Here is a 57,671-nt window from a genome sequence, read left to right on the forward strand (position 1 = left end):
TAAAGAGATCCCATTGGACGATGGGCGCATCATTTACGAGCAGGATCTGATTGTGGCGCGTTTGCAGCAGGATCCCCCGCGCAATATCGGCGGCACAGTGTTCGACTTTGTGGCCGAAGGCGTGGCGGAGCAGGCGGAACATCTGAAGGCGTATCACGCCATCTCGCATCAGGTGGAGCTGGATCCGAGTGAAAAGAACCTGACGCGTATGGCACAGGTCATGGAGATCCTCGATCACCAGGGCTTATGGCAGCTAGACAGCCGTATCAGTGAAGTCCTGTTGCAACTGGGCCTGAACGGTGATGCGGAACTGTCCTCTCTTTCCGGTGGTTGGCTGCGTAAAGCGGCACTGGGCCGGGCGTTGGTCAGTTCACCGCGCGTGTTGCTGCTTGATGAACCTACCAACCACCTGGATATCACCACCATCGACTGGCTGGAAGGGTTCCTGAAAGAGTTCCAGGGCAGCATCGTCTTCATCTCGCATGACCGTTCGTTTATCCGCAATATGGCCACGCGCATTGTCGATCTCGATCGCGGCAAGCTGGTGTCATGGCCGGGTAACTACGAGCTGTACCTGGAAAGCAAAGAAGAAGCGCTGCGGGTCGAAGAGCTGCAGAACGCCGAATTTGACCGCAAACTGGCGCAGGAAGAGGTTTGGATCCGTCAGGGCATCAAGGCGCGCCGTACGCGTAATGAAGGCCGGGTGCGCGCTCTGAAGGCGTTGCGTAACGAGCGTTCACAACGTCGTGAAGTGATGGGCACCGCCAAGATGCAGGTGGAAGAGGCTGTGCGTTCGGGCAAGATTGTGTTCGAAATGGAAGACGTCAATTATCAGGTCGCCGACAAAGTGTTGGTCCGAGGCTTCAGCGCCCAAGTGCAACGCGGTGACAAAATCGCGCTGGTGGGGCCAAACGGCTGTGGTAAAACCACCTTGCTGAAATTGATGCTCGGTCAACTGAAAGCCGACAGCGGGCGAGTGCACTGCGGCACCAAGCTGGAAGTCGCTTATTTTGACCAACACCGTGCCGAACTGGATCCAGAACGTACGGTGATGGACAACCTGGCGGAAGGGAAGCAGGAAGTGATGGTCAATGGCCGTTCGCGCCATGTGCTGGGCTATTTGCAGGACTTCCTGTTCCACCCTAAACGGGCAATGACGCCGGTCAAAGCGTTGTCTGGCGGGGAGCGTAACCGCCTATTGCTGGCCAAGTTATTCCTCAAGCCTAGCAATTTGCTGATCCTCGATGAACCAACCAACGATCTTGACGTCGAAACGCTGGAACTGTTGGAAGAGATGATCGATAGCTACCAGGGCACCGTATTGCTGGTGAGCCACGATCGTCAGTTCGTTGATAACTCGGTGACCGAATGCTGGATTTTCGAAGGCAATGGCGTGATCGACACTTACGTCGGGGGCTACTACGATGCACACCATCAACGTGCCACCGCCAAGCCGATCCGCACGGTTGCCGCCAGCCAAACCAAGGCTGTGATGGAGAAAAAAACCGAGCAGCCCAAGAAATCAGCGGCCAAACTGAGTTATAACCTGCTGCGTGAACTGGAGCAGTTGCCACAACGCCTTGAACAGTTGGAAAAGGATATTGAAGCCTTGCAGGCGCAGGTGAGCGACGCAGGATTCTTCTCGCGCCCGCACAGCGAAACCCAGCAGGTGCTGGCCGATCTTGCCACTGCTGAGCAGGCACTGGAACAAGCCTTTGCCCGTTGGGAAGAGCTGGAAGCAATGAAAAACGGCTGATTGGAAACAGGGTTGCCCGCACGCTGCTGCTGTGGGCAACCCAGGCTGTACCGATGAGCGACACGGTTAAGGAGGATAATGGTGTGTTCCCACGAAAGTCATAAGCAGCAGAGTCATGCGATGCATGGCGAGCATCAGCAGGATAACCTGATACTGTGCCCACAATGCGATATGCTGGTGGCACTGCCGCCTTTGCAATCAGGCTCCAAGGCCGTTTGTCCCCGTTGTAAAACGACACTCAGCGCCCGCTGGGCAGAACCGCGCAAACAGCCGATTGGCTTTGCCCTCAGCGCGTTATTCATGCTGGTGTTAGCCAATATATTTCCGTTTATCAATATGCGCGTTGCCGGTCTGGGCAATGAAATCAAACTGATCCAAATTCCTCAGGTGATGGTGGCAGAAGACTATGCCAGCATGGCCACCCTGTTTATGGTGTTTGTACAACTGATCCCGGCGTTTTGCATGTTGGCGATTATTCTGTTGTGTGCCAGGGTGCGGCTGCCACGACAATGGAAGGTCTGGATGGCCAAGGTGCTGTTCCAGCTGAAGACCTGGTGCATGGTCGAGATCTTCCTGGCTGGCGTACTGGTCAGCTTCGTTAAACTGATGGCCTATGGTGATATCGGCATTGGTGCCAGCTTTATCCCTTACTGTCTGTTTTGCCTGCTACAGGTGCGAGCCTTCCAATGTGTCGATCGTCGCTGGCTGTGGCAGGATATTGAACCGGCCCCGTTGATTGAACAACCGTTGCAGATTGGGCGTACCGGACTGCGGCAAGGCGTTCGTTCCTGCTCCTGCTGTACGGCCATCTTGCCCGCCCAGCAGTCCAAATGCCCTCGCTGTCACACTGTGGGCTATGTACGCCGTCGCCACAGCTTGCAATGGACGATGGCGTTATTGGTCACCTCGATCATATTGTATATTCCGGCGATGCTGATGCCGATTATGATCACCGAGGCGTTGGGCAATAAAATGCCGTCAACGGTCATGGCCGGGGTAGTGCTGCTATGGGGCGAAGGGTCCTATCCGGTGGCGATGGTGATTTTCATTGCCAGTATTATGGTGCCCTCGCTCAAGATGTTGGCGATTGGCTGGCTTTGCCTGGATGCCAATGGCAAAGGCAAGGCCAATGCCGATAGCGAACGTATGCATCTGATTTATGAAGTGGTGGAGTTTGTTGGCCGTTGGTCAATGATCGACGTGTTTGTGATCGCCGTGCTTTCGGCGTTGGTACGTATGGGACAGTTGATGAGCATTTATCCAGACATTGGTGCGCTACTGTTCGCCATGGTGGTCATTCTCACCATGTTTGCTGCTATGGCGTTTGATCCCCGTTTAACCTGGGATCGCGCAAATGAAACAACAAAAAAGGAGCCGCAAGGTGACGGAAAGTAATCATGGCGTCGCGGATGTTGAGAAGATCAAGCGCTGGTCGCCGGTGTGGATCATTCCCATTGTCACGGCGTTGATCGGGGCGTGGATCCTGTTTTATCACTTCAGCCATCAAGGGCCGGAAGTGACGTTGGTGACGACCTCTGCCGAAGGGTTGGAAGCGGGAAAAACCAAGATCAAAAGCCGCAGTGTGGATGTTGGGACGGTGGAAAGCGTCACCTTGAGCGAAGACCTGAGCAAAGTGCTGGTGCAGGCTCGCCTGAATTCCGGCATGGAAAAGCTGCTGCGCGATGACACCGCCTTTTGGGTTGTGAAACCCCAGATTGGCCGCGAGGGTATCTCCGGGTTGGGAACCTTGTTATCCGGTGCCTACATTGAATTGCAACCGGGCAACAAGGGCAAGGCAGGCAAAGAGAATTACAAGTTGCTTGATGCTCCGCCACTGGCCTCGCCAGATGCTAAAGGGTTGCGCGTCATACTGGACAGCGATAAATCCGGCCAGTTGAACGCTGGCGATCCGGTGCTGTTCCGTGGCTACCGCGTCGGCTCAGTGGAAACCAGCTATTTCGATCCCAAGCTGCGCGCCATGCGCTATCAGCTGTTTATTTCTGCGCCTTATGATCAACTGATCACCAGTAACGTGCGGTTCTGGAAAGACAGCGGCGTTGCCTTCGATATGTCCGCACAGGGTATGCGTGTGGAAATGGGATCCTTGGCGACGCTGTTCAGTGGCGGCGTGAGCTTTGACGTTCCAGAAGGTTGGGATCGTGGCGACGCGGTGAAAGAAAAGGCCGAGTTTGCCCTGTTCGATAACCAGCGCAATATTCAGGATTCGCTGTATACCGAGCATACCGATTATCTGGTGTTCTTCTCCGAATCGATCCGCGGGCTGCAACCGGGTGCTCCGGTCGAGTTCCGGGGTATCCGCCTGGGTACCGTAGGGCAAGTGCCATTCTACAAAGAAGGTATGCGCCAGCGGTTGGATAACGATTACCGTATTCCGGTCCTGATCCGTATTGAGCCTGAGCGCTTTAATCAACAGTTGGGCAAGAACTTCGATATCGCGCAGCATTTGAAAGATGCTGAGTCGCGTGGCCTGCGTGCCGCGCTGAAGTCCGCCAACCTGCTGACTGGCGCGTTGTATATCGATCTGGACTTCTATCCACAGGAGAAAGTGTGGAAGGGGCCGCGTGAGCTGTTCGGCTATCCGCTGTTGCCAACCACAAGCGGTGGCTTGGCGCAGATCCAACAGAAGCTGATGCAGACGCTGGATAAGATCAATTCGATGCCGATCAATCCAATGATCAACGAAGCGACCAAAACGTTGGCAGAAAGCCAGAAGACCATGAAAGAAACGCAGAAAACCATGCAGTCGCTCAATGACATCATCAGCAGTAAAGAGATGAAGGCATTGCCTGAAGATATGCAGAAAACCCTGCAAGAACTCAATCGCAGCATGAAAGGGTTCCAGCCAGGTTCACCGGCCTACAACAAAATGGTTGGTGATATGCAACGTCTCGATCAGGTGCTGCGTGAGCTGCAACCGGTGCTGCGTACCCTGAACGATAAGAGCAACGCCCTGGTATTTGAAGCCGCGGGCAGTAATGACCCTCAGCCGAAGAAGGCCAAAAAATGAAAAAGTGGATCCCGGTAGTTCTGGCACTGATGCTGAGTGCCTGTAGCAGTACGCCCAACAAGACTTACTATCAGTTACCGGCGTTGGGGACCCCGGCTCCGGTGAGTGGTACCCAGGCGTCACGCCAGCTGTGGCTGGAGCACGTTAGCGTGGCGGATTTCCTGGCGCAGAGTGGGGTGGTCTACCAGACTAACGACGTGCAGTTTGTGATTGGGCAAAACAACCTGTGGGCCAGCCCGTTGGATCAGCAACTGCAACAGACGTTGGTGACCAACCTGGGCAGCGCTTTGCCGGGGTGGGTGGTGTCATCACAGCCGATGAGCAGCGATCAGGATGTGCTTAACGTCACTATCAGCGGCTTCCATGGCCGCTACGATGGTAAAGCGATCGTTCGGGGTGAATGGGTGCTGAGCCATCAGGGCAGGCTTATCAAGCGGCCATTCAACCTGGAATTGAAACAGGGTGAAGATGGCTATGACGCCTTGGTCCGCACCTTGGCTCAGGGTTGGTTGCAGGAAGCACAGGAGATTGCCGCACAGGCAGCTCGCCTTTAATCATAACTTGTAATAATTCGTTCTAAAACCATCCCGGTGAGGCAAAGCAAAAGCCTCGCCGGGATTTTTTTAGTTTATTATCATGGAATTATATCCTGTCTAGCAATATCAGCCACTTAGCTTATGCGCCGTGCATAGCTCACAAATATGACAACGGTATGAAATTTGAACGTTGATCTTCTCGCCATTTAGGGCTATTCCTTAAATGTGGCTGTATTTCGTGCGGCCATTGTTTTCTTTCCACAAAGTAACAACGAGGGAAATGAGGCATGAAGAGACAGAAAAGAGATCGTTTGGAACGGGCTGAATCACGTGGTTACCAAGCAGGTATTGCAGGGCGTTCAAGGGAACTTTGTCCCTACCAATCTTTAGACGCCCGGGCTAACTGGCTGGGAGGTTGGCGACAAGCCATGGAGGACAGGGCTGTGACCGCTTAAGCGGCTCTCTGTCATGAATTAAGGAATGACCTCCGCCAAACAAGCGGAGGTTTTCGTTTTAAGCGTACAATTATTCCTGCCAGCGTTTTAGCAAAATACTCGCGTTGACTCCCCCAAAACCAAATCCGTTCGACAGGGCATAGGTCATGGCCATCGGTTCCGCCTTATTGGCTACCAGATGTAAACCTGCGGCGGCGGGGTCAGGGTTATCCAGATTCAGGGTGGCCGGAGCGATTTGATCGCGCAGCGCCAGAGCGGTGAAAATGGTTTCCAGGCCACCTGCGGCCCCCAGCAGATGGCCGGTGGCCGATTTGGTGGAGGTGATGGCAATATGCCCATCGGTGCCGAACAGATGTTTGATGGCGTTGATTTCACCCAGATCGCCAACCGGGGTTGAAGTGGCGTGCGCGTTCAGATGCTGAACCTGATCTGGCGTGACGCCAGCCTGTTTCAGCGCAATCTTCATCGCCCGATAGGCACCGTCGCCATCTTCGGCCCCGGAAGTCATATGGTAGGCATCCGCACTGGTGCCGTAACCGACAATCTCTGCTAACGGCTTGGCGCCGCGTGCCAACGCATGTTCCAGCGTCTCGATCACCAACATCCCGGCACCTTCACCCATCACAAAGCCGTCGCGGGCACTGTCAAACGGGCGTGACGCTTTGGTTGCGGCATCCGCAGGCGTGGTTGACATGGCTCGGGCAGCGGCAAAGCCCCCCAGGCTAACGGTATCGATAGCGGCTTCCGTTCCGCCGCATAAGGCGATATCGGCTTCATCGTTGCGGATCATCCGCACCGCATCGCCAATGGCCTGTACGCCTGCTGCACAGGCGGTGACCGGTGCGCCAATCGGCCCTTTGAATTGATGCTTGATGGAAACATGGCCGGCGGCCAGGTTAACCAAGAATGAGGGAATGGTGAAAGGAGAGAGGCGCTTCGGCCCGCGGCTATCCGTGGTGCGCACCGCATGGGCGATAGCGGGGAAGCCACCAATGCCGGAGGCGATCACGGTGGCCGTCCGCTCCTGTTTCTCCTCACTATCGGCGTTCCAGCCAGCCTGCTTGATGGCTTCGTCAGCGGCGGCCATTGCCAGCAGAATGAAGCGGTCCATTTTCTTTTGGTCTTTCGGTGCCACGCTCAGGTCTGGATTAAAACCGGCAGCGGCATCCTGCTCCAGCGTGGGCACCTGACCGCCGATCTTGACCTGCAAATCCGCCACCATCTCTTCGGGCAGTGGGCCGATCCCTGACTGACCAGCCAACAGGCGTTGCCAGATCGGCTCTACGCCGCAACCCAAAGGAGAGACGGCCCCCATACCGGTGATAACTATACGACGACTGCTCATAGTGACTCCTTGGATGATTCATTAAGTAAGGCGTAGTGATGCTGCATCAGAGAAGCACGGCGTGACATGGCTTCTCCGGCCGCAGGACCTGCCGCCAACGTGATGTGCTGTAGGGCGATAGGCTGCTGGGTTAGTGCATCGATTAATTGAGGCTGTATCGGTTGACCGCTGCGCCGATCAACCAGTTCCGCGCTGTGCGCCCCTTCGGTCAGATGGGTATTGCCCCACTGGAACAACGTCACCAACACCGGGAAGAAATCCTTGCCGCGATCGGTGAGCAGATATTGATAGCGTACCGGGCGTGTCTGGTAGCGTTGCTTATACAGAATGCCGCTTTCCACCAGAAATTTAAGCCTGCGGGTCAGCAGCGTGGGGGATAGCCCCAGGCTTTGCTGAAACTCGTCAAATTTGCTCAGGCCATGAAAGGCATCGCGCAGGATCAGGATGCTCCACCATTCCCCCACGCGCCCCAACGAACGGGCGATTGGGCAGGGGGTCGTTGCAAAACTGGTTTTTTTCATGCTGCTCTCTTAGTGGATACATTTATTGTAGTCACTGAGCGGCGATTAAACGACCGGAACAGTAATAACACAGGGGAAATAAACGGCGACCGAGAGAGGCCGCCGTAAGGCGTTAGAACGCCGCAGCGTCCTTGAACAGGCCCACTTTCAGATCGCTGGCGGTATAGATCACTTTGCCATCGCACAGCACTTCGCCATCAGCCACGCCCATAATCAGCTTGCGGATGATCACGCGTTTGAAGTTGATGCGGTAGGTGACCTTTTTGGCGGTTGGCAGTACCTGGCCGGTGAACTTCACTTCGCCGACGCCCAGCGCACGGCCTTTGCCTTCGCCGCCCATCCAGCCGAGGTAGAACCCTACCAACTGCCACATGGCATCCAGACCCAGGCAACCTGGCATGACCGGATCGCCAATAAAGTGGCAATCGAAGAACCACAGATCCGGATTGATATCGAGCTCAGCTTCTACGTAGCCTTTATTGTGGCTACCACCGTCTTCGGTCATCTTGACCACGCGGTCCATCATTAACATGTTGCCTGATGGCAACGGTGGGCCACCGGCGCCAAACAGTTCGCCACGGCCCGATGCTTCGAGATCTTGTTTCGTATAGGATTCGCGTTTATCTACCATGTTCTCAGTAAACCTTATTTTGATGAAGGACGCAGATTAACTTACACGTGTACGCTGAACAAGTCCGATCAGCCACGGCTGAACCAGTTAAGCCAGCGCAATGGCCACGGCAACGGACGCCGTTCTGGCAACATAGCCTGTGCAATTCGCTCCTGGATGGCGGCCAGCAGGCTAGGCTGCTGCTCATCGGCGAACGGATAGCCGGTCAATAACGGCAAGGCTTCCGCAACGCTATCTACCGCCCACAGATGGAATTGCCCTTCACGTACCGCTTCGACGACGTCTGGGCGCAGGCAAAGGTGCCGCACGTTGCTGGCTGGCAGGATCACGCCCTGTTTACCCGTCAGGCCGCGGCGTAGACAGACCTCGAAGAAACCTTCGATTTTTTCGTTAGCGCCACCGATTGGTTGCACATTACCAAACTGGTCAACGGAGCCGGTTACGGCGATTTGCTGGGTGATCGGCTGCTGTGACAATGCGCTGATCAGGGCGCAGAGTTCCGCCAGCGAGGCGCTGTCCCCGTCAACTTCGCCGTAAGATTGCTCAAAAACGATCGAGGCGGAGAAGGGGAGTTGCTGATCGAGATCCAGTTCGGCGATCAGGAACGCCTGCATGATCATCATGCCTTTGGCGTGCAGGTTGCCTCCCAGCTCGGCTTTGCGCTCCACATCGGTGAATTCGCCATCACCCAGGTGGACCACGCAGCTGATGCGTGAAGGTTCGCCAAAGCTGCGCGGATGTCCTGGATAATCCAGCACCGACAGGCCGTTAATCTGACCAATCACCTCACCTTCGGTTTCGATCATGATCTGGCCCAGTTCAATCTCGTCCTGCATGCGTTCTGCCAGATAGCTTTCACGCCACTCGCGGGCATTTAGCGCCGCTTCTAACGCTTTAGCGGTGATCTGTTCCTCTTCGGCATACAGAGCGGCCTCAGACAACTGCTGGCTGACCCACAACGGCGATAGCGGCAGGTTACCCTGGTCACCGGTATAGCGCACCGCCTGGACCATCAGAGGCTGCCAGGCGTCGGCTGCCAGCGGTGGTAATTGCTGCTCGGCGACCACGCTATTGATATAGCCGCACCATTGCACCATATCGTCTGGCTCGGTGAGCTGCAGATCGTCTTCATATTCACCGTAGACGGCCTGCTCGCAGACTTCAGGCTCCATATCGTGGAAATCAGCCAGGCCATGGCGATCGCCCACCACAATCAGACGTAACTCCAGCGGCATAGGAGGGATGGAGACCGGCAACGGCCGGGTTTCATCTGGCGTCAGCCACTGGAATTGGCGCTGGGTAATCATCTGCTTGAGACGCAGCCACAATAGCGGTTGTGCCAAGAGGGCTCGCGCCGACAGGATCAGCACGCCGCCGTTAGCCTGATGGACCAGGCCCGGCTGTAAGGCGATCGCACCGTTGTGCATTCTGACGCAGCCAAATAACTGTTCTGGCTCAACCCATTCCTGGTAAACGCAAGCCCCGCCGGCGGCAAAAGGTTCATCGCCGCGCATGGCATTTTTAATGCTGACGGTGTCGCCTTCAATCACGTAGTGACTGCCTTTAACGGTATTCTGCGGTTGCAACTCTTCTGCCGCTCGGGCGATCAACGCCAGATACTCACGTGTTTCCTGTGCTTTCAACAGCATAAAACGTGGCAGAGACAGCGGATGCAAAAACAGCGTCAGCGCATTCTCCAAACGGGGCTGGATTGCAGAAAAGGCCACGGGTGCCAATTGAGCAGCGGAATCGAAAATCGCCTGATAAGGCGTAGCAGCAGGCAACAGAGATTGCCATTCAAGTCGGTTATTGGTCAAAGTGTTAGATGCAATCGTCAAAAAGGGAAAGCGCGATTATACAAGAATAACGCCAGCTTGATACCTCCAGAGTCATTGTTGAGCATCGGAGTTTGACATTGCCCGATGACTGTGCAAAAAACAGTCAAAAACGGAGGGTAATTGCCGAGGAAAAGTTGGCTAAAGCTGTTATGCTTATTAAAGTTACACGGTCACAGCAGAGTTCACGATGAAATATCAGCAACTGGAAAATCTGGAGAGCGGTTGGAAATGGAAGTACCTGGTGAAAAAGCACCGGGAAGGTGAAGCGATCACCCGCTACATTGAAAACAGCCTTGCTCAGGAGGTCATTGACGAACTGCTGAAGCTGGAAAATGAACCGGTAAAAGTGCTGGCGTGGATAGATGAGCACATGAATCCGACGCTGGATAACCGGATGAAACAAACCATCCGTGCTCGGCGTAAGCGTCATTTTAACTCAGAACATCAGCATACGCGCAAGAAATCGATCGATCTGGAGTTCCTGGTCTGGCAACGTTTGGCTGCGCTGGCGCATCGCCGTGGTGTCACCTTGTCGGAAACCGTCGTACAGCTGATCGAAGATGCCGAGCGCAAAGAGAAGTATGCCACCCAGATGTCATCGCTGAAACAGGATCTACAGGCGATCCTGGGTAAGGATGATAAATAGCCTTACCTAACGTTTAGGCCAAAAAAAACCCCGCAATGCGGGGTTTTTTACTAAGAAGCGCTTACTTAGCCCTGAGGCTGAGAAACAACTTCTTTGATACCTTTAACTTCGATCTCTACGCGACGATCTGGAGCCAGACATGCGATCTGAGCTGCAGTTGCGCGGCCTGAACGATAGCCACAGGTGTCACCAGTGATTGGGTTAGCTTTACCCATGCCACGTGCAGAGATCTTGTCTGAAGGGATACCTTTAGAGATCAGGTAATCCACAACGCTTTGTGCACGTTGCTCAGACAGGCGCAGGTTATATTCTGCTGAACCTACTGCATCGGTGAAGCCCAGAACTACAACAGAACCGTCTTTCGGATCCAGTGAGCTCAGTTGGGTGTACAGCTGATCCAGAGCGTGTTGGCCTTCTGGTTTCAGGGTCGCTTTGTTGAACGCGAACAGAACGTCAGAAGTCAGAGTGAACTTCTTGGTTTCAACAACTGGAGCTGGGGCCGGAGCTGGAGCTACTACTGGAGCAGCAACTTCCTGGCCAAAGCGGTAGGAAACACCTACGCTCAGCATGCCGTTATCTGGACGTGCACCAACGGTACCTGCGTCACCGATGTTGTTAACCCACTGGTAGTCCAGGCGGGTAGCCCAGTCACGAGTCAGTGCGTATTCAACACCCACTGCTGCCAATGGAGAAACGCCAGTGTCATGGTTGCTCAGGCGCTGATCGGTTGCACCGTAGTGAGCGCTGGAGTCTGCACGCCAAACCATACCACCCAGACGGGTGTAGATGTCCAGATCGTCCATGATTGGGTAGCTCAGTTTAGCTGCCAATTGAACGCCTTGAGCTTTGAAAGCACCGTTGTTCACGCTGCCTTTGTAAGGCATACGGCCAAGCCAGTCGTAGCCCATTTCGAAGCCCAGGTATTGGTTCGCTTGGTAACCCAAGAACGCGCCTGCACCCAGTTGGCTTTTATGAGTAGGACCGTTGCCGATACCATTCTCATAGCCGTTACCGTAGAAACCGGTGTCATGATACTGGGACCAACCCAGTTTGGCACCAGTGTACCAAGTGTCGTCTTTTGGTGCGGCTTGCGCTACTGTAGCGAAACCTGCCAGTGCCACTGCTAATGCGATAGCTGTCTTTTTCATTTTGCGCCTCGTTATCATCCAAATAGGCAATGAGCTTTAAAGCTGCTTTAAGCCCTTGGTTTAAATTCCTTCGCCAAGGTTTGAGCCCTCGTTTGTTACTCTGCCAGTTTTTCTGGCGTTATAGAGCAACCTTGGCGATGTAAAGTCTACAACGTGGCGCGAAAGTTACAAGTGTGATGTGATAAAGCTCTAAAAAAAAACATGGAATTAGACATATCCTCTAACATATCGGGGTGCTAAACGAGTCTTTTTTTCACATGGAAGGCGGCGCCGAACCGCAGCCAACCTCGCTTTGCGCCTGATCTGTCTGCGGTTGCCAGACCAAGCGATAAAATTGATGGGAAAAGTCCTAAATTTACTTAATGATACAAAGAAGAGTGAATTTTTAAGGTTGAACAGTGTCTGTCGGCAGCAACGATGTCACGTTGAGGTCGCATAATGAACCCATAGGCATTCCCCAATTCTGCCGCTCGACTCAGCCTTAGGCGATCCTCTTGTGTCAATTCTGGTAACCAGCCAAGCACCACACTGTAATTTCCCGTCAATAAAGCTTTCTCCATGGCGTCTACGGTAGCCAGTGGATTGATCTGATTAAGCTGTACAACCTTATCAACCGGCAGGCTGGCCTGTTGCAGCCAGGTTTTGCTCAGTTTCTGCTGCGGGGTCAACCACAGTAACCAACGCGATTGCTTGCCTAACTGCTGCAACAAAGGCACCAATAACTGGGCTACGGCGGGTTGCCGCTCATTGTAAACAAGCTCACTGATTAGGCCATTTTCGGTGCCCGCTTGCGCAGGGATCACCGCTTGCTCCGCCGGCATTGAGGATTGGCTAAAATGAGGTTGATAAAGTGATTGAGTACGCATGTCGTCTCCCGCCCGTAGTGTTACTGTATGTATATACAGTATAGCCATCGAAACAGAAGATCAACCCAAATTTTCGTAACGCTTCGCATAATTGAGATTATTTATTGTACGTCTTGAATTTATGATTGGCACGACTAGGGATAATGCGTATTTTTTTTAATTAGTTGTTCCAGTTACGTTTATTCCAACCAAAACATGCCTAATGGCTGTGGCTTCATATAAGGAGAGGTAAATGAATGGAGGATCGTTAAGGAGGATCGAGCAGGCAAAGTCCTGCTTTGCCGCCCTGGGAAATATTGCCATACGCTCGCAGTTTGGCGGCTATGGCCTGCTGGCGGACGGCACAATGTTTGCGGTCATTACCGAAGGTGAGCTGTATTTGCGTGCAACAGAAAGCCTGGAAACCGCGTTCCGTGAGCGTGGCATGGTGAATATGACCTATTTAAAGCGGGGAGTTCCCATGGTCATGCGCTATTACTGGGTGAATGAAGATCTGTGGCGGCAGCGTCGCGAACTGTGTGCGCTTGTCTGGCAGGCTATCTGTGAGACGCGTAAAGAGATTAAGGTAAAAAAACGCTGCAATGGCAGATTGAAAGATTTACCGAATATTGATGCTTCATTAGAGCGGCAGCTGTGGCGAGCAGGCATATGCAATATTTATGATTTTCGCCTGTTGGGAGTCAGAGATAGCTATCTGAAGTTGCTGCAACAGCAAAAAAATCTGGGCATGAAAGTGCTGATGTCACTGGCGGGGGCCATGGCGGGCTACCATCATGCCGCCTTGCCTAATCTGCAAAGGGAGGCGTTGATCGAGTGGTTCGAAAACAACGCGCTCTTTCCCTGCTTTGAGGCGCGGTCAGAAGACCACGCCTGCGGCTCACATCCTTGAACTATCAACCGGCTTGAGCAATTTGCGCATTAAGTGCCGTCAGCTCTGGTAGTAACTCGAGCACCAGACCAATTTGCTGCAACACCAGCTGTTCTTTGCTTTCCGGCTCCGGAACCAGCGCAGTAATACGCTTGGAGAGGCCTTCCAGTGCCTGCGTGATACGCTGACGATCAAGAGCGTCGTGGTGTAATGCACCATCAACATAGCAAACCGCATCGTTGAGCAAGTCCAGCACGGCGGCACTTTCCAGGCGCTCACGGTGGGCACCCAGGGCGGAAATATAGCTCAGCAAGGTATGGTTAAGGCACAGCAGGCGGAATGCCGCTTCCTGAATGGTTTTATCGGCCTTGGGATCAACAGACATGTTAGAGATCACCGACGCCAATTCGGCATCGCTATTATGGGCATCGCGGCGGGCAATACGATAAGGCAGGCTGTTATCCTTGCCCTGATGGTACTGCACCAGAATGGCATCCAGATAGCGGCAGTCGGCATTCAGTGTCTTGCGCACCATGGCCGGTAACTGACGGAACTTCCAGTCTGGCCAGATAAAACTCACCGCTGCCCAGGCGATGGCACAACCCAGCAGGGTATCGTAGACGCGCGGGGCAGCCACTTCGAACCCTTCGCCCAGCAGGTTAAAGCATAGCAAGACCAACAGGGTGATAAACATCGTGGCGTGGGCATATTGCACGGTTCGGAAGGCGAAGAACAATACTCCGGAGATCACGATCAGGATCAATTGCCCTTCCAGTGAGGGCACAAAATACAGGATCGGCAGGCCGATCAAAATGCCAGCCAGAGTGCCGATGATCCTTAACGCCAAGCGCCTGCGTGTGGCGTTGTAGTTGGGCTGGCAGACAAACAGGCTGGTCAGCAGGATCCAATAACCGTGCTGCATTCCGGTCAGTTGAATAAACGCATAGCCCACGCATAACACCACGGACATACGGATGGCGTGGCGGAATAGGGCGGATTGTGGTGTCAGGTGGCGGCTGATACGCAGGCGAATATCACTCCAACCGGTGAGCCGGTCGTCTGACAGGTTGTTTTCCTCGGCCTGGCCACTCGCCAGGGACTGCTCAGACTCGATATTGGCCAACTGGGCGTCAATTGCCCGTAAATTCTTGAGCAGATGGGATAGCGCTCTGGTCAGTTCGCGATTTTCTGGAGTAACGGTAATCCGGGTCAGCGCCTCTTCCAGGCGCGAAAAAGCGGGTTCAAAACGCGGGCTATGCAGATATTTCTGCCGTAGCAGTATTGATTGCGCCAGTTGCTGGCAGGCACGGGCCTGCTTGGCCAGTAGCCGCTGGAAGCGAAACAGAATATCGCTGTGGCGAAACTGTTGACTTAGCGCCTGATACTGTACGTGAGAAGAACTGGCGCGTTCATGGATATCCTGAGCGACAAAATAGTAGTGTAGCGTTCTGCGGGTGCCGCGTTGGCCACGGTCGCCTTTCAAGCGGGTCAGCAGTGAAGCCTTGGTCAGGTTAAGCGTGGTGACCAGCGTGCTGTTGGCCATTGCCACGTCCACCCACGGCAGATCGGCGTCCGATTCGGCATCTGGATCGAACAGGTTGGCCTTGGCATCCAGGTAGTTGGCCAACTGTTCATAGCAGCGGGCCAGGTTTTCCTGCAGGGGCTTGATAGGAAATAGCAGATGGCCGATCAGCGTCAGCAAGTTGTACCAAATGGCACCGATGATCAACAGAACCGGTTGCTGGTACCAGGCGTCATACATGGAGGTGCCAAGCATGGTGTAGACGGCGATCAGCAAGGCACCGAAGGCGATAGTGGCGTAACGCTGTCCTAATGCCCCCAGCAGAATAAAGCCGCAGGTTGAGGTCGTCAGCCCGAGGGCAAACAGCCAGGGGTAAGGAAACAGCAGTTCAATCGATGTCGAGGCCACAAAAAAGCAAACTAGCGTAATGAGCAGGTTTCGCAATCTTCCTGCCAGCCGGTCGTCAAGATCCGTTAGCGCCGCAGCAACGACACCCAGCGTTAACGGAATGGTCAGTGTAGGGACCCCCAACCACCACGGCACCGCAGAGGCCCCGGCCAGCGCGATAAAAATACGCAGGTTATAAAGCAGGTTGCTGTTATAGGTATAACGCCGAATTTTGGGTGCAAAAGAGAGCACGACAAGCTCCTAAATGGGAGAAAAGTTAACGCGATTAAAAGCGGCGGCGGGCGTTCTCGATCCGCGCCTGTTGTGCAACCTCAACGGGAACGACACGGCGGCCAACTGGCCACAGGGCGATAGCGGCTATCTTGAAATTGGCGATGCCTACCGGAATACCAATAATGGTGATGCACTGGGCTATGCCCGCAATAATGTGTGACAGGCACAACCACCAGCCGAACAGGACCAGCCAGACGATATTCAGCAAAGAACCGCCGGCAGCCAGCAGGGCATTGCTTTTCTCAGGGTATAATTCATCGACATGGATCGCTTCGTTGCCAAATGGCAGCAGGGAGATTTTGGTAATTTCCCAGCAGGAGCGGGTCAATGGCAGGGTAAAAATCAGCACGACGCTGAAAAAGGTGGCAATCAGCCAGCCAAGCGTGGTGAAAAAACCACCCAAAACGAAATTAAGAATGTTCAATACAGTACGCATAGTCGTCATTCTGCTCTAATGATGGCCAAACGGCACGAGGGGGAAGTATTCATCAGCATAACGCAAAAACTATTCTACCCTTTTTTTAACGCTAGAGTGCCATTGCTTAACGCGGGTAAACTGGTAGCAATGCTACCCTATGGATTTCAAGCTGCAGCTTGAAAGACGACGGGTATATCTCAACATGATTATGGCGTGGGTATATGGAACTAAAGGCGACATCGCTGGGTAAACACCTGGCACAGCATCCTTACAACCGCGTACGGTTGTTGCATGCCGGCGTTGAGGTGAGCGGCGAGAAGCATGAATACCTGATCCCTTTCAACCAGTTGATTCAGGTGCGTTGTAAACGCGGGATCGTCTGGGGGGAACTCGAGTTCGAACTGCCGGATGAAAAGGTCGTACGCCTGCACGGTACCGAATGGCAGGAAACCCAGCGCTTTTACCACTATCTGCAGCAGTCCTGGCAGCAGTGGAGCAGCGAGATGAGTGAAGTGAGCGCCGAGGTATTGCAACAGCAGGTCGATCATATCCGGCAAATTGAGCAACAGGACAAGTGGTTCAAGCGTGCCGAATTGAGCAACCTGCAGCAGCAGATCCGCCAGTCGTTTGGCGCCTTGCCAATGCCGGTGGCGCGGCTGGAAGAGTTTGAAAACTGCCGTGAAAGTTATCACTTGTGCCTGCAGTGGCTCAAGTCTGGCCTGCGCAGCGTGGCGCAACGTAATCAACGGTGGTGCGACCGGATGCTGGAAACCCACCAGGATTTCTTCCAGAGCGTTGAAACGTCACCGTTGAATGAATCGCAAAGCCGGGCCGTGGTGAACGGCGAGGATGCCGTGCTGGTACTCGCAGGGGCTGGCAGTGGCAAGACCTCGGTGTTGGTGGCGCGGGCGGGTTGGCTGCTACTGCGTCAAGAGGCCGAGCCGGAGCAGATCCTGTTGCTGGCATTTGGGCGTAAAGCCGCCGAAGAGATGAACGAACGCATCCAGGAACGTTTGGGCAGCGTGGCGATCCAGGCGAAAACGTTCCATGCGTTAGCGCTGCAGATTATCCAGCAGGGTAGCCGCAAAGCGCCGGTGATCAGCAAGCTGGAAAGCGACAGTAAAGCGCGCCGGACGTTGCTAATCACTCACTGGCAACAGCAGTGCAGCGAGAAGAAAGCGCAGGCCAAAGGCTGGCGGCAATGGTTAACTGAGGAGCTGGAGTGGGAATTGCCCGAGGGCGATTTCTGGCATGACAAGCGTCTGGCGGAGCGTTTGAGCGGGCGCCTGGAGCGCTGGCTTGGCTTGATGCGCACCCACGGAGGTAGCCAGGCAGAAATGATAGAGCAGGCCGACGAAGAGATCCGCGATCTGTTCAGCAAACGCATTCGCCTGATGGCACCGTTGCTGAAAGCGTGGAAAACCGCGCTGAAGGATGAGGGAGCGGTCGATTTTGCCGGGCTGATCCATCAAGCCGTTAATCTGTTGGAAAAGGGGCGTTTTATCAGCCCGTGGAAGCATATTCTGGTGGACGAGTTCCAGGATATCTCACCCCAGCGTGCGCAACTGCTGGCGGCACTGCGTAAGCAAAACAAGCAGACCAGCCTGTTTGCCGTCGGCGATGATTGGCAGGCGATTTACCGTTTCAGCGGGGCAGAGCTGTCGCTGACCACCGCCTTTGCCGAAAACTTTGGCGTAGGCGATCAGTGTGCGCTGGATACCACCTACCGCTTTAACGATCGGATCGGTGAAGTGGCCAACGGCTTTATACAGCAGAACCCGCACCAGTTAAAAAAGCCGCTCAATAGCCTGACCAAGGGCAACAAAAAGTCGGTGGTTATCTTGCCGCAGGAGCAGTTGGAAGCGTTGCTGGACAAGCTAAGTGGCTATGCGAAGCCGCAAGAACGGATCTTGGTGCTGGCGCGCTACCACCATCTCAAGCCGGAGGTGTTGCAAAAGGCGGCGACGCGTTGGCCGAAGCTGAATATCGAGTTTATGACCATTCATGCCAGCAAAGGCCAACAGGCCGACTACGTGATCATTGCCGGGCTGTATGAAGGCAAGGATGGATTCCCGGCGGAGGTCCGTGAATCCGTGCTTGAAGAGGTATTATTGCCTCAGCCTGAGAATTTCCCGGATGCGGAGGAGCGGCGTTTGCTCTATGTCGCTCTCACGCGGGCCAGGCATCAGGTTTGGTTATTACAAGATCGCGAGCGCCCGTCGGTATTTATCGAGCAGTTACAAGATATTGGCGTGCCGTCGCAAAGAAAGCCGTAAACCACAGGCCTGGCACTACACCAGGCCTTGGGCATTATTTCAGGCGTTCGGCAAGGTACTTTTCGTAATCCGGAATGGCGATCACCACTTCGCTCTTGAACAGCGAGGAGTCGATCAGGAAATCGGCGGTGGAGCGGTTGGTCGCCACCGGGATGTTCCAGACCGTGGCCAGGCGCAGCAAGGCTTTGACATCGGGATCGTGGGGGACGGCGTTTAGCGGGTCCCAGAAGAAGATCAGCATATCAATTTTGCCTTCGGCGATCAGAGCACCCACTTGCTGATCGCCGCCCATCGGGCCACTCAGCATGCTTTGCACCGGGATACCGCTAGCCCGCTGGATCAAATTACCGGTGGTACCCGTGGCATACAGCTGATGCTGGGCAAGTATCTCTTTATTGTCTTCAACCCATTTCAGCAAGGCCTGCTTGCGGTGGTCGTGAGCAACGAGCGCAATATGCTTGCGGGTTGCGATGGTGCGGGTGGTTTGTTCCATGTCGCTATCCTTGGAAAATCGAATGATTCGCCACAGATTACTGAAACTGTATTTCACTGCCTAGTGCTAACGTGGGAAATTGCGAACAAACCACGCCTTTACGGCATAAAGGCGTGGTTGGCAGCCTTTAACGGTTGCGAGATTGGCCAGTCCAGGTGATAAACCGTTTTTGCGTTTCGGGATCGGCGCGCAGGAACCAGTATTGCAGCATTTTCTCGGCAACGTTGTCGCCGTTCAGGGGGATAATCGCTGGGCTACCCTGTGCCGCCGAGATCACGCTGGCACGCAGATGTGCTAACGCCGGAACGGAGGCCTGGCGATTTTGAGCGTTATAATCGGCAACGATCTTTTCCAGGTCATTCTCATTGGGTGAGTTGGTTAGCGGTAATACATCACGTTTGATCGCCAACGGCTTGCCGTGGTTACCCAGAATTTTATAATTCGGCGCTTTATCAAAGCGCAGGGCATCCTGCTCATTCTCGATACGCGGTAGCTCAATAGTGACGGCGCTGACGTTTTGGCTGTTGAACACCACAATCTGCGCGGATGAAGTGTAAAGCACCTGAGACCGTGGCTCTTTACGTACGGATTTTGTGACTTTGAACAATAGCTGATGCTGCCCGTCATTCAATTCCAGACTATCGGCCCCTTTTAACAACGAGCCCGTCATTTGCTTGCCGTCGACCACCATCAGCTCGATGTCCGGGGAAAGCTTCAGGGTCGTAGCTGCGGCCGAAACGCTCAGCGATATTCCAAGCAGCCCCGCAACCACCAGACCAAATTTCATCGTTACTTCCTTTTCGTGGAACAGATGACTAGTGTTGGATACGCCACTAGTTATGTCAAATCTTTTCAGAAAGCCGTTTAATTTACATTTACACATATTTAGATAACATTTGAAATGGTGCGCCAGGTCAAACCTACCTGCGAATAGTATAGCCGCGGACCGATAACAAGTTTTAACCGATGCTGGCGTTTCGGTTACACTGATGAAAAGGCATTCCCGGCAAAATATCAGGAGCAAAAAATGCAAGACCTAGCAATTGCAGAGGTACTGACGCAGGTCAAAACCATTGCGCTGGTGGGCGCCAGTGATAAACCGGCTCGAGCCAGCTATGGCGTAATGGCTTATTTATTGGCGCAAGGCTATCAGGTCATTCCGGTGAGCCCGAAGCTGGCCGGGCAGACGCTGCTTGGCCAGGCGGTTTATGCCACATTGGAGGATATTCCTCACCCTGTCGATATGGTGGATGTGTTCCGTAACTCGGAGGCGGCGTATGGGGTGGCACAGGAGGCCATTGCGATAGGTGCCAAGGTGTTGTGGTTACAAATCGGGGTGATCAACGAACAGGCGGAAGCGTTGGCCAAACAGGCCGGGTTAAAGGTGATTATGGATCGTTGCCCGAAGATTGAGATCCCGCGACTGGGGTTGGCACGCTGATTGAATGAAAACGCCAGGGTTGGCCCTGGCGTTTGAGACTGCTGATAGACTCCAACCCGTTACGCTACAGGGGCGCTATACGCTGCGCCCGCTCGGCGTTGGTTTCTCAGGCTTGACGCTTAGTTACGCAGCCGTGGGGCTTGCAACTGGCTGCGAATGGATTCCGCCAGCTCATCCAGAGAAGGCTGTTCAGGGTGTGCATCCTGTGCTTCTCCCGCCAACTGCGCTTCGGCCAGATAAGTGTGAACCGGCTGGCCTTCATCGTCTTCCATCACCACGTGATACCACGGGGCGAGGCGCAACTCGTCGTTGGCTGCAATCTCGTCTGCTTTTGGGTGTTCCAGAGAGTATTCTGGATCGACATCAATCACTACCCCCAAATACCCCAGCAGCCGGTGGCGAACCTGCTGACCGATACCGAATTTGCTGGCTATCATATGACCTCCTGAGAAACAGTGCATTGAACTCTATATGAGGACAAAAACAGCGCATTTCAAGTTACATCACCCGGCACGCAAACCCTTTCAGATACAAGCCTTCAGGATAAGTCGCAATCACCGGGTGATCGGCAGCCTGTCGGAACTGCTCTACAAATTGTACATCACGCCCGGCATCTACGGCAGCATCGGCCAAAATTTTCTGGAACAGATCGGTCGGCATCAGGCCAGAGCAGGAGAAGCTGAGCAGAATGCCGCCTGGGTTCAGCAACTGGAAGGCTAACATATTGATGTCTTTATAACCGCGACAGGCGCTGGCCAACTGATTTTTATTTTCGACAAACTTCGGTGGATCCATGATGATCAGGTCGAATTTCTCACCTTGTGTGCGGTAGTTGCGCAGCAGTTGGAATACGTCATCACGTACGAACTCGGCCTTGCTCAAATCCAACTGGTTCAGTTCGACGTTCTGCTTGGCGATGTCCAACGCAGCCTGTGAAGTATCTACGCTAATGACATGCTCACATCCGCCCATCAAGGCTGACACGGCGAAAGCGCCGGTGTACGAGAAGCAGTTGAGCACGCGACGACCTGCGGAATAGTTACGTGCTGCCAGGCGGCTGTCACGCTGATCGAGATAAAAACCGGTCTTGTGGCCTTGTTGAATGTCCACCAGCAGTTTCATACCATGCTCGGTGATTGGCAGCAGGGCTGGGGGCAGATCGCCTAGTACCGGGCCTTGGGTGAGCGGCAAGCCTTCTTTCTTACGTACGGCAACGTCTGAACGGTCGTAGATCGCGCATTCTGGGTAGCAGTGCTGGAGAGCAGAAAGCAGCGGGGCGCGCTGATATTCGGCACCGGCCGAAAGTAGCTGTAAAACCAGGAAGTTCTGGAAGCGATCGATGGTGATACCTGGCATACCGTCAGATTCACCGGCGATCAGGCGGTAACCGTCCAGCCCATCACGCTTTGCAACCCAATCACGCCAGCTCTGCGCTTGCTGCAAGCGGCTGATAAAGAAGGCGATATCAATCTCTTCATCCTGCTTGAAGGTCCAGACGCGTGCGCGAATTTGCGATTCTGGTGAATAGGCACCGCGTGCCAGCCATTTACCCTGGCTGTCATGGATATCGATGGTTTCGCCTGACTGGGCTTTACCTTCGATACGGAGAACAGCGCCAGAGAAAATCCACGGATGGCGACGGAGTAAGGACTTTTCACGTCCTTTGGCAAGGATCAAGCGTGCGGTCATAATTAAGTATGCTGCCAGATAGAGAAAAAAGAGTGACACACTCTGGGCATCAGCGCAGAGAATGCCTGTAATGAAATCGATCAGGAGCCGATTATGACACAAGTTTGTATTGCCGCGTATGTCTATGGTGTGGTGCAGGGGGTCGGGTTTCGTTATAACACCCAATACCAGGCTACTGCGTTGGGGTTAACCGGCTATGCGCGTAATCTGGATGATGGCAGCGTGGAAGTGCTGGCCTGTGGAGAGCAACAGGCCGTTGATCAACTGATGGCGTGGCTGAAAAGCGGCGGACCACGCAGTGCCCGCGTTGACCGCGTGCTGGTGGAGCCACGTGGGGTTGCCGAATATAAGGGCTTCAGTATTCGCTATTAACCCTGGCTAGATACACTTCACCGGCTTTGGCAACCCGGCGATCTTGGTCGCCTGTTTGGCCGGGCCTTTCGGGAACAGGCGATACAGGTAGCGGCTGCTGCCTTTCTCTTCGCCGTATTTTTGCGCCATTGCCTTGACCAGCATGCGAATGGCCGGTGAGGTATTAAATTCCTGATAGAAGCTACGCACAAAGCGTACGACTTCCCAATGCGCTTCGCTCAGTTCAATCTCTTCCTGTGCCGCTAACAGCGGGGCCAGCCCTTCGTGCCAGTCGGCGCTGTTTTTCAGGTAACCCTGGGCGTCAGTTTCAATCGTCTGACCTTCAAACTCCAACATACAGCCTCGGTGATCGGTAATTCATTGCGGCCCACAGTCTAGCAAACTTTTGCCCCGGCAAAAATAAAGCCCCGCATTGCGGGGCTCAGGTCAAAACCAAAGCGCTGTATCAGTTGCTGCGGGCGAAGCCCAGAATGCTCAGCAGGCTGATAAACATGTTGTACAGCGAAACATACAGGCTGACGGTAGCACGGATATAGTTGGTTTCACCGCCATGAATGATGTTACTGGTTTCCCACAGCATGGCACCGGCAGAGAACAGAATAAACAGTGCGCTAATGGCCAGGTGCAGGGCAGGGATCTGCAGGAACAGGTTGGCGATAACCGCCACCAGCAGCACCACGAAGCCCGCCATCATCATGCCAGACAGGAACGACATGTCTTTACGGGTGGTCAGCACATAGGCCGAGCAGCAGAAGAACACCACTGCGGTACCGCCCAGCGCCAGCATGATCAGGTCACCCGCGCCAGCGTTCAGGAACGAGCTCAGGATCGGGCCAAGGGCGTAGCCCATAAAGCCGGTGAAGGCGAAGGCCGCCAGAATGCCGGCAGGGCTATTGGCCAGTTTATGGGTCAGGAACATCAAACCATAAAAGCCGACCAGCATTAACAGCAGCCCAGGAGCCGGTAAGCCCAGCATGGTGCTGGCGGTTGCGGTCAGTGCTGAGAAGGCCAGCGTTAACGACAGCAGAAAATAGGTGTTACGCAGGACTTTATGCGTGCTTAGCAAAGAGTCGCGCGAGGAGGATGAGACGACAATGCGGTCCATATGATCTCTCTTATCAGGTCATCACAAAATTAATCATGATGATAGTGCAGTGCAAGCCATTGATTAAAGATTGTTTACCATTCTTTACCCTACGTGACTACTAGGGTATTGCTGCACCCCGATTGTTGATTTCTTCATCGGTCAGATTGCAGATGCGGTTTTTTCGTTCGGTTGAACGGTTTCAGGCTTTACAACAGGATCGGCTGTGTTTATAGTTCGCTGCATTACGGAGGGGTGGCCGAGTGGCTGAAGGCAACGGTCTTGAAAACCGTCGACGGGAAACCGTTCCAGAGTTCGAATCTCTGCTCCTCCGCCATATTATGAATGACCCCAAGCTCAAAAGGCTTGGGGTTTTTCGTTTTTGGTGATTCTGGGTATGCTATCCAGTAAACATAGTATCCGCTCCAGACCGGCCAATAGTAGGGATAAGACGGTATCTGGAAGTAACGTCATCAAGCCGGCGATCGCCATCAAAAAACCCATCCAAAGCGGCGATCGCGGACTGAAACAAAAGCTGACGCACAGGCCGCTGAGCAAGGAATCAACGACATTACCCTGCGTGATGACGGAAATGTGTAAGGTATTGACCCAGGGCCTTTCGTTCACAGTACGCATTACGCGTGAAACCATGACGGGGCTCATCGTGACGCCCAACAAACCTATATCCCCACCAACGCTAGAGCGGCTATCAGTTTACTGTCTGCGAACTAGGCAAATAACACCAGGTTTTGAACAAGTGGTTTGGGAAGTAACGGAACCAGAAACGTTGTTAATCGCTAATTCAAATAACTAATGATTTTAAAATCATCTCACTAGTCTTTGTTAAATGCTGTTGGTTGTAGTGATTCGGCCAGAGAAGAGGGTTCGCAGCATGAAGAAATAACAGCTAGGATATTGTATGGGATGAGATCACGTGTTTGCTCATCGACTCCTGACTCCTTATTCGCCCCGCATAGGCAGCCCCAAGCGCTGTGATGGGAGGTTCAACGTCAGGCTAGCGACATATTGAATATATTGTGGGGTAACCTCATGACTAACGGAAAGAAAACCAAAATCGTACCCGCAGCCAGTCTTTCAAAAGAAAAGAACCCCAAGCGCATATCAGGCAACAGTGTGCCACAAAGAAAAGGCACGGCAAAAATACCGGAAAAAAAATATCAGCAAGAGCTCAGGTTGTTACACGAAGAACTTGTTCATTTACAAAGTTGGGTGATAGCCAAGGGGCTGAAAGTATGCATCGTATTTGAGGGGCGCGATGGGGCTGGCAAGGGCGGCACGATAAAAGCACTGACCGAAAGGGTCAGTCCGCGAGTGTTCCGTGTTGTTGCCCTTCCTGCCCCAACCGAACGTGAAAAAACCCAAATGTACCTGCAACGCTACATGTCATACATGCCAGCAGCAGGAGAGGTCGTTATCTTCGATCGTAGTTGGTATAACCGAGCTGGCGTCGAGCGAGTTATGGGTTTTTGTACGCAAGAGCAGACGCATCAATTTTTGGAGACGGTTCCGATGGTGGAACGATTAATGGTGGAGTCTGGCATCATTCTCATCAAATACTGGCTGGATGTAAGCCCAGAGGAACAAGAACGTCGATTGCGTGCACGTATTGATGATGGCCGCAAGACATGGAAGCTTTCAGAGATAGATATCCGTTCTTTCGAACTCTGGGACGACTATTCCCGAGCCAGGGATGACATGTTCGCCGCCACAGACAGCCTTTGGGCTCCTTGGTTTGTGGCTAATTCAGAAGACAAAAAGCGGGTTAGACTAAATGTTATCCACCATTTTTTGCAGCATATTCCCTACAAGCGGTTGCCGAAAAAGAAGATTAAATTGCCTAAACGCAAAATCGGAAAATATCATTCACCAGACTATCCTTTGAAACATATTCCTGAGATTTTTTGAACAAAGGAGCCATTCTAATTCATGGTGATTTGCTGTTTAAAAACGCATGGCGTTTTTATCCATTGAGTAGCAAAAACTGACGGCGAAAACGATGAGCCTGTAAAATCAGAGGGCTGACGGGTAGTGACGGAATATGGCTGATATAATGGGGATTGTTACGGAATGATGCTGGTTATCCTAACCTCGGCAGGCGAACCATTCGCGACTTTCCCACATTTTTTATGTCCTCTGATCACATCCTGCAAAAATCCTCGTACACACCAGCCAGACAATAATCGTCCGAAGCACAAAGGTTGCTGGTGCGGATCGCGTCATAAAGCCCTAGATGCCGCTTGCCCTCAGGCTGTTCGCTGAATCGCTGCAATAATCATCCCTCCTTAAAGAACACAATTGGATCCCTCAAGTAATCGTGATTGGCACTCGTTTATAGGGCCGTACACTGTATAACCAAGTGATGTTGTTTCATATTTGTGAACAAAAAGTAACAACCAACCCTCTAGACGCTAACTTTTCCTGGTCATTAACGCTACCGGGTATCAAAGGATGATATATGTCTTGCGAAAACATCGGCATTTCCCCGGCATTAGCCGCAGGGGAACGGACTTTTGCACCCGTCAAATCACTGACTTTTCTTGAAGGGGTAGCAATGATAGTCGGCACTAATATCGGTGCAGGCGTGCTTTCTATCGCGTACGCTTCCAGTAAGGCGGGTTATTTACCTTTGCTATTCTGGTTGGTACTGGTTGGCTGTGTAACCACCATCACTATGCTGTATGTCGCTGAATCCACCCTTCGTACCCGAGAACATCTGCAACTAAGCGGCTTGGCACGGCGGTATGTCGGTGGTTTTGGTTCATGGGTCATGTTCGCTTCAGTATGTGTCAATAGTGTCGGTGCGCTTACTGCTTACATGTCAGGTAGCGGCAAATTATTACAGTCTCTGCTTGGTATTTCACCTGCGCTCGGCAGCCTGCTGTTTTTTATCCCGGCGGCGTTGGTGCTGTATCTTGGCTTGAAGGCGATAGGCCGTGGCGAAAAATTTATCAGTATCGGCATGGTTGTCATGCTGAGTGCTCTGGTTATCGCGACGCTATTGAAAGAGACCACCCAGATGCGCAACCTGCTTGACGGTGATTGGCTCTTTATGGTGCCCGTGTTCAGTGTGGTGGTGTTCTGCTTCTCTGCCCAATATATTGTGCCTGAGATGGCGCGCGGTTTTGCGGATAAGCCAGCACAGCTTCCCAAGGCCATTATTGTCGGGATGGTAACGACTTTTGTGCTGTTGGCGGTGGTGCCGATGTCGGTGATCGCGCTCAGTGGGTTGGGTAATATTTCTGACGTGGCGACGATCTCGTGGGGGCAGGCGCTTGGCCAATGGGCCTTCTTCTCTGCCAATATCTTTGCGCTATGTGCCATGCTGACATCCTACTGGGGGCTGGGTGGCAGCTTCGTGAGCAATATTTTCGATAAGTTCAGGTTAGGGGACGATGAACGACCGTTGCGCCGCTTCGGTGTGTTGATGGTGGTCGTTTTGCCACCGTTCGCGCTGGCCTACAGTGGTCTGGTTTCATTCGTCAATGCGTTGTATTTCGCCGGTGTATTCAGTGGAGTGATCTTGTCGATCATGCCGATACTGATTTTGCGCGGTGCCCGCAAGCATGGCGACCAGGTACCGCTCTGGCAGTGTAACTGGATCACGCATCCGCTGTTGCAGGTGAGTATTGTACTGCTGTATCTGGGAAGTGCGGTCTATGCGATTGCGTCACTGTTTGGATATTTGCCGGCTGGCTGGTGATTGTTGCGAGGCTAGTGGCAACGATTACTGCTATGGTTATCTTTGCCATGTTCGGCCAGGATGTTAGATAAAACAGTCGAGGTACAAGATGGAAGAGAAAACGGAAATAAGTACTCCTCAGCGCGATGCCTTTTTGGATGAGAGAACCTTCAAGTCGCGAACTATCCTGCTGTTTGGGCAGATCAACGACACGGTGGCCTACAATATCGTCAAGCAACTGGTGGCGCTGTCCGACGAATCCTCCGCGCCGATTAATTTCCTGATTTGTTCACCTGGTGGTCATGTAGAGTCGGGTGATGTGATCCACGATGTCATACGCTTTATTAGCGCTCCGGTAAATATGATCGGCAGCGGTTGGGTAGGGAGCGCCGCGGTTAATGTGTTCTTATCGGTGCCCAAGGAGCGTCGCTTCTGCCTGACCAATACCCGTTTTCTGATCCACCAACCTAGCGGTGGTATCGGTGGTCAGGCTACCGATGTGGCGCTTCAGGCCAGAGAAATTATCCGCATCCGGGAAAGAATCGCTACCTTGATCGCCAAGGAAACCGGGCAAAAGCTGGAAAAGGTCTTGAACGACATTGACCGCGATTTTTGGATGCCAGTGGCAGAAGCGATCGACTATGGCCTGGTATCAAAAGCCATTGTCAGCGAAAAAGAAATAGTCTGAGCATAGCGCAACAGCCTACCGCATCATCCAATCCCCAAATTACCCCATCAGGCCATTTTGTTCAGTTCCATAACCCACAAGCTGTACGGGTTATGGACGCTGTAAACGGCCTGCGTATTATCAAGCCCCAAAAGCCCACTCGCGAGGGATGTCACCAAGGCCGTGAACCGAACAACGAGAGGCTAAAAGTGGCGGTTTGTGACCCGAATCACTGCCCCGTGTAAGCGTAGAGGGTGTTTTCTTTTAATTCTGTATGTTAACCACATGATAACAAAACGTTATCCGATAGATGGCGGTAAAACACTGTGCTAGGATGATTAATCACCACCTCTGGCACCAACGCCAACTTGAAAAGGATATGACCATGCCTTTGAATAATAAAAATATTTTTGTAGCTCTCGCCGCTGCCTTATTTGCAGTCAGCAGTTACGCGGCTGCGCCGAAATCCGTGGCGATCCTCTCTATCGTTGACCATCCGGCATTGGATGCCACCCGTGATGGGGTGATTGATGAGCTAAAGGCTGCGGGGTATGACAAGGATAAGGTCAAGATCCAGTTCCAAAGCGCGCAGGGAAATACGGCCACCGCTGGGCAGATTGCACGTAAATTTATCGGTGACAAGCCCGATGCGATAGTGGCGATCTCAACACCTGCGGCCCAGTCCGTGGTGGCGGCTACCAAGACCATTCCGGTGGTGTTCACTACGGTAACCGATCCGGTGGCGGCCAAGCTGGTGAGTAGCTGGCAGCCGAGCGGCACCAACGTTACCGGCGTTTCAGACAGCGTAGCCATCGGCCCCCAGGTCGATCTGATCTTGAAGGTTAAGCCCGATGCCAAACGAGTCGGCATGGTCTTCAGCCCAGGGGAAGTCAACTCGACGGTGGTGGTCAAAGAGCTGAAAGAGGAATTAACCAAGCGTGGGATGACGTTGGTTGAGGTTCCTGCCGCACGTACCATCGACGTAGCCCCAGCGGCGAAAAGCCTGGTAGGCAAAGTCGATGTGATCTACACCAATACCGATAACAACGTTATCTCCACTTACGAGTCGCTGGTTGGCATTGCCAATCAGGCTAAAATCCCGTTGATCGCCGGTGACAATAGCGTTGCCAAACGTGGTGCGGCTGCGGCGTTGGGGATGAGCTATTACGATCTGGGCCGTCAGACCGGTAAAATTGTTGTCCGCCTGTTAGAGGGTGAGAAGCCCGGCACTATCGCACCTGAGGTAGGTAACAAGCTCAGCCTGAGCGTCAACCCTGCCGCTGCCCAGAAGCAGGGCGTCACTCTGCCTGCTGAACTGGTGCAATCAGCACAAGAAGTCATCAAATAACGATCTGCGTTGAATGATGGTTTACATCGGGTGTAAATGGCCTGCCGCAGGTGGCAGGCCAAGATGTTTATGAGGTACGCATGTCGTTAATTTCCCTGATGGGCGCTTTGGAGATCGGCCTGATCTTTGCGCTGGTCGCGTTGGGCGTATTGATCTCCTTTCGCTTACTCAATTTTCCCGATCTGACGGCCGATGGCAGCTTCCCTTTAGGGGGGGCAGTAGCCGCGGTGATGATTGTCAGCGGTTATAACCCTTGGCTGGCGTGTTTACTGGCGGCTATCGCGGGTGCCGGTGCTGGCTGTTTGACGGCCTGGCTGCACGTGCGGCTCGGTATTTTGCAACTGCTAGCCAGCATTTTGGTGATGATTGCCCTGTATTCCATCAACCTGCGCATTATGGGGGCACCAAACCTGGCCCTGATCGGCTTACCTAGCGTTTTCACTCCCTTCATCAGTCAGGTTGAGGACAACGCCTGGCTCATCCAGCCGCTATTGCTGCTGGTGGTGGTGGTGGTCGTCAAACTGGCACTCGACGCGTTCTTGACCTCCGAGGTGGGCCTTGCGCTGCGGGCTACTGGAGCGAATCCGCGCATGGCACGTGCTCAGGGGATTGCGACCAGTCGGTTGACGGTGATCGGCATGGCGGTGTCCAATGCGCTGATAGCGCTGGCGGGGGCACTGTATGTACAGACTCAGGGGGGCGCCGACATCTCCATGGGGATCGGCACCATCGTGGTTGGGCTGGCGGCGGTGATCATCGGTGAGACGCTGTTGCCTGCCCGTAGCCTGTTCCTGATTACTATGGCGACCCTGTTAGGGGCATTGCTGTACCGCCTGATGATCGCTCTGGCCTTGAATGCAGACTTTATCGGCTTGCAGGCGCAGGATCTGAATCTGATCACCGCGCTACTGGTTACGTTGGCGCTGGTCCTGCCGAAGTTGAAACAAAAATTGAAAAGCAAGCGGGGGAGGCAGCCATCATGATGCGTGCCGAGCAGCTGTTTAAAACCTTTAACCCTGGAACCCCGCTGGAGAACCCGGTATTACGTGGCCTGTCGTTGAACATCGAGGCAGGGCAGTTTGTGACGGTCATTGGCAGTAATGGGGCAGGGAAGTCTACCTTGCTCAATGCGGTCAGCGGTGATATTACCCCCGATCGCGGCCAAGTGTTTATTGGCGAACAGGACGTTACCCTGATGCCCGCCTGGCGCCGTGCCGGTATGGTCGCCCGTGTGTTCCAGGATCCGCTGGCGGGAACCTGTGAAGGGCTGAGCATTGAGGAGAATCTGGCACTGGCTCTGCAGCGCGGCCAAACCCGAGGATTTCAGCGTGCCGTCAAGAGCAAACAGCGGCAGCTGTTCCGTGACAAGCTGGCCACGTTGGAACTGGGGCTGGAGAATCGTTTAGGGGATCACATGGGCCTGCTGTCTGGTGGGCAGCGTCAGGCGGTCAGCCTGCTGATGGCGTCGCTACAGCCTTCTCGTCTGCTCTTGCTGGATGAACATACCGCCGCGCTCGATCCTAAAACGGCGGCCTTTGTGCTGGCACTAACCGACCGTATTGTCGCCGAGCAGCAATTGACCGTACTCATGGTGACGCACTCCATGCGCCAGGCGCTGGATCATGGCCATCGAACCGTGATGTTGCACCAGGGGCGGGTGGTGCTGGATGTTGTCGGTGAGCAGCGGGCCAACATGCAGGTCACCGATCTGCTGGCGATGTTTGAGAAAACACGTGGTGAAAAGCTGGATGATGATGGGCTACTGCTGAGCTGAGGTTGCTCACTTTGTTGGGGCGCGGCATGCTGCGCCCACGCAGCTGAATAAAACAGCAAAAACAACGGTTTTGGCATAACCTGAGAGCAATTGGTTATTTGCCTGGGTTCCCTGTCCGTGCTGAGATTGTCGCCTGATAAAAAAGTCAAACAAGGCGATGACCATGTCTACAGGGAAAACGCTGCTCGCGCTGGCGCTGAGCACACTCTTACCGGCAAGCGCTGCTATCGCGGCAGCTAACGATACGCTGATTTATTGCTCCGAGGCGTCACCGGAGTCGTTCAACCCGCAGATTGCCAGTTCTGGCCCAACGTTTGTTGCCAGCTCGCAGGTGCTGTATAACCGCTTAATCAATTTCGATCCGGTTAACAACACGCCAACGCCTTCATTGGCAACCGAATGGAAGATTTCTCCGGATGGTAAAACCTACACCTTTACCCTGCGCCAAGGGGTGAAATTCAACAGCAACAAAAACTTCAAGCCGACCCGCGATTTTAATGCTGACGACGTAGTGTTTTCGGTGTTACGCCAGAAAGATCCAAATCACCCCTACCACAAGGTATCGCAGGGTAATTACGAATATTTCCACGACGTAGGTCTGGATACGCTGATTAAGGAAGTGAAAAAGCTGGACGATTACCACGTTCAGTTCGTTCTGAGCGAGCCGAACGCCGCGTTTCTGGCCGACTGGGGGATGGACTTTGCGTCGATCCTTTCCGCCGAATACGCCGATGCGATGCTGAAAAAAGGCACGCCAGAATATGTGGATACCTGGCCAATCGGCACCGGCCCTTACGTCTTGCAGCAGTATAAAGTCGATTCACTGATCCGCTATGCTGCCAACCCCAATTACTGGGATGGTGAGGTGCCGACCAAGCATCTGATCTTCTCCATAACGCCGAACGTACAGACGCGCCTGGCGAAACTCCAGACCAACGAGTGCCAGATTATCCCCGCACCGGCTCCGGTACAGTTTGATGAAATCAATAAAAACCAAGATCTGACCCTGCATAAGGTAGATGCGCTGAACGTCGGTTACCTGGCGTTTAACACTGAGAAAAAGCCGTTGGATAACGTGCTGGTGCGCCAAGCCCTAAACTATGCCACTGATAAAAAGGCGATAGTTAACGCGGTGTTTTTAGGTTCGGCCACGGTGGCGAAATCGCCGCTGCCGCCAAATATGCTGGGTTTTGATAAAGACCTGCAGGATTACGGCTACGATCCACAAAAAGCCAAGGCGTTGCTGAAACAGGCCGGGTTGGAAAAAGGCTTTGAGATCACGTTGTGGTCGATGCCGGTTCAGCGCCCGTATAACCCGAACTCCAAGCGTATTGCAGAGATGCTGCAAAGCGATTGGGAAAAGGTCGGCGTGAAGGCGAAGATCGTCTCTTACGAGTGGGGGGAATATCTTGCCGGTATGCGTAAGGGCGAGCATGACACCGCGCTGTTTGGCTGGATGTCCGATAATGGCGATCCGGATAACTTTGCCGAGGTGCTGCTGGGCTGCAACAGTATCAAAACCGGCTCGAATGCCGCGCACTGGTGCGATAAAACCTATGATGGGCTGGTACAGCAGGCCAGGTTGACTAGCGTCCCTGCCGAACGTGCGAAACTCTATGGCCAGGCGCAGGAAATCTTCTACCAGCAGGCTCCGTGGATTGCGCTGGCGAATGGTAAGACTTTTTATGCCACACGCAGCAATGTCAGTGGTTATAGCGTCAGCTTGATGGGCAGTGATTTCTCCAAAGCCAAACTGAATTAACCGCAGGCCAGATTGAAAACGGGGGGCTGCAACGGCGCCCCCAGAACACAATGAGACGGTTGAGGTTATTTAGGCTGCCGAACAACTCTAACTCTGGAGCCAGCAAGTACGGCGGCCAACACCATAAACAGATGCCCTTCGGCGGAATCCAGCAGGAACGAGTTGAACAGGTGGCAGGCCAGATAACTGCCGAGCACGGCAACCAACAGGTTGCGGCAGGCTGTTGGTTGCTGCCAGGCCGCTCGGAAGCAGCACCACATCCAGCCCAAAAACAGCGCCAACCCCAGCAAGCCATTTTGTACCGTTTCCAGCAGGTACTCATTGTGCGGGTTATGCACGCCGTAACCGGTCTGCGCGTTGCCATACCAGAAGCTCCCGGCCCCATTCCCCAGCAGCGGGGCCTGTTTTATCAGGCGTAGTGATTCGCGGGCAAAGGCGGTGCGTTGCCCCATCGAATTGTCGCAAGCTTGATAGGCCTGGTCTGCCGGGGCCAATACGCAGTTGCGCACCTCCGCAAGGCCGAGCGTCAGGCGCTCCGTCGCTCTATTGGGGATAAAAATCTGCATAATGGCCAGCAGCAAGCCACAGGCTAGTACCCCCAACCGCTGCCAGCGGGGCAGCGTCAGCAGCAACCAAAGCCCCACGCCGACCAATAGCGCCACATAGCCGGTGCGCCCCTGTACCATCAGCAGCACGTTCGCCGTTGCCAGTAGAACCCATGCCCCATAACACCAGCGCAGCACGCCTGATTGCCCAAAAGCACGGGTTAGCCATATCAACGCAGCAAACGCCATAAACACGTTCTGGGTTATCTGCAGTTTAAACACCGTTGGATTCTGCGGATCGAGGCCACCCAGCGTCACATGCCCGACCCCCGAAGCCAGGCTGATCGCCAGTATCACGGCATTGGCGAGCAGAAAACCGCTGATAAAGCGGGTGATAAGCCTGGAGTCGCTGAGAAAGAACAACGCCAAGGGCAATACATACAACAGCTTTTGATACTTGCCGACCATCTTCGGGCCGTATTCGTGGTGCAGGGTCAATAGCGAGGCGGCCAGTAGTGCAAACATCAATGCGGGCAGCCACACCAGCGGTTGTTTGAGCAAAGGTATCAACTGGCGAAATTCACGCTGCCACAGCAGACATATCGCCGCCAACACCAGCGAAGCATTCATCAGCGCATTGGACGTCGGTAGGGACGCACCGAGCAAAAACGCCGTAAAGCCAAACAGCCGAAGGCGGGCAGGGGAGAGTAACGATACAGAACACGGTTCGGTGGATGACATGAAGTGGCTCAAATCAGGGTTAATTAAACACGGTGTCATTCACCGTGCGGGAAGTTGGTATTTCCAGGCAGGTAAGCTGGCGGTTTATGGCTCGGATAACCTCATTGACGGGAATAGCGTCCAGATAACGTTCCGGGGTAGCGGTGTCCACCTCGTCGGGTTGCGGTAATGAGCGGTAGTTGCCTGCCCATAACAGGATGTGCTGAGCCTGCCAGGGGGACCACTGTTGCAGATTGCTGGGGCCGAACAGCACGACGGAAGGCGTCTGCAAGGCGGCGGCCATATGCATTGCTACCGAATCCACACCGATAAACAGCTTCGCCCGATCGATCAAGACGGCAAGTTCTGGCAGGTCCAGGCGACCGGCCAGATTGACCACCCGTTGTGGCATGGAACAGTGGGCCAGAATGGCGGCTATCATGGCGATCTCATCGGCAGAACGCCCGCAGGTCAGCACCACGGTTTCTCCGCTGGCGGTGAGATAGTCGATAATCCGTGTGAATCCCGCCACCGACCAGGTTTTGAACGCCCAGCGCGCGGTAGGCTGGATCAGCACGAAATCCGTCAGGTGATGATGTTGGCTGAGGCGGTCGATCTCATCGACATCGCGCTGCCGGTAAGCCTGGGTGACCTTTGTCACCAAGGTCGGTAATGCCAGCGGGGCCAGAATAGCGAGGTTATTGAGCACGGTGTGCCGTTGGTCATGCCCGTCCACTGGCACCAACAACGAATGGCAAGCACGCCACAGCCGGTTATTACGCTTGGGGTAAGCAAACCCCAGGCTGAACGTCGGTTTGAGAAAGCGGCAATACAACGCAGCCCGCCACTGGTCGGACAGATTAATCACCAGGTCGTAGTGTCCAGTGTTGAGGCTGTTCCACAGGGCTTGCTCACCGCGATACTGTGCCTTGCAGCCCTGCCGTTTTAGGCTTCGATCGACGGTATAGGTCAGATAGACATCCCGATTACCTGCCAGCATCGCCTCGGTGCCGTCATACACCAGCACGTCAATCAGGGCGTTGGGGTAATTGGCGCGCAGCGTACTGAGCAACGGAGTAGTTAGCAGGACGTCACCAAAGTGACGCAGCTTGATAACCAGGATGCGCTGTACCCGTTCGCGGTGCAGTAATCGGTTGGGCAAGCGGCGATCGGGTAACCCGGCTTTGCCAGCACTCATCACGAACGTCATATTTTGCTGATGTATCCCAGAGATCGATAATCTGCCGTGCGGACCTTTTCATCTGTCATCTTCACTTTTCCTGTTTATTGAAAGCCCGTTATTTCGACGCTTGTGGCCGACGTGTTATGCATGGGGTTCAAGATGCAGCAAGCCTCACGACACCCAAGGCGATCTTATAGGTGGCGGAAAGACAAAGATAATTGGTTGTACAGATCAATACGATCAGACCGATCGTTGAAAACGATCAATCCTTGACAAAGTAAGGGGGTATTGTGTGGGCTTGTCAGTCACGGGATAACTTGTCTATTAGGAATTTTAGTATGGCAGCCATTGGCAGAAGTGTAGGGATGAATAGCGGGTGGTGAGAGATGCGTGGAAAGCCGAACCTCGTCCCTGAGGTTCGGCTTTTACAGATTAGCCCGCAGCGGCCTCGCGTAGGCGCTGTTTAATCTTGCTGTACTCCTGCTGAACATAGTGTTCTGCCTGCGCTTGATCCTTAATCGGCTCAATCTGCACGGCGCAGTATTTGTATTCCGGCGTTTTGGTTATCGGGCTGAGGTTTTCCGCCACCAGCTCGTTACAGGCACCGATCCACCATTGGTAGGTCATGTAGATCGCACCCCGGTTAGGGCGTTCGCTGACGTTGGCACGGGTAATGACCTTGCCCTGACGTGAACGTACCCACACCAATGCCTGATCCTCAATCCCCAACCGTGCGGCGTCTTCCGAGTTGACTTGCACATAGCCCGGTTCATCGGCCAACGCGACCAGTGCCTTACAATTGCCGGTCATCGAACGGCAGGAGTAATGGCCCACTTCGCGTACCGTCGACAGCACGAACGGGAACTCATCGCTGAGCTGATCGATCGGCGGAGCCCACTCACAGGTAAAGAACTCCGCTTTGCCACCGGGCCGAGAGAATTCACCGCCTTCGTACAGATAAGGCGTACCCGGGTGATCCAACGTTGGGCAAGGCCACTGAATGTAGGCCAGGTCCGCCATTTTCTCGTAGGTAGCGCCGTAATAGATCGGGCACAGCTCGCGCAGTTCGTCCCAGATTTCCTGCGTATTATTGTAGTGCATCGGATAACCCATGGCTGTCGACATCAGGCTGATGATTTGCCAGTCCGTCTTCACATCGCCCACCGGCTCCACTGCTTTATAGAAGCGTTGGAAGCCGCGGTCTGCCGCGGTATACACCCCTTCATGCTCGCCCCAGGAGGTTGCCGGGAAAATAACGTCGGCAATCGCGGCGGTTTTGGTCATGAAGATATCCTGCACGATCAGCAGATCCAGCTTCTCAAAGGTTCTACGGATGGTGGCCAAATCCGGCTCCGTTTGCAGCGGATCTTCCCCCATGATGTAGTGCGCTTTGAGTTTGCCATGGTCGATATTGTGCGGTACTTCGCTCAACGCATAGCCGATCTCGGCGGGCATTGCGTCGATCCCCCAAGCGTTGGCAAACCTTTCCCGCGCCTCGGCATCCGTTACCTGGAAATAGCCGGGCAGGGTGTTAGGCAACGCGCCCATATCACAGGCACCCTGAACGTTGTTCTGTCCGCGTACCGGGTTGACCCCGACGTTCGGCTTGCCCAGGTTACCGGTCAGCATCGCCAGGCTGGTCAGCGCACGCACGGTTTCCACGCCCTGATAGAACTGGGTGACGCCCATGCCCCACAGGATGGTGGCCGTTGGCGCGCTGGCATACATGCGTGCCGTTTCACGGATCTGCTGGGCATTGAGACCCGTGGTTTTTTCAACCGACTCCGGTGGGTAGCCCGCCACGATGGCGCGATACTCATCGAACTGCTCGGTATGCTGTTCAACAAACGTCTGATCGTACAGATTCTCCTCAATCATCACATGAGCGAGTGCGTTGATCAGGGCGATGTTGGAACCGTTTTTCAACGGCAAATGGATATCCGCAATACGCGCCGTTTCGATATAGCGTGGATCGCAAACAATGACCTTGGCTCCTTTCTCCTTCGCCTTGAGAATGCGGCGGGCGACAATAGGATGCGAGTCCGCAGCGTTATAGCCGAAGACAAAAATACACTGGGTATCCTCAATCTCGCAGATGGAGTTACTCATGGCGCCGTTACCGACCGATCGCTGCAGACCTGCAACCGAGGGGCCGTGTCAGACGCGTGCGCAACAGTCGATATTGTTGGTACCGACGGTGGCGCGAGCAAATTTCTGCATCACATAGTTGGCTTCGTTACCGGGCCCGCGCGAGGAGCCGGTCGTCATAATCGCATTCGGGCCGTATTTCTCTTTAACGGCCAGCAGGCGCGAACTGGCGAACTCAATGGCCTCTTCCCAAGACACTGATTCCAGTTTGCCACCCCGTTCCCGGCGGATCATCGGCGTTTTCAGCCGTGGCGTCAGGATCTTGGTATCGTGAACGAAATCCCAGCCGTAATACCCTTTCAGGCATAGCTCGCCCTGATTGGTCACGCCGTTAGCGCCTTCGGCCTTAACGATCCTGCCGTTGTCGACTATCAGGTTGATTTTGCAACCTGAAGCGCAATAAGGGCAGACCGTGATGACTGTTTTCATCTCCTGCACTCCTTGTTAAACCTGTTCGACATTGCTCAACACGCCACTGGACTAGAAAATCTCCCCGGTGACGAAAAATGTGTCTCACTTATTTGAAGCATAAATTGTGCCACGCTGACTTGATGTGGATTAATGACTGGCATTTATTGTCATCATTCACCCCCCAAGCTTTCGTGCTGCGGTATTAGGCGCTGCTATTCAGAGCCGCTCAAAGCTTTCCCCCGTATCCCATATTGATAACCGTTGATAAATCACCCGTACCGCCTGCGTCACTTTCTCCGTCATCGGGAAATAAAACATCACCACGTCCGGCTGAACGCCGAGAAATATCACTTCCTCAATATCCTCACGTAGCTGATCGATCAGGAAATTGAGTGGCATATTGTGGGTGCTCATAAAGAACATCTCGGCAATATCGTCAGGATTGACGATGCGGATCTCGCCGGGTGCCAATTCCATATCGGTGGCATCGACAATCACCAGCCGGTTGGGCTTAAGATCGCGGATCTGATGGGTCACGTTTTCCGGTGTGGAGCCGCCGTTAACGGCGATCCAGCCCTTGATCGGCGTTTCGGCCATCATCTCGGCCAGCAAGGGCCCGGCACCGTCGTCACCCATCATGCTATTGCCTACGGTAAGTACCACATTCATGGGTTCGTCACCTTCTTCACAATCAGATAGATAGCAGGCTCCCGCTCAATCTCGGCGAGCAAGCCGAGCAGCTTGCTACTCCATTCGCTAAAGGGCGCCGGTTGGCTATCAATCAACGGGGCCAGGGCATTGGCCAGCAGACTGGTGTGGGTGGAGTCGATGGTGATTTCGCCGAAGGTCAGCAGGCCACGCATCTTGCGTTGGGCCTCACCCTCCGGGAACTGCTCAACCCAGGTTTGATATTGCGGCAATGGGCAGCTCAGCTCGGTATTCAGGCAGTCAATCACCCCTACGTGGTGGCCAATCGCCAGCGAGTAATACATCACCTGCTGCGCCTGGGCAGGCATGTCGTCATCGCTATCAAGGAACTTCTGGCGTAATGACCAGAACACCGCCTTACCTTCATTTTGCATGGGTAAGCTCCTGTTGCAGGCAGTCAACCAGGCAAGCGACAATCTCGCGCAGGCGAGGATCGCTTTCCTGTTGCAACCATTCCTCCAGGCGCAACGTGGCCGCATCCATGCTGGCACCGGCCAACAGGGAGAGGAAACGGTCACTGATGATGCGGCCTTGGTAGTAGCCCGCCAGACGGCGTGCCTCGCGTTCAATCAGGACGCGGGTATGCAGTGGGATGCCTGGCAGCAGCAATGCAGCCTTTTCGTCTACCTGCTCAAGGTGGTTTTCTCCCTTCAGCTTTTGCTCCAGTAGGCCCAGGGCCACGGCAAAGCCGTAGATCGTAGCGGCAGGCGTCGGTGGGCAGCCGGGGATCCACACGTCAATCGGCACGATCGACTCGCTGCCGCCCCAGACGCAGTACAGATCGTGGAAAATCCCGCCGCCGCAGCCGCAGGCCCCGTAAGAGATACAGATTTTTGGATCGGGGGCTGATTCGTAAGCTCTGAGCGCGGGCACGCGCATGGCTCGGGTGACCGCGCCGGTAAACAGCAGAATATCGGCATGGCGCGGTGAGGGGACTACCTTGATACCAAAGCGCTCGGCATCAAATACCGGCGTGATAGCGGAGAAGATCTCGATCTCACAGCCGTTACAGCCGCCGCAGTCCACGCGATACACATAGGCCGAGCGTTTGATATCCTTCAGCAGCTTGCTCTTGAGTTTGGCGGTCTGTTCATCAACGGTGATCGGCGTGCTGCGGTGATGATTAACCTTGATATCGGGCATCGTCATATTATTTCGCTCCCGTCGGCTGGCTCAGTTTCATCGGCCGATGCTGACTCAAAGTCTGTTTACGCTTGCAGGCGGGGCAGGTTTCGAACTGGGGCCGTAAGGCCTCAATGCTGTCTGCCCCCATGCCCGCGTGGGCCAGCAACGCCAGGGCGTAATTCACCGATTTGGTTGGCGTAAAGGGCTGCTGGCAACTGCGGCAGTTGAGCAGGGTAAAGGTGGCGCGGATATACAGATCGGGCTTGTGCATCACCGCCATTTCAAACTGTTCCGACAGCCTGATTGCCCGCGTCGGGCAAACCTCTTCACAGCGTGCGCAGAAGATGCAACGGCCAATGAACAACTGCCAGACGCGCTCGCCGCTGGCTTCATGGGTTTCCATGGTTAACGCATTCGCCGGGCAGGCCACGGTGCAGGCGCCGCAGGCGATACACTGCTCAGGATCGTACTCTGGCTTGCCACGAAAACCCGGGCACACCTCTAGCGGCTTAAACGGGTATTTCACCGTGACTTCACCGGCTTTCAGGATGGTTTTAAACAGTTTCAGCATGATCCCTCCCTCACTTGCACGGTGAATTGGTGCGTTCGATCCCGTAACGTTCAATCTCCTTGTACGGCACGGTCTTCGCCTTACGCTTGTTGATATCGATCAGCGTGACGCGGTCGGTACAGGAGTAGCAGGGATCCAGGCTGCCGATAATCAGCGGGGCATCGGAAACCGTATTGCCGCGCAGCATATAACGCAGCACCGGCCAGTTGGCGTAGGTGGCCGCCCGGCAGCGCCAGCGGAACAGCTTCTGGTTATCCCCCAGCATGCTCCAGTGGATATCTTCACCGCGCGGGGCTTCGGCATAGCCCAAGGCAAACTTGTGCGGCTGATAGCGGAAACCTTCGGTGAGTAGCGGGCCGCCCGGCAGGTTATCCAGGCCGTATTCGATCATCGCCAGCGAATCCAGCACTTCCTGCACCCGCACCATTACGCGCGAATACACGTCGCAGCCGTCGAAGGTGAACAGCGTTTTCGGCAATGAACCGTAGTTGGCATAAGGGTGGTCAAAGCGCATATCGCGCTTGAAGCCGCTGGCGCGGATCATCGGCCCCACCGGGCTGTAGTCGCGGGCAATCTGCCGATCCAACAGGCCAATGCCTTTGGTGCGCTGCTCTATATTTGGCGTGCCGAGCAGCATCTCTACCAGTTGCGTCACGTCGGCGCGCATCTCATGGATCAGCTTGATGGTTTTCACCCTCTGTTCTTTCAGGATGTCGCGGCGCACGCCACCGATCAGGTTGAGCCCATAGGTTTTACGCGATCCGGTTAACAGCTCCGCCATGGTCATCGACTTTTCACGCACGCGGAAGAACTGCATAAAGCCGGTATCAAAGCCGACAAAGTGGCTCGATAGCCCAATGTTCAGCAGGTGGCTGTGCAGCCGTTCGACCTCCAGCAGAATGCTGCGGATGGCATGGGCGCGGGGCGGCACATAGATCCCCAACGCATTTTCCACCGAGGTGGTGTACGCCACGCTGTGGGTAAAGCCGCAGATCCCGCAGACCCGGTCGGACAGGAAGGTGACCTCCTGATAGCCCATACGGGTTTCGGCCAGCTTCTCCATGCCACGATGCACGTAGAACAGCCGGTAGTCGGCATCGACAATGCGCTCGCCGTCAACAAACAGGCGAAAATGCCCTGGCTCATCGGAGGTAATGTGCATCGGCCCGATCGGCACCACGCGCGATTCACCGGTGGCCGCATTTTCAAACGGGTAGGTTTCCACGTTAGTGGTTGGCTCGGGGCGCTGGCGGTAATCCATGGTGTCTTTACGCAGCGGGTAAAGATCGTCTGGCCAGTCGTCCGGCAATACCAGGCGGCGTTCGTCCGGGAGCCCCACCGGGATTAAACCGTACATATCACGGATTTCACGCTCGCCCCACACGGCGGCGGGAACGCGTGGAGTAACCGACGGGAACTCCAGCGTAATGGCGCTAACCTGAGCCTTGACGGTGATAAAACACTTTTCCCCTTCCTCCATCGACAGCACGTAGTAGACGGCGAAATCCCCGGTCAAAGTACGTTCGTCATTGCCAAACAGCACCGGCAGCCATCCGCCTAACTGGTAATAGAGGTATTCCACGATCTCGGGTAACGAATTCAGCTTGACCGTGATGGTGACCTGGTTGGCGGTTTGCCACTCGGCATCCAGCAATGCGGAGGGGAACTTCTCGCGCACTTTGGCCAGGTAGCCTTTGCCGAGTTTTTCGTCGTTGTTGAGGGTCAATACGTGGGTTTCGTAGCTCACTTTACTTCTCCTGCCTGAGGTTCGGCCGCAGAGGAATGATTCTGAACGGCCCATGGCCAGCTCAATGGCTGGGCATGAGTGCCAGGCTTGTTGTTCATCACGATGTGGACCGCGTTTTCCAGCAGTCGGCTGACCGGTTGAGGGATATGGGTGCCCATCACCAGCATCAATACCAGCAGGATCAGCATCGGTAAGGTTGTCAGTATTCCCAGTTCGCCTTTGTTGACCTCTTCTGGTTTTGCGCCGAACAGCACGCTGGCCACCATGCGGACTAACCCGGCTAATACCACCGTCAGCAGCAGCAACAAGACGATGGTCAACGTAATATGGCCAGCCGCCAGCCCGGCGGTGACCGTCATAAACTCACTGAGGAAAATGTTGAACGGCGGCATACCGCCCAGCGCCAGGGCTCCCCCTGCCAGCAACACAGCGCTGAACGGCATGCATTTCAGCATCCCTTTCGCCACGGTAATATCGCGGGTGCCATACTTCAGCAGCACGTTGCCAGACCCGCAGAACAGCAGGGTTTTTGCCAGGCTGTGGTTCAGGGTATGCAGCAGAGCCGCCAGAATACCCAGCGGGCCACCGATGCCGATCGCCACGGCGATCAGCCCCATGTTCTCCACGCTGGAGTAGGCCAGCAGCCGCTTGATATCGCGCTGCACCAGAATAAAGAAGGCCGCCACTGCGACAGAAAGGAAGCCAAACACCATCAACAGAGTGCCGGTAAAGTCATGGCCCAGGGTGGTGCTGATAATGATGTAGTAACGGATGATGATCAGCAGCGCGCAGTTGAGCAGTACGGCAGAGAGCAGGGCGCTGGTGGGGCTTGGTGCCTCACTGTGGGCGTCCGGCAGCCAGGCGTGCATCGGGAACAGCCCGGTTTTGGTGCCAAAACCAATCAGGATAAACACGAACGCCAGATGCATCAGCATCGGATCCAACTGCGTAGCGTGCTTGAGCACTTCCGTCCAGAAGATGGCGTCGTTGGGATCGGGCATAAAGCTGGCCGCGTTGGCGTACACCAGAATGGTGCCGAACAGCCCGAAGGCCACCCCGACGGTGCAGATAATGATGTACTTCCAGGCTGCCTCCAGCGAGGAGCTCTGCCCGTACAACCCCACCAGAAACGCCGAACTGAGCGTGGTGGCTTCGATGGCCGCCCACATCAGGATCAGGTTATTGCTGGTGATCACCAACAGCATGGTGAACAGGAACAGGTGGAAGAAGCCGTAGTAGTGACACAGCGTCGCTACCGAAATCTCGCCTTCATCAACCTCATGGCGCATATAGCCAATGGAGTAAAGTCCGGTAAGGCAGCCGATGATACCGAGGATCGCCAGGAATAGGGCGCTCAGGCTATCCAGATGCAGCCAGCGTCCGGCAGCCAGAATATCGCCTTGCTGGTACACCTGCATCACCACCCATAGGGAAATCGCCAGCAGCAGCATGATAGCGACAAAGTGCAACAGCGTGACGCAGACCCGCGCAGCATTTCCCAGCAATCGACAGGCAAAGGTCAGCAGCGAGAAGGCCAGCGGCGTCAGCAGTAATAGAAACAGCATGGTGGTATTACTCATCATCTCACCCCTTCAACGCCGTCAGTTGTTCAACATTCAGCGTGTTGAGCGTGCGATAGATTTTGCGCGCCAGCACGGCCATCACGATCACCGCAAAAATGGCATCGGTGGCGATACCAATCTCCACCAGCTCCGGCGCGCGATTCGCCAGCAGCGCCAGCGTCAGGTGCGAACCGTTTTCCATCAGGCAGTAGCCAAACACCTGCTTGAGGATGTTGCGCTGGGTGACGATACACAGCAGACCGAGCATAAAATGCCCCAGCGATACCGCCAGCGCCGGTTTCAGCGAGGCCAGCAGCGGCACCTGCACCGGCTCCACCACAAACCAGCACAGCAGTACAATCACCGCCGCGGCCAGCATCAGCATCACCGGACCGATCAGGCTGCCGTTCGCCGAGGGATCGTCCATTTTGCGAAAGGCATAGGCCATGATCACCGGCACCAGCACCACCTTGGTGATAAAGGCGCTGATCGCCCACAGAGTGAGCTGGTGGGCGCCCAGGGTTTGCCCCAGCGTAAAGAAAATCAGCACCAATAGCAGCGACTGCAAGGCATAGAGCCAGCACGAGGCCACGGGCCGTTTGGCGCCAATTACCAGCAGCGAGGTGACCATCATCAGCCCCGCGAGGTTATTGACGATAAGTGAACCAGTCATAATCAACTCCCTTATCCAAGCCAGGCGACGGCAATCACGCTGGAACCTACCGACATCGCGATCAGAATCACTAACACCACGCTCATCACCAGCGGCAGCGGAGCGGCCTGTGCCACCTCATCACTGGGTTTGCCGGGAATAACGCGCCCAAACCAATAGATGAACCAGGCAAAGCTGGCGACCGATTCGATCAGCACCAGCACCATCAGCGGCGTCATCAGCCAGAACTCGTGCGACAGTGCAAAACCAGCGGCAAAAATTGGGAACTTGCTGAAGAAGCCGTTAAACGGCGGCACCCCGGTGATCGCCAACGCGGCTACACAGAACCCGACGCCCAGCAGCGGCATCTTGTTCATCACGCCCTGCAAGCGCGGCAGCATCCGGGTACCGCAGCTGTAGCTAAGCGCCCCTGCCACCAGGAAGAACAGGCTCTTGGCAAACGCGTGGTTAAAGATGTAGGCCACGCCGCCAAGAAAGGCGGTTTTGGAACCGAAGATGGAGATGGATAACGCCAGGAAGATATAGGAGAGCTGGGTGATGGTGGACCACGCCAGCAGACGCTTCATATCCTTTTGCGGTAGGTACATCAGGAAACCGTAAATCAGGGTGATAGTCGCCATGACGATGCCGACCCAGCCGATAATATGCGGCACCGTATCCGCAGACAGGATGGCGCGGGCATAGATGTAGACGCCCACCTTCACCATCGAAGCCGCGTGCAGATAGGCGCTCACCGGAGTAGGGGCTTCCATGGCATCGGGTAGCCAGGCCTGCAACGGAAGCTGGGCCGATTTCCCCCAGGCTGCAAACAGGATGCCGCCAAACACGACCAGACTGGCCGTACCGTTGAGCTGCGCAATCGCGCTCAGGGCGAAGGTGCCGGTATTGAGGAACAACGTCGCTGCCGCCAGGTATAAGCCGATCGAGGCAATATGGGTGATCAGCAGGGCTTTCATGGCCGAGCGCTGTGCCTTCGGCGTCTGGTAGTAGCTAATCAACCCCCAGGAACAGCCGCCGGTGATCTCGAAGAACAGCAATTGTCCCAGAATGGTGGAGGACATCACCAGCCCGGCCATCGCCCCGATAAAGATCAGCAGGAAAGCGTAATAGCGGTTGCTGCCCTCATGGGGATGTTCGCGGTTGGCCGTGATGAGGTAACCGGTGGAATACAGGCTGACCAGCAGGCCAAGAAACACCACCGCGAAGACAATCAGCGTGCTGATGCGGTCGATGATAAAACCGAACAGCGCCACGTTGCCGTATTGCAACAGGGTGATGGTGGTATCCGCCTTGCCATGGGCCAGGAATAACCAACCGATGATCACCGTACCCAGCGTGGCCAGCAGCGCAAACAGGGTACAGATCCACTTGGCCATCCGTTGCGGCACGCAGGCCGTCAGCAGCGCGCCGATAAACGGCAGCAGCAGCGTGGCGAGGGCGGTATATTGCAAACAGAGCGTATTTTCCATAATGGGTTTCCTGGCGGCTACAGACCGGTTAGGTAAAAGACAAAGGCCAGCGCCGCTACGCCAAAACCGAGCCAGGTAACGTGATGCGTCAACAAGAACCGCCCACGCGCCAAGGTATTTTCAAAAATGGAGGCGATGACAAACACCGCCAGCAGCTTGGCCAGCATGATGACTGTCGCCAGCGCCAGCGCAGGCACCGTCAGTTCCGCCGCCTTGCCAAAGGGAATAAACACCGCCAGGAACAGCTCGGCCACCACCACCTGCTTGAGACCGATCCCCCATTTCACCAACGCCAGGCCAGAGCCGGAGTATTCGGTCAGCGGCCCTTCCTGAAGTTCCTGTTCCGCCTCCGCTACATCGAAGGGGATTTTGCCCATTTCAATAAACGCGGCGAAACCGCAGGCCAGCATGGCCAGCAGGGTAGCCGTCGGGGAACTCCAACCTTCGGTCAGGGTGGCGCTGATGGTGCCAATATTGGTGGACCCGGCAATCAGGGCCACCACCAGCAACGCCAGGATCAGCGTAGGTTCCACCAATACGCCCAGCGTCAGTTCGCGGCTGGCCCCGATCCCGGCAAACGGGCTACCGGTATCCAGACCAGACAGCGAGAAGAAGAAGCGGAACAGTGCGAACAGATAGAGCAGGGTGATCAAGTCCCCCGCACCGGCAAACGGCGACGTCCGCGTGAAGATGGGCAGCGTCATCGCCACCAGCAACATGCTGCTCAGCAACACATAAGGCATCACGCGGAAGATGGCGCCCGACTGTGCCGGAGCCACCTCCTGGCGTTTGAACAGCTTGCCCATATCGCGGTAGTCCTGCCAAATGCCGGGGCCACGGCGCGAGTGCATCCGGGCGCGGATTTGGCGGGAGATCCCGGTGAACAGCGGCGCGAGCGCCAGCATTATCAGCGCCTGCATCAGCGCGAAGAGTCCCATCATTAACGACGGTGTTTCCTGCATCGACATGCTATTTCCCCTTAAACCGCGACAAGCAACAGCAGGATCACCAAGGCGATCACCACATACAGGCAATAGAAGCGGAAGTCGCCGCTCTGCATGCCCTGCAACCGCACACCCAGACGTTGAGAGGCCCTGACCAGCGGATTGATGATCCAGTCATCCCAGAACGGTTCGGCACGGGTTGCCCCTGCGGTGGTCTGTTCCAGTGCCCGCGACAATGCAGGCGTTGGATCGAGCTGCTTGCGCAGACGGTACAGCGAAGCAAACATGGCGCGCAGTGGTTGGGTAAAGCCCCCAGCAGACACCGCCATCGCCTGCTCCCAGTTATAGCCACAGGCCCACGGGTCGCCACGGCGGCGGAAGCTGGACTGATTGCTTTTCAGCAGCAGATACACCGCCAATGGGATCAGCGGCAGAGCGAGCAGCAGGATAAAGGTCAACGCCGGTGACAGCATGGCCTGGCTGGCCAGTTGCGGCACCAGCATTGAACCTTGCACGACGGTGAGGTCATGAGTGCCAACCAGCGTCATGGCAACCTGCGCCAGAATGGGGGCAACCACGCTGGCCCCTACGCCGAGCAGTACGCACAGCAGGGCCAGCAACAGCATGGAGACTGTCATCTGCCATGGCACTTCGCGAGCCTGCGCCGCTTTTTCACTGCGCGGCCCGCCGCAGAAGCTGACGCCGTAGACCTTGACGAAGCACATCGCCGCCAGCGCCCCGGTGATCGCCAGCATCACCATGGCAATCGGGCCGCTGAGGCGCATCACAACGTTGCCGTCGTGGCTCATGGAGAATAGCGATTGGTAGGTGTACCACTCGCTGATAAAACCGTTCAGCGGCGGCAGGGCGGAGATCGACATACAGCCGATCAGGAACGCCAGCCCGGTCAGCGGCATCAGCTTCGCCAGACCCCCCATCTGTTCCATATCGCGGGTATGCACGCGCCAAATCACGGCACCGGCCCCCAGGAACAGCAAGCCTTTAAACACCGCATGGTTGAGCAGGTGATACAGCGCGCCGAGCAGGCCCAGCGCAGCCATTATCGGATGTCCGCTAGCCATGCCGACCATTGCCACGCCAACGCCCATTAAAATGATGCCGATGTTCTCTACCGTGTGCCAGGCCAGCAGGCGTTTGATATCGTGCTCGGCCAATGCATACAGCACACCCAACACCGCAGACACCGCGCCGAAGGCCAGCACCACGATGCCCCACCACATTTCGGTGGCACCCAGTAGATCGATCCCGACCTTGATGATGCCGAAGATGCCGATTTTCACCATCACGCCAGACATCAGCGCAGAAGCATGAGAAGGGGCTGCCGGGTGGGCACGCGGTAGCCAGCTGTGCAGCGGCAGCATCCCCGCCTTGGCCCCAAAGCCAAAGAAAGCCAGCAGGAAAACGACCGATGCCATCCAAGGGGAAAGCGACAGCGAACGGAAGGAGTCAAAGTCCAGGCTGCCGCTCTGCCGCCACATCAGGAAGAAGGCGATCATGATCAGCACCGATCCGGCATGGGCGATAAAGAAGTACAGCAAACCGGCGCTGATGGATTCGTCATCCTGATCGGCGATCACCAGGAACCAGGAGGCCAGTGACATCATTTCGAACAGAATGATGAAGTAGAAGGCGTTATCCATCACCACCAGCCCGACCATCGAGGCGATAAACAGGTTCATAAAGAACCCCATGCTCGCGGCGCCTTTACCGCGATATTCCTGCACATAGGCGATGGAATACAACGCGCAAACGGTGACCAGCAGCGAAATCACCACCAGCATGAAAGCCGCCAGCGAGTCCATGCGCACCACAAAAGCGGCAAACGAGAACAGGCCAGGGGTGGAGAAGGAGAGGGTATGCCCGCTTAACAGGACGGGAACGGCGCTGCATAGTCCTAACAGGCCACCGAGCATCGCGCTGATCCCCGCCAGCAAAATGGCAAGGTGCTCCCGGCGAAACAGCAGCAGCGACAGCACGCCACCGGCGACATAAATCACCAAAGCCCAAAGCAGTAGAGTGAGAGAGTCCATGTTTATTTCTGCCCCCTGACGAGAGAAGGAGAGGATGGCCAGCCGATCGCGACCTGGCCGGCTCGCGCCAAACGCCGGGCCTGCGCTTCCTGCTCAAGCTGCTGTTCATCGACGATATGCAAGGCATTGGTTGGGCAGATGCGTACGCATTCAGGCCCATCGGCGAGGAACGCGCAGAGATCGCACTTCACCGCCACCGTTTTAATCCCGGCATTCCAGGACAGATAGGGCGATTGGCTTGCGGGACTGGTTGGCACGTCGGGCAACAGTTCTGCCGGGACATACTGTTCAAACATCGACGGGATATTGACCGGCCCACTGCCCGCAGGCGTGATTGCACCGAACGGGCAGGCCAGGCCACACAGCTTGCAGCCAATGCACAGGGTCTCGTTCAGCTCGATGGCGTGCTCGCCGTGCGTGATGGCATTGACCGGGCAAACGCGCGCGCAAGGGGCGTCTTCACATTGGCGGCAAAGCATCGGTGCCGTTTGCTCTCCGACGCGCGTCACCGTCAGTCTGGGATGCGACTGTAGCCCTTGCGCCTTATGCACCTCGGTGCAGGCGGCCATGCAGGTGTTGCAGCCGATACAGTGCTGAGGCTCCGCAATAACAAAGCGGTTCATGGCCGTTCCTCCAACAGAAAGCGATTCACGCTCACATTGCCAACGACAGTGGGGTGAGTGCGGCGCGGCGGCGTTTTTCCGCATTCATTTTTTGCAGCAGCTGTTGGTCTACGCAGTGCAGCGCATCGGTGGGGCAAAACTCCATACAGGCCGGGCCGTTGGCTCGTCCGGAGCAGAGATCGCACTTGTGCGCTTCCGCTTTCTCGGCGGCGGGGAACATCAAGGCATTGCCATGGTGGGCTACCGGGCGGGTGATCACTTCCATCACCCCATACGGGCAAGCCATGACGCAGGCTTTACAGCCGATGCAGCGTTCCTGCGTGACCTTGACCATGCCGTCGCTCTGGCTGATGGCCCCGTTGGGGCAAACGCTGGCGCAGGGGGCATCATCACACTGACGACACAGCACCACGGTGCTGATATTGCCGCCTTTCAGCAGATGCAGGCGAGGCGTGAAGTTGGCGGCATCCAGCGCCGAGACATCCTGGTTTTGGCTATGTGCCACTACGCAGGCGATCTCACAAGTGCGGCAGCCGATGCATTTTTGCGGATCGGCCATGATAAACCTGTTCATCAGTCACTCCTGGTTACCTTCCATCGTTAAACCCCAGGCGGCGAGCCTTTGAGTCTGTGCTGCCGTTAGCTATACATAAAACGTGCCAAACGTAATAAATATATATAAAACAAATGGTTGTGTTTTTATTGGCCGCATATGAACGGCTGATTGGCATAAACGACGACGCGGGAGGGGATATTCGTCACATTCAGCCCGGGTTGGCGTCGTCACTTCGTCATTTTTGTCGAAATCGATAGCAAAAATGACGGTTTGGCCCTCACCCCAGCCCTCTCCCACAGGGAGAGGGAGCTGATAGCCCCTACTCTGTTGGGAGAAGGGCTGTCATATCAGCAACCTCGATCGCTCCCTTTAGCAAAGGTGAGTCAGCCGGTGTTTATGAAGGATCACTATACTTTCAGCCCAACTCGATCGGTCCCCTCTCCCACAGGGAGAGGGGGCTGATAGTCCCTACTCTGTTGGGAGAAGGGCTGTCATATCAGCAACCTCGATCGCCCCCTTTAGCAAAGGTGAGTCAGCCGGTGTTTATGAAGGATCACTATACTTTCAGCCCAATTCGATCGGTCCCCTCTCCTTGGGGAGAGGGCCATGGGATCACCTTGGCACCGTAATTGCACTAGCTGAAGCTTCGGCCATTCATCGCCGAACAACGGAGGACAGATGCATGAAATAACCCTGTGCCATCATGCGATGGAAATCATGCAGCAACACGCCCGGCAAAATCATGCCCGGCGTATTACCGCCGTCTGGTTTGAGATTGGCGCATTTTCCTGCGTGGAGGCGGAGTCCCTACGGTTCTGCTTCGACATGGTTTGTCGCGGCACCTTGGCCGAAGGCTGTGAGTTACATCTGCTCGAACAACAGGCCCAGTGCTGGTGTCACGACTGCCGGGCGGAGATGCAACTGCTGGTTCCCCAGGTGTTGATCTGCCCGCAATGCGGCGGGCGCAACCTACGGGTGCAGGCGGATGACGGCTTGCAACTCAAGCGCCTGGAAATTGAATAACCAAGAGGAAAAAGCATGTGTATAGGCATTCCCGGTAAGGTTGTGGCGCTGGACGAAAACCAACCCCAGCACGCCTGGGTCGACGTCTGCGGTGTGCAACGAGAAGTGAATATTGCCCTGGTGTGTCAGGACGATGAAGCGCCAGAAGCGCTAATCGGTAGCTGGGTGCTGATCCATGTAGGCTTTGCCATGAGCCGCCTGGATGAGCACGAAGCACAGGAAACCTTGTCGGCGCTGCAAGCTATGGGAGAAGTGGAGCAGGACGTCGCGCTGTTCCTGGCAGGCGAAGGTGACCAGGAACGGCGATAAATTGTGCTATCCCCGGCAAATGATATTCCTGTTGCGGTGTTTTGTTGATCCGGTCGGGAGAAATTACCATTAACAAACCTTACTCTTTGTGAGGATGTTCGCTGGCAATAATCTTCGTGACTCAGACAAGTGATAAACCATGTCGACTGTACGCTTAGAACAACAAGACCTGCTCGAAATTACCCGCATGCTGCTCGGGCAGCATAATTTCATCGATCTGTTACTGCAATTGCGTCAGGTGTTGCGGCGCTTGCAACTGGCCGACAGCGTCGCGTTGGTGCTATTTGATCCTCATAGCGAACGGGTGAGTTTTCACGGGCTGGATCACGCCCAGCAGCCGGTAAACTATCAGGACGAAACGCTGCTGGCGAATGGCCCGGTGAGCCGCTTCCAACACAGCTCGTTACCCCAACGCTGGCAGGCCGATGAGCTGCACGATCGCTATCCGCAAATCCGCGCCCTGAAGTTGCATCCGCCCTTCAACCAATACTGTTTGATGCCGCTACATGCGGGCGGTCGGCCGCTCGGTGGCTGTGAATTACTGCGTAGCGGAAACGAGCCGTTCAGCGATGCCAGCCTGGTGCAGTTGCAAACGCTGATGGAGCTGGTGGCGCTGGCCACGCAGCAGATTGTTTTGCTGGAAAACGCGCAAGGGCTACAGCACCAACTGCGTCATGAGCTGGATGACTATCGCATCTTGGTGGATGTCACCAATGCGGTGCTGTCAAAGCTGGATCTGGATGACGTAATGGGGGAGATCTCGGAAAAAATTCACCACTTTTTCAACAGTGACGCCATCAGCATCGTGTTACGCAGTGATCACGCCGAGCAGCTCACCATCTACTCTACCCACTATCTGAACAATAACGTCGCCGAACGCCAGCAGTACAACGTGGCGCTGGCAGGCACCTTAACCGAACGGGTGATGAGCAGCGGCGAAATGCTGCTGTTGAACCTGAAAAATGCCGAGCAGCTTTCCGGCTATGAACGTCGGCTGTTTGATATATCACAGGGCAGGATCGAGGCATTGTGCGTATTGCCACTGATATTCGGCCAAAAGAAGCTGGGCGTGCTGAAGCTGGCGCAATGCCAGGCGGATGGCTTCAACGCGGCCAACTTGCGGGTGCTGCAACAGATTGCAGAACGTATTGCTATCGCGGTGGATAACGCGCTGGCCTGCCAGGAGATCAACCGGCTTAAAGAGAGTCTGGTGCATGAGAACCTGTATCTGACCGAGCAGATCAACGTCAATCATCCCGATCTGAGCGAGATTGTTGGGCGCAGCGCGGGGATGTCTTCGGTACTCAAACAGGTCGAAATCGTGGCTAAAAGCGACTGTTCGGTGCTGATCCTCGGGGAAACGGGCACCGGCAAGGAGCTGATAGCACGAGCGATCCATAACCTGAGCGAACGGCGTGACCAGCGCATGGTGAAAATGAACTGTGCGGTAATGCCTGCGGGTTTGTTGGAAAGCGACCTGTTTGGCCATGAAAAAGGCTCGTTTACCGGGGCTTCCACGCAACGCATGGGCCGCTTTGAGCTGGCGGAGAAGGGGACACTGTTCCTGGATGAAGTGGGGGAGATCCCCATTGAGCTGCAACCCAAGCTGCTGCGGGTGTTACAGGAGCGGGAGTTTGAGCGAGTCGGTGGCAACAAACCGATCTCTGTTGATATCCGTCTGATCGCCGCTACCAACCGGGATTTGCAACAGATGGTGGCCGATCGTGAGTTTCGCAGCGATCTGTTCTATCGCCTGAACGTGTTTCCTATCGTCATTCCACCGCTGCGCGAACGGCCTGAGGATATCCCCCAGTTGGTGAAGTTCCTGACCCATAAAATTGCTCGCCGCATGAAACGCACCATCGACAGTATCCCGGCGCAAACGCTGCGGTTATTAAGCCAGATGCCATGGCCAGGCAACGTGCGTGAACTGGAGAACGTGATTGAGCGGGCGGTATTGTTGACGCGTGGCTCGGTGCTCGAGCTGCCGCTACCTGAATTGCAGTATTCGCAACCCGCAGTGGTGCTCTCGGCGCCAGCCATGGAAACGGTGTCGCCGGAGGAGGATGAGCGCCAACGGGTGCTACGTGTGCTGAGAGAAACCAACGGCGTAGTCGCCGGGCCACGAGGGGCCGCACAGCGCCTTGGGCTAAAACGGACAACGCTGCTATCGCGGATGAAAAAGTGGGGGATTTCGGTGAATTGAGCGGCGTAACGTCCTGTCTTTGGTCTTTTTATTACTCCCAACTTTCCGAAGCTGTACGGGCTAACTTCGTGCTCCACGCAGCTCCCTCTCCCTGTAGGGATCGAGTTCGTTGATTTTTCGGTGTAATGCCCAGTCTTTGGTCTTTCTTTGGTCTTTTTATTACTCCCAACTTTTCGAAGCTGTACGGGCTAACTTCGCACTCTATGCAGCTCCCTCTCCCTGTGGGGATCGAGTTCGTTGATTTTTTCAGTGTAATGCCCGGACTTTGGTCTTTTTATTACTCCCAACTTTCCGAAGCTGTATGGTCTAACTTCGCACTCCACGCAGCTCCCTCTCCCTGTAGGGATCGAGTTCGTTGATTTTTCGGTGTAATGCCCAGTCTTTGATCTTTTTATTACTCCCAAGTTTCCGACGCTGTATGGTCTAACTTCGCACTCTATGCAGCTCCCTCTCCCTGTGGGAGAGGGTTGGGGTGAGGGGGAGATTAATAGACTAGTTCAAAGGTTTAGGGATACTTACTTACGCGCATCCAGCAGTTGGGCGGCGTTTTCGGTGGTCACCACGGTCCATGGCACCGAGTAGCGTTTAGCCGTGCCGTTATCCCACTGCATCTGGCCTGCATACTGCTTCCAGATATCCGACTGTGGCTGATAGCTGTCGCCTTTTACCGCGCGCAGCGCTACATCGATAGAACCCTGCATCTGGGCATGGGCATCTTGCAGAATCGACACCATCTCACCGGCCTGTACGGCACGAATGGCATCGGAGACGCCGTCGACCCCGGCAATCGCAAAATCTTTCACGTTCAGATTGGCACCCTTGATGGCTTCAATCGCTCCCAAGGCCATTTCGTCGTTTTGCGCGATGACGCCGTTAATCTGGCCACGGTGTTTCTGCAACCAGTTTTCCATCAGCGGCAGTGCCTCGGCACGTGACCAGTTGGCCGTCTTGCGCTCCAGCACCTTGATTTTGCCTGGGCCACATTCGGCAATAGCCTTGTCGTTGCCTTGTCCGCGCTGGATCTCGCCGCTGCCGCCTTTTGGCCCTTCGATAATCACCACGTTGCCCTGGCAGTTCATTTTTTGCAGCACCGCTTTGGCTTCCAGATACCCGCCCAGCACGTCGTCAGAGACCACTTCAGAGGTCATCTGGTCGGTATTCAAACGGGCGTTGGTGACTACCACCGGGATCTTGGCCTTGTTGGCCATGGTCACTACATCGATGTTGGCCTCGTAATCCATCGGGTTAATGATGATGGCATCAGTCTTGGTCTGAATGGCGGTTTCTGCCTGATTGTTCTGCACCATCGGGTCATAGCGGCCATCGTAAACGGTGAGCTGCACGTTGCCGTTTTTAACCTCAGGATGCTCTTTCGCCGCCTTTTCCATCAGTTGGACAAACTCGGCCTTCATGCCGTACATCAGCACGGCGATTTTCACCGGGGCGGCCTGGGCCAGCGTTGAGGTCCCCAGCAGCAGGCCGGAGGTGAGCAACGCAATTTTGGTCATCTTGTTCATGGTGACTCCTGGTTATAGGGTTTTGTTGTTATGAGGTAAGTTAGTCACGCTGTTGTTTGCGTGACGGGTCGAGCAACACGGCGACAACAATCAATGCGCCCTTGATGATCTGCTGGTAATAGGACTGCACACCGAGCAAATCAAGGCCGTTATTCATCACGCCGATAATCAATACGCCGAACAGGGTGCCAACCAAGGTGCCGACGCCGCCGGCCATGCTGGTGCCGCCAATGACCACGGCGGCAATGGCGTCCAGCTCGTAGGCGCTACCGGCGTTGGTTTGTGCGGAGCCGGTACGGGCCGTCAGGATCAAACCGGCGATGCCCGCCAGGGCAGCACACAGGGTGTAGACCAATACCTTGATTTGGATCACGCTGATGCCGGAGGTGCGGGCGCTCTTCTGGTTGCCCCCCACGGCATACACATGGCGGCCGAAGATGGTCTTATTGAGCAGGATCCAGGCGAGCACAAACAGGGCGGTGAAAATAATCACCGGCACCGGGATGCCCAGCACATAGCCATTGCCTAACCAGCGGAAATCGTTGTTGAGTTGGGAAACCGGGTTACCGTCGGTCGTCAGCAGCGCCAGGCCACGGGCGGCGGAAAGCATCCCCATGGTGACGATGAAGGGCTGCAAGCGGTAGCGGGCCAGAATGGTGCCGTTGATCAGCCCGCAGACGATACCGATGCCCAGGGCGACAATCAGCGGCACCATCACGGCGTGCGCGGTATCGCCGATAGACAGCCCGCTGTTGGTGGTGGCAAAGCGGGCGGCAACGATGCCGCTCAGCGCCAATACCGAGCCCACGGAAAGATCGACCCCGGCGGTAATAATCACAAAGGTCATGCCGATGGCCAGAATGCCGTTAATCGAGATCTGGCGCAGAACGATCAGCATGTTCTCGTCGCTTAAGAAGTAATTGCTGCTCCAGGCACCTTGCGCCACCTGAACTTCGCCAATCACCGTGACGATCAGACACAACACGAAGAAGGCGATAATAATGCCGTATTTGTGCAGATGTCGTTTATTTTGCGTAAAAAAAGCTAACCCGGGCGTTAATGAGTGGGTGCCATTCATAGTAAGTTCTCTTTAAAATAATGAGTTGATTGCCTGGCTATACGGCCAGTTTCATTAGTTCCGCCTGCGTGGCGTTTTTAGTCGATAATTCACCGGCGAGCATGCCGTTACGAAACACCAGAATGCGGTCGCTCATACCGATAATTTCTGACAGCTCGGAAGACACCATGATGATCGCTTTATCCTTCAGCGCGAATTCGGACATAAAGCGGTAGATCTCTTTTTTGGCCCCCACGTCAATGCCGCGCGTCGGCTCATCGAGCAGCATGATTTGCGGATCGAGCAAGGCCCAACGCCCCAATACCACCTTCTGCTGGTTGCCGCCGCTCAGGTTGCCGACGATGTGGTCGGCATCGGGGGTTTTGATGTTGAAGCGCTGGATCATATCGTTGGCACGCTGCTGTTCCTGGCCTGGGTTAATCATGCCCAGTTGGCTGATGGCACCCAGCGAAGCTACGTTGATATTTTCTTTAACCGAGCGGCACAGCACCAGGCCGGTATCCTTGCGATCTTCCGTCACGTAGGCCAGGCCGCTGTTGATTGATTCTTGTGGTGAATGTTTGGCGAGCTGACGATCGCCGATCTGGATGGTGCCGCTGTCCGCGTGCTGAATGCCAAAGATCAGATCGAGGAACTCACTGCGCCCGGACCCTACCAGCCCGTAAATCCCCAGGATCTCGCCGCGTTTTAACGTCAGGCTGATGTCGCGGATCTTGTTGCCCCAGCACAGGTGCTGCACCTCCATCATCACTTCATCGCCGGGCTGATTGAACTTGGCAAACTCGCTTTCGAACTCGCCGCCAATGATGTGCTCGATCAGTTGCTCGCGGGTGATATCTTGCAACAACCCTTCATGGATATAGCTACCGTCGCGAAAAATGGTGTAGCTGTCGGCAATCTGGAAGATCTCGGACAGACGGTGCGAGACATAAATGATGCCTTTGCCCTTGGCGGCCAAACGGGTGATCGCCTGGAAGATTTTCTGCACGTCCTCCTCGCCGATGGCCGACGTGGGTTCATCCATGATGATGATGTCGGCGTCTGAGTGGGAGAGGGCCTTGGCGATCTCCACCAGTTGCTGTTCCGCCACGCTGAGGTTGCGCATTTTTTCCGTCGGCGACAGGGCAAAATGCAGGTCCTGCAACAGCGCAGCGGTCTGCTGGTTCATGGTTTTGAAATCCACAAACCCCAGGCGGCGGGGTTCGCGCCCCAGCCAGATGTTTTCGGCCACCGTCAGATCGGGGATGGCGCTCAGCTCTTGTTGCACGATGGCGATGCCTGCCGCCAGCGCCTCTTTTGGATGAGCAAATTCACAACGTTGGCCATTGACGAAAATATCGCCGCTGTCGGGCTGGATAAAGCCCATCAGGATGCTGAGAAAGGTGGATTTCCCGGCACCGTTGCCGCCGCACAGCGCGTGGATCGACCCTTTGCGCAGGCAGAATTCGGCGTTTTTCAGTGCGACGACGGAGCCAAACGACTTCCTCACGCCGGTGACTTCCAGCAAGTAGGCCGGGGCTTGGGTCTGGGGATCGCGTGTCATAGCTTCACCTCGGGATACTCTTTTTGCAGTAGGTTCAGGTAACCGGCATACAGATCGGCATATTGCCGCTGGCGCTGCGGATCCGGCATCACGC

At 55.1% G+C, this 57,671-nt stretch carries 53 protein-coding genes and 1 tRNA gene (2 of these 54 cut by a window edge); 21 read left to right on the forward strand and 33 right to left on the reverse strand.

Annotation, left to right across the window (positions count from 1 at the left end; genetic code table 11):
• The 5 genes from ACKWMY_RS14020 to rmf all read left to right on the forward strand — a co-directional run.
• A protein-coding gene (locus ACKWMY_RS14020) for an ABC transporter ATP-binding protein (protein ID WP_309048203.1) crosses the window boundary here: on the forward strand, window positions 1-1,756 show its 3' portion. The gene continues 149 nt to the left of window position 1, outside the view; the window shows 1,756 of its 1,905 coding nt (coding positions 150-1,905); its start codon lies beyond the left edge, outside the window; it ends in the stop codon at window positions 1,754-1,756.
• A gap of 120 nt (window positions 1,757-1,876) precedes the next feature.
• Window positions 1,877-3,151, forward strand: coding sequence for a membrane integrity-associated transporter subunit PqiA (gene pqiA / locus ACKWMY_RS14025; protein WP_233169444.1), 1,275 nt, complete (start codon window positions 1,877-1,879; stop codon window positions 3,149-3,151).
• Window positions 3,111-4,784 carry an intermembrane transport protein PqiB gene (pqiB, locus tag ACKWMY_RS14030; protein WP_233169440.1) on the forward strand — a complete coding sequence of 558 codons (1,674 nt, stop codon included), beginning with the start codon at window positions 3,111-3,113 and terminating at the stop codon, window positions 4,782-4,784. The genes pqiA and pqiB overlap by 41 nt, the downstream gene beginning before the upstream one ends.
• Complete coding sequence (gene pqiC, locus ACKWMY_RS14035; protein ID WP_074028999.1) at window positions 4,781-5,338, forward strand: membrane integrity-associated transporter subunit PqiC; 558 nt, start codon at window positions 4,781-4,783, stop codon at window positions 5,336-5,338. The genes pqiB and pqiC overlap by 4 nt, the downstream gene beginning before the upstream one ends.
• 269 nt (window positions 5,339-5,607) lie before the next feature.
• Window positions 5,608-5,775 carry a ribosome modulation factor gene (gene rmf, locus ACKWMY_RS14040; protein ID WP_071784464.1) on the forward strand — a complete coding sequence of 56 codons (168 nt, stop codon included), beginning with the start codon at window positions 5,608-5,610 and terminating at the stop codon, window positions 5,773-5,775.
• 70 nt (window positions 5,776-5,845) lie between these two features.
• Here the strand turns inward: rmf and fabF are convergent, their stop codons facing one another.
• From fabF to ACKWMY_RS14060, 4 genes are all read right to left on the reverse strand, one after another.
• On the reverse strand, window positions 5,846-7,120 hold the full coding sequence (fabF, locus tag ACKWMY_RS14045; RefSeq protein ID WP_024530392.1) for a beta-ketoacyl-ACP synthase II: 1,275 nt from the start codon (window positions 7,118-7,120) through the stop codon (window positions 5,846-5,848).
• Complete coding sequence (locus ACKWMY_RS14050; RefSeq protein WP_065685302.1) at window positions 7,117-7,641, reverse strand: winged helix-turn-helix transcriptional regulator; 525 nt, start codon at window positions 7,639-7,641, stop codon at window positions 7,117-7,119. Before ACKWMY_RS14050 ends, fabF begins: the two co-directional genes overlap by 4 nt.
• Window positions 7,642-7,753: 112 nt before the next feature.
• Window positions 7,754-8,272, reverse strand: a complete 519-nt coding sequence (fabA, locus tag ACKWMY_RS14055; protein WP_024485665.1) for a bifunctional 3-hydroxydecanoyl-ACP dehydratase/trans-2-decenoyl-ACP isomerase — start codon at window positions 8,270-8,272, stop codon at window positions 7,754-7,756.
• A 68-nt stretch (window positions 8,273-8,340) separates the two neighbouring features.
• On the reverse strand, window positions 8,341-10,089 hold the full coding sequence (locus ACKWMY_RS14060; RefSeq protein WP_024530394.1) for a Lon protease family protein: 1,749 nt from the start codon (window positions 10,087-10,089) through the stop codon (window positions 8,341-8,343).
• Window positions 10,090-10,297: 208 nt separating this feature from the next.
• Between ACKWMY_RS14060 and matP the strand changes: the two genes are divergently transcribed.
• Window positions 10,298-10,756, forward strand: coding sequence for a macrodomain Ter protein MatP (gene matP, locus ACKWMY_RS14065; protein WP_024530395.1), 459 nt, complete (start codon window positions 10,298-10,300; stop codon window positions 10,754-10,756).
• 65 nt (window positions 10,757-10,821) lie between these two features.
• Here matP and ompA read toward each other — a convergent pair whose 3' ends face one another.
• Window positions 10,822-11,904, reverse strand: coding sequence for a porin OmpA (gene ompA / locus ACKWMY_RS14070; RefSeq protein ID WP_199061817.1), 1,083 nt, complete (start codon window positions 11,902-11,904; stop codon window positions 10,822-10,824).
• Window positions 11,905-12,263: 359 nt separating this feature from the next.
• Window positions 12,264-12,770 carry an SOS-induced cell division inhibitor SulA gene (gene sulA / locus ACKWMY_RS14075; RefSeq protein ID WP_024530397.1) on the reverse strand — a complete coding sequence of 169 codons (507 nt, stop codon included), beginning with the start codon at window positions 12,768-12,770 and terminating at the stop codon, window positions 12,264-12,266.
• A gap of 232 nt (window positions 12,771-13,002) precedes the next feature.
• Here sulA and ACKWMY_RS14080 point away from each other — a divergent pair, with 232 nt between their 5' ends.
• Entirely contained in the window at window positions 13,003-13,659 is a 657-nt protein-coding gene (locus ACKWMY_RS14080; protein WP_074029001.1) for a TfoX/Sxy family DNA transformation protein, read from the forward strand.
• A gap of 4 nt (window positions 13,660-13,663) precedes the next feature.
• Here ACKWMY_RS14080 and yccS read toward each other — a convergent pair whose 3' ends face one another.
• Window positions 13,664-15,799 (reverse strand): YccS family putative transporter, encoded by a 2,136-nt coding sequence (gene yccS, locus ACKWMY_RS14085; RefSeq protein ID WP_074029003.1) that lies wholly within the window; start codon window positions 15,797-15,799, stop codon window positions 13,664-13,666.
• Window positions 15,800-15,833: 34 nt separating this feature from the next.
• Complete coding sequence (locus tag ACKWMY_RS14090; RefSeq protein ID WP_024529621.1) at window positions 15,834-16,277, reverse strand: YccF domain-containing protein; 444 nt, start codon at window positions 16,275-16,277, stop codon at window positions 15,834-15,836.
• Between the two features lie 203 nt (window positions 16,278-16,480).
• Between ACKWMY_RS14090 and helD the strand changes: the two genes are divergently transcribed.
• Window positions 16,481-18,535 (forward strand): DNA helicase IV, encoded by a 2,055-nt coding sequence (helD, locus tag ACKWMY_RS14095; RefSeq protein ID WP_409486466.1) that lies wholly within the window; start codon window positions 16,481-16,483, stop codon window positions 18,533-18,535.
• 34 nt (window positions 18,536-18,569) lie between these two features.
• On the opposite strand, the gene ACKWMY_RS14100 is transcribed toward helD, so the two are convergent.
• Together ACKWMY_RS14100 and ACKWMY_RS14105 are read right to left on the reverse strand one after the other, a co-directional pair.
• A complete protein-coding gene (locus tag ACKWMY_RS14100; RefSeq protein ID WP_024529623.1) occupies window positions 18,570-19,028 on the reverse strand; it encodes a methylglyoxal synthase in 459 nt (152 codons plus the stop codon).
• A 127-nt stretch (window positions 19,029-19,155) separates the two neighbouring features.
• A complete protein-coding gene (locus ACKWMY_RS14105) occupies window positions 19,156-19,815 on the reverse strand; it encodes a DUF2057 family protein (protein ID WP_309048199.1) in 660 nt (219 codons plus the stop codon).
• Window positions 19,816-20,055: 240 nt separating this feature from the next.
• Between ACKWMY_RS14105 and ACKWMY_RS14110 the strand changes: the two genes are divergently transcribed.
• Window positions 20,056-20,469, forward strand: coding sequence for a CoA-binding protein (locus ACKWMY_RS14110; protein ID WP_024529625.1), 414 nt, complete (start codon window positions 20,056-20,058; stop codon window positions 20,467-20,469).
• A 119-nt stretch (window positions 20,470-20,588) separates the two neighbouring features.
• Here the strand turns inward: ACKWMY_RS14110 and hspQ are convergent, their stop codons facing one another.
• Window positions 20,589-20,906 carry a heat shock protein HspQ gene (gene hspQ / locus ACKWMY_RS14115; protein ID WP_021182046.1) on the reverse strand — a complete coding sequence of 106 codons (318 nt, stop codon included), beginning with the start codon at window positions 20,904-20,906 and terminating at the stop codon, window positions 20,589-20,591.
• Between the two features lie 61 nt (window positions 20,907-20,967).
• A complete protein-coding gene (gene rlmI, locus ACKWMY_RS14120; RefSeq protein ID WP_409486467.1) occupies window positions 20,968-22,158 on the reverse strand; it encodes a 23S rRNA (cytosine(1962)-C(5))-methyltransferase RlmI in 1,191 nt (396 codons plus the stop codon).
• Window positions 22,159-22,251: 93 nt separating this feature from the next.
• On the opposite strand from rlmI, the gene yccX reads away from it, so the two are divergent.
• Complete coding sequence (gene yccX, locus ACKWMY_RS14125; RefSeq protein ID WP_024529670.1) at window positions 22,252-22,530, forward strand: acylphosphatase; 279 nt, start codon at window positions 22,252-22,254, stop codon at window positions 22,528-22,530.
• Between the two features lie 6 nt (window positions 22,531-22,536).
• On the opposite strand, the gene tusE is transcribed toward yccX, so the two are convergent.
• Window positions 22,537-22,866: a sulfurtransferase TusE gene (gene tusE, locus ACKWMY_RS14130; RefSeq protein WP_024485653.1), complete on the reverse strand. Its 330-nt coding sequence runs from the start codon at window positions 22,864-22,866 to the stop codon at window positions 22,537-22,539.
• 109 nt (window positions 22,867-22,975) lie between these two features.
• On the reverse strand, window positions 22,976-23,635 hold the full coding sequence (gene yccA, locus ACKWMY_RS14135) for an FtsH protease modulator YccA (protein ID WP_021181987.1): 660 nt from the start codon (window positions 23,633-23,635) through the stop codon (window positions 22,976-22,978).
• Between the two features lie 228 nt (window positions 23,636-23,863).
• Here yccA and ACKWMY_RS14140 point away from each other — a divergent pair.
• The 8 genes from ACKWMY_RS14140 to ACKWMY_RS14175 all read left to right on the forward strand — a co-directional run bounded on the left by ACKWMY_RS14140 (window position 23,864) and on the right by ACKWMY_RS14175 (window position 32,865).
• A tRNA-Ser gene (locus tag ACKWMY_RS14140) sits at window positions 23,864-23,951 on the forward strand.
• A gap of 713 nt (window positions 23,952-24,664) precedes the next feature.
• Window positions 24,665-25,540 (forward strand): polyphosphate kinase 2, encoded by an 876-nt coding sequence (gene ppk2 / locus ACKWMY_RS14145; RefSeq protein ID WP_409486468.1) that lies wholly within the window; start codon window positions 24,665-24,667, stop codon window positions 25,538-25,540.
• 550 nt (window positions 25,541-26,090) lie between these two features.
• A complete protein-coding gene (locus tag ACKWMY_RS14150) occupies window positions 26,091-27,335 on the forward strand; it encodes an amino acid permease (protein ID WP_024529673.1) in 1,245 nt (414 codons plus the stop codon).
• A gap of 88 nt (window positions 27,336-27,423) precedes the next feature.
• On the forward strand, window positions 27,424-28,002 hold the full coding sequence (locus ACKWMY_RS14155; RefSeq protein WP_409486469.1) for an ATP-dependent Clp protease proteolytic subunit: 579 nt from the start codon (window positions 27,424-27,426) through the stop codon (window positions 28,000-28,002).
• A gap of 364 nt (window positions 28,003-28,366) precedes the next feature.
• Window positions 28,367-29,329 carry an ABC transporter substrate-binding protein gene (locus ACKWMY_RS14160; RefSeq protein ID WP_024529675.1) on the forward strand — a complete coding sequence of 321 codons (963 nt, stop codon included), beginning with the start codon at window positions 28,367-28,369 and terminating at the stop codon, window positions 29,327-29,329.
• Between the two features lie 80 nt (window positions 29,330-29,409).
• Window positions 29,410-30,312, forward strand: a complete 903-nt coding sequence (locus ACKWMY_RS14165; protein WP_021178435.1) for an ABC transporter permease — start codon at window positions 29,410-29,412, stop codon at window positions 30,310-30,312.
• Window positions 30,309-31,103 (forward strand): ABC transporter ATP-binding protein, encoded by a 795-nt coding sequence (locus ACKWMY_RS14170; RefSeq protein WP_024485284.1) that lies wholly within the window; start codon window positions 30,309-30,311, stop codon window positions 31,101-31,103. The genes ACKWMY_RS14165 and ACKWMY_RS14170 overlap by 4 nt, the downstream gene beginning before the upstream one ends.
• Window positions 31,104-31,266: 163 nt before the next feature.
• Window positions 31,267-32,865, forward strand: a complete 1,599-nt coding sequence (locus tag ACKWMY_RS14175; protein WP_409486470.1) for an ABC transporter substrate-binding protein — start codon at window positions 31,267-31,269, stop codon at window positions 32,863-32,865.
• A gap of 65 nt (window positions 32,866-32,930) precedes the next feature.
• Here the strand turns inward: ACKWMY_RS14175 and ACKWMY_RS14180 are convergent, their stop codons facing one another.
• The 15 genes from ACKWMY_RS14180 to hydN all read right to left on the reverse strand — a co-directional run bounded on the left by ACKWMY_RS14180 (window position 32,931) and on the right by hydN (window position 49,919).
• Window positions 32,931-34,151 (reverse strand): O-antigen ligase family protein, encoded by a 1,221-nt coding sequence (locus ACKWMY_RS14180; RefSeq protein ID WP_409486471.1) that lies wholly within the window; start codon window positions 34,149-34,151, stop codon window positions 32,931-32,933.
• Between the two features lie 19 nt (window positions 34,152-34,170).
• The gene (gene rfaQ / locus ACKWMY_RS14185; protein WP_372513814.1) at window positions 34,171-35,340 is read right to left on the reverse strand and encodes a putative lipopolysaccharide heptosyltransferase III; all 1,170 of its coding nucleotides are present in this window, start codon (window positions 35,338-35,340) and stop codon (window positions 34,171-34,173) included.
• 405 nt (window positions 35,341-35,745) lie between these two features.
• Window positions 35,746-37,890, reverse strand: coding sequence for a formate dehydrogenase subunit alpha (gene fdhF / locus ACKWMY_RS14190; protein WP_161712249.1), 2,145 nt, complete (start codon window positions 37,888-37,890; stop codon window positions 35,746-35,748).
• A 198-nt stretch (window positions 37,891-38,088) separates the two neighbouring features.
• Window positions 38,089-38,541: a hydrogenase maturation peptidase HycI gene (gene hycI, locus ACKWMY_RS14195; protein WP_024529680.1), complete on the reverse strand. Its 453-nt coding sequence runs from the start codon at window positions 38,539-38,541 to the stop codon at window positions 38,089-38,091.
• On the reverse strand, window positions 38,538-38,954 hold the full coding sequence (locus ACKWMY_RS14200; RefSeq protein WP_024529681.1) for a formate hydrogenlyase maturation HycH family protein: 417 nt from the start codon (window positions 38,952-38,954) through the stop codon (window positions 38,538-38,540). Before ACKWMY_RS14200 ends, hycI begins: the two co-directional genes overlap by 4 nt.
• A complete protein-coding gene (locus ACKWMY_RS14205) occupies window positions 38,944-39,729 on the reverse strand; it encodes an NADH-quinone oxidoreductase subunit B family protein (RefSeq protein ID WP_024529682.1) in 786 nt (261 codons plus the stop codon). The genes ACKWMY_RS14200 and ACKWMY_RS14205 overlap by 11 nt, the downstream gene beginning before the upstream one ends.
• Window position 39,730: 1 nt before the next feature.
• A complete protein-coding gene (gene hyfH / locus ACKWMY_RS14210; RefSeq protein WP_199061795.1) occupies window positions 39,731-40,276 on the reverse strand; it encodes a hydrogenase 4 subunit H in 546 nt (181 codons plus the stop codon).
• A gap of 10 nt (window positions 40,277-40,286) precedes the next feature.
• Window positions 40,287-42,077 (reverse strand): hydrogenase large subunit, encoded by a 1,791-nt coding sequence (locus tag ACKWMY_RS14215; protein ID WP_173409487.1) that lies wholly within the window; start codon window positions 42,075-42,077, stop codon window positions 40,287-40,289.
• Complete coding sequence (locus ACKWMY_RS14220) at window positions 42,020-43,603, reverse strand: hydrogenase 4 subunit F (RefSeq protein WP_211134855.1); 1,584 nt, start codon at window positions 43,601-43,603, stop codon at window positions 42,020-42,022. The genes ACKWMY_RS14215 and ACKWMY_RS14220 overlap by 58 nt, the downstream gene beginning before the upstream one ends.
• Before the next feature lie 4 nt (window positions 43,604-43,607).
• Complete coding sequence (gene hyfE, locus ACKWMY_RS14225) at window positions 43,608-44,258, reverse strand: hydrogenase 4 membrane subunit (RefSeq protein ID WP_024529686.1); 651 nt, start codon at window positions 44,256-44,258, stop codon at window positions 43,608-43,610.
• Window positions 44,259-44,269: 11 nt separating this feature from the next.
• Window positions 44,270-45,727, reverse strand: coding sequence for a hydrogenase 4 subunit D (locus ACKWMY_RS14230; protein WP_409486472.1), 1,458 nt, complete (start codon window positions 45,725-45,727; stop codon window positions 44,270-44,272).
• Window positions 45,728-45,744: 17 nt separating this feature from the next.
• Window positions 45,745-46,695 carry a respiratory chain complex I subunit 1 family protein gene (locus tag ACKWMY_RS14235; RefSeq protein ID WP_024529688.1) on the reverse strand — a complete coding sequence of 317 codons (951 nt, stop codon included), beginning with the start codon at window positions 46,693-46,695 and terminating at the stop codon, window positions 45,745-45,747.
• 11 nt (window positions 46,696-46,706) lie between these two features.
• On the reverse strand, window positions 46,707-48,722 hold the full coding sequence (hyfB, locus tag ACKWMY_RS14240) for a hydrogenase 4 subunit B (RefSeq protein WP_409486473.1): 2,016 nt from the start codon (window positions 48,720-48,722) through the stop codon (window positions 46,707-46,709).
• A gap of 2 nt (window positions 48,723-48,724) precedes the next feature.
• The gene (locus ACKWMY_RS14245) at window positions 48,725-49,345 is read right to left on the reverse strand and encodes a 4Fe-4S dicluster domain-containing protein (RefSeq protein WP_174334557.1); all 621 of its coding nucleotides are present in this window, start codon (window positions 49,343-49,345) and stop codon (window positions 48,725-48,727) included.
• Window positions 49,346-49,376: 31 nt separating this feature from the next.
• Entirely contained in the window at window positions 49,377-49,919 is a 543-nt protein-coding gene (gene hydN / locus ACKWMY_RS14250; RefSeq protein ID WP_161712243.1) for an electron transport protein HydN, read from the reverse strand.
• A gap of 660 nt (window positions 49,920-50,579) precedes the next feature.
• Between hydN and hypA the strand changes: the two genes are divergently transcribed.
• The 3 genes from hypA to flhA all read left to right on the forward strand — a co-directional run bounded on the left by hypA (window position 50,580) and on the right by flhA (window position 53,439).
• Entirely contained in the window at window positions 50,580-50,924 is a 345-nt protein-coding gene (hypA, locus tag ACKWMY_RS14255) for a hydrogenase maturation nickel metallochaperone HypA (protein WP_024529692.1), read from the forward strand.
• 15 nt (window positions 50,925-50,939) lie between these two features.
• Window positions 50,940-51,233, forward strand: coding sequence for a hydrogenase maturation factor HybG (gene hybG, locus ACKWMY_RS14260; RefSeq protein WP_024529693.1), 294 nt, complete (start codon window positions 50,940-50,942; stop codon window positions 51,231-51,233).
• Window positions 51,234-51,372: 139 nt separating this feature from the next.
• Window positions 51,373-53,439, forward strand: coding sequence for a formate hydrogenlyase transcriptional activator FlhA (flhA, locus tag ACKWMY_RS14265; RefSeq protein WP_308872968.1), 2,067 nt, complete (start codon window positions 51,373-51,375; stop codon window positions 53,437-53,439).
• A gap of 515 nt (window positions 53,440-53,954) precedes the next feature.
• Here the strand turns inward: flhA and ACKWMY_RS14270 are convergent.
• The 4 genes in view from ACKWMY_RS14270 to xylB are tightly spaced (at most 49 nt apart) and all read right to left on the reverse strand, a layout consistent with a single transcriptional unit that may run on beyond the window.
• Window positions 53,955-54,947, reverse strand: a complete 993-nt coding sequence (locus ACKWMY_RS14270) for a substrate-binding domain-containing protein (RefSeq protein WP_370592698.1) — start codon at window positions 54,945-54,947, stop codon at window positions 53,955-53,957.
• Between the two features lie 49 nt (window positions 54,948-54,996).
• Window positions 54,997-56,034, reverse strand: a complete 1,038-nt coding sequence (locus ACKWMY_RS14275) for an ABC transporter permease (RefSeq protein WP_024529696.1) — start codon at window positions 56,032-56,034, stop codon at window positions 54,997-54,999.
• A 37-nt stretch (window positions 56,035-56,071) separates the two neighbouring features.
• Complete coding sequence (locus ACKWMY_RS14280; protein ID WP_074031861.1) at window positions 56,072-57,577, reverse strand: sugar ABC transporter ATP-binding protein; 1,506 nt, start codon at window positions 57,575-57,577, stop codon at window positions 56,072-56,074.
• Window positions 57,574-57,671 carry the end of a xylulokinase gene (gene xylB / locus ACKWMY_RS14285; protein ID WP_409486474.1) on the reverse strand. The gene runs 1,420 nt beyond the window's last position, so the window shows 98 of its 1,518 coding nt (coding positions 1,421-1,518); the start codon falls outside the window, past its right edge; it ends in the stop codon at window positions 57,574-57,576. The genes ACKWMY_RS14280 and xylB overlap by 4 nt, the downstream gene beginning before the upstream one ends.

Source organism: Serratia sp. J2 (assembly GCF_046269175.1).
Lineage (GTDB): Bacteria > Pseudomonadota > Gammaproteobacteria > Enterobacterales > Enterobacteriaceae > Chania > Chania fonticola_C.

Coding starts and splice junctions, on each gene's coding strand:
- pqiA (WP_233169444.1), top strand. CDS start 1,877: ATGCATGGCGAGCATCAGCAGGATAACCTGATACTGTGCCCACAATGC.
- pqiB (WP_233169440.1), top strand. CDS start 3,111: ATGAAACAACAAAAAAGGAGCCGCAAGGTGACGGAAAGTAATCATGGC.
- pqiC (WP_074028999.1), top strand. CDS start 4,781: ATGAAAAAGTGGATCCCGGTAGTTCTGGCACTGATGCTGAGTGCCTGT.
- rmf (WP_071784464.1), top strand. CDS start 5,608: ATGAAGAGACAGAAAAGAGATCGTTTGGAACGGGCTGAATCACGTGGT.
- fabF (WP_024530392.1), bottom strand. CDS start 7,120: ATGAGCAGTCGTCGTATAGTTATCACCGGTATGGGGGCCGTCTCTCCT.
- ACKWMY_RS14050 (WP_065685302.1), bottom strand. CDS start 7,641: ATGAAAAAAACCAGTTTTGCAACGACCCCCTGCCCAATCGCCCGTTCG.
- fabA (WP_024485665.1), bottom strand. CDS start 8,272: ATGGTAGATAAACGCGAATCCTATACGAAACAAGATCTCGAAGCATCG.
- matP (WP_024530395.1), top strand. CDS start 10,298: ATGAAATATCAGCAACTGGAAAATCTGGAGAGCGGTTGGAAATGGAAG.
- ompA (WP_199061817.1), bottom strand. CDS start 11,904: ATGAAAAAGACAGCTATCGCATTAGCAGTGGCACTGGCAGGTTTCGCT.
- sulA (WP_024530397.1), bottom strand. CDS start 12,770: ATGCGTACTCAATCACTTTATCAACCTCATTTTAGCCAATCCTCAATG.
- ACKWMY_RS14080 (WP_074029001.1), top strand. CDS start 13,003: ATGAATGGAGGATCGTTAAGGAGGATCGAGCAGGCAAAGTCCTGCTTT.
- ACKWMY_RS14090 (WP_024529621.1), bottom strand. CDS start 16,277: ATGCGTACTGTATTGAACATTCTTAATTTCGTTTTGGGTGGTTTTTTC.
- helD (WP_409486466.1), top strand. CDS start 16,481: ATGGAACTAAAGGCGACATCGCTGGGTAAACACCTGGCACAGCATCCT.
- ACKWMY_RS14100 (WP_024529623.1), bottom strand. CDS start 19,028: ATGGAACAAACCACCCGCACCATCGCAACCCGCAAGCATATTGCGCTC.
- ACKWMY_RS14105 (WP_309048199.1), bottom strand. CDS start 19,815: ATGAAATTTGGTCTGGTGGTTGCGGGGCTGCTTGGAATATCGCTGAGC.
- ACKWMY_RS14110 (WP_024529625.1), top strand. CDS start 20,056: ATGCAAGACCTAGCAATTGCAGAGGTACTGACGCAGGTCAAAACCATT.
- hspQ (WP_021182046.1), bottom strand. CDS start 20,906: ATGATAGCCAGCAAATTCGGTATCGGTCAGCAGGTTCGCCACCGGCTG.
- rlmI (WP_409486467.1), bottom strand. CDS start 22,158: ATGACCGCACGCTTGATCCTTGCCAAAGGACGTGAAAAGTCCTTACTC.
- yccX (WP_024529670.1), top strand. CDS start 22,252: ATGACACAAGTTTGTATTGCCGCGTATGTCTATGGTGTGGTGCAGGGG.
- tusE (WP_024485653.1), bottom strand. CDS start 22,866: ATGTTGGAGTTTGAAGGTCAGACGATTGAAACTGACGCCCAGGGTTAC.
- yccA (WP_021181987.1), bottom strand. CDS start 23,635: ATGGACCGCATTGTCGTCTCATCCTCCTCGCGCGACTCTTTGCTAAGC.
- ppk2 (WP_409486468.1), top strand. CDS start 24,665: ATGACTAACGGAAAGAAAACCAAAATCGTACCCGCAGCCAGTCTTTCA.
- ACKWMY_RS14150 (WP_024529673.1), top strand. CDS start 26,091: ATGTCTTGCGAAAACATCGGCATTTCCCCGGCATTAGCCGCAGGGGAA.
- ACKWMY_RS14155 (WP_409486469.1), top strand. CDS start 27,424: ATGGAAGAGAAAACGGAAATAAGTACTCCTCAGCGCGATGCCTTTTTG.
- ACKWMY_RS14160 (WP_024529675.1), top strand. CDS start 28,367: ATGCCTTTGAATAATAAAAATATTTTTGTAGCTCTCGCCGCTGCCTTA.
- ACKWMY_RS14165 (WP_021178435.1), top strand. CDS start 29,410: ATGTCGTTAATTTCCCTGATGGGCGCTTTGGAGATCGGCCTGATCTTT.
- ACKWMY_RS14170 (WP_024485284.1), top strand. CDS start 30,309: ATGATGCGTGCCGAGCAGCTGTTTAAAACCTTTAACCCTGGAACCCCG.
- ACKWMY_RS14175 (WP_409486470.1), top strand. CDS start 31,267: ATGTCTACAGGGAAAACGCTGCTCGCGCTGGCGCTGAGCACACTCTTA.
- ACKWMY_RS14180 (WP_409486471.1), bottom strand. CDS start 34,151: ATGTCATCCACCGAACCGTGTTCTGTATCGTTACTCTCCCCTGCCCGC.
- rfaQ (WP_372513814.1), bottom strand. CDS start 35,340: ATGACGTTCGTGATGAGTGCTGGCAAAGCCGGGTTACCCGATCGCCGC.
- hycI (WP_024529680.1), bottom strand. CDS start 38,541: ATGAATGTGGTACTTACCGTAGGCAATAGCATGATGGGTGACGACGGT.
- ACKWMY_RS14200 (WP_024529681.1), bottom strand. CDS start 38,954: ATGCAAAATGAAGGTAAGGCGGTGTTCTGGTCATTACGCCAGAAGTTC.
- ACKWMY_RS14205 (WP_024529682.1), bottom strand. CDS start 39,729: ATGACGATGCCCGATATCAAGGTTAATCATCACCGCAGCACGCCGATC.
- hyfH (WP_199061795.1), bottom strand. CDS start 40,276: ATGCTGAAACTGTTTAAAACCATCCTGAAAGCCGGTGAAGTCACGGTG.
- ACKWMY_RS14215 (WP_173409487.1), bottom strand. CDS start 42,077: ATGGGCCGTTCAGAATCATTCCTCTGCGGCCGAACCTCAGGCAGGAGA.
- ACKWMY_RS14220 (WP_211134855.1), bottom strand. CDS start 43,603: ATGAGTAATACCACCATGCTGTTTCTATTACTGCTGACGCCGCTGGCC.
- hyfE (WP_024529686.1), bottom strand. CDS start 44,258: ATGACTGGTTCACTTATCGTCAATAACCTCGCGGGGCTGATGATGGTC.
- ACKWMY_RS14230 (WP_409486472.1), bottom strand. CDS start 45,727: ATGGAAAATACGCTCTGTTTGCAATATACCGCCCTCGCCACGCTGCTG.
- ACKWMY_RS14235 (WP_024529688.1), bottom strand. CDS start 46,695: ATGTCGATGCAGGAAACACCGTCGTTAATGATGGGACTCTTCGCGCTG.
- hyfB (WP_409486473.1), bottom strand. CDS start 48,722: ATGGACTCTCTCACTCTACTGCTTTGGGCTTTGGTGATTTATGTCGCC.
- ACKWMY_RS14245 (WP_174334557.1), bottom strand. CDS start 49,345: ATGAACCGCTTTGTTATTGCGGAGCCTCAGCACTGTATCGGCTGCAAC.
- hydN (WP_161712243.1), bottom strand. CDS start 49,919: ATGAACAGGTTTATCATGGCCGATCCGCAAAAATGCATCGGCTGCCGC.
- hypA (WP_024529692.1), top strand. CDS start 50,580: ATGCATGAAATAACCCTGTGCCATCATGCGATGGAAATCATGCAGCAA.
- hybG (WP_024529693.1), top strand. CDS start 50,940: ATGTGTATAGGCATTCCCGGTAAGGTTGTGGCGCTGGACGAAAACCAA.
- flhA (WP_308872968.1), top strand. CDS start 51,373: ATGTCGACTGTACGCTTAGAACAACAAGACCTGCTCGAAATTACCCGC.
- ACKWMY_RS14270 (WP_370592698.1), bottom strand. CDS start 54,947: ATGACCAAAATTGCGTTGCTCACCTCCGGCCTGCTGCTGGGGACCTCA.
- ACKWMY_RS14275 (WP_024529696.1), bottom strand. CDS start 56,034: ATGAATGGCACCCACTCATTAACGCCCGGGTTAGCTTTTTTTACGCAA.
- ACKWMY_RS14280 (WP_074031861.1), bottom strand. CDS start 57,577: ATGACACGCGATCCCCAGACCCAAGCCCCGGCCTACTTGCTGGAAGTC.